Source organism: Allobosea sp. BK604, from assembly GCF_004341515.1.
GTDB lineage: Bacteria > Pseudomonadota > Alphaproteobacteria > Rhizobiales > Beijerinckiaceae > Allobosea.
Genome location: NZ_SLZF01000002.1, coordinates 683,690 through 738,858, shown reverse-complemented (window position 1 = coordinate 738,858; position 55,169 = coordinate 683,690). Strand labels below are relative to the sequence as shown.

Below are 55,169 nucleotides of genomic sequence, written 5' to 3'. Positions count from 1 at the left end.
AGACGCTCACCATGCGGCTTGCCGGCCGCAACAGCACGATCGCGGTCGCCTATGCCACCGAGGCCGGGCATTTCCAGCGCGCCGGCCTGCCGACCATCGTCTGCGGCCCGGGCTCGATCGACCAGGCGCACCAGCCCGACGAATACATCACGCTGGAGCAGCTCGTGGCCGGCGAGCGCTTCATGCGCGGGCTGATGGAGAGCTGCAGGGCCTGACGATGCCGGGGTTTGCCTTCTCCCCTTGCGGGAGAAGGTGGCTCGGCGAAGCCGAGACGGATGAGGGGTCGCGCGACCATGGCGCCTTCTTCCGCAGGCGGGAGAAGTGAGCGCCTCAAGGCGAGGGCGACTGGCCTGCCTCGACTTCTTCGGGCTGGAACGTGTAGCGCCGCGAGCAGAATTCGCAGGTGACGCCGAGCGTGCCGTCATCGGCGATCATGGCGCGGCGGTCCTCGGGCGAGAAGCCCCTGAGCATGCCGAGCACGCGCTCGCGCGAGCAGCGACATTCCTCATGCACGATCACCGGCTCGAACACGCGCGCACCGCGCTCGTGGAAGAGCCGGTAGAGCAGCCGCTCGCTTTCCAGCATCGGGTCGAGCAGCTCGTGATCCTCGATCGTCTCGACGAGCGAGCGCGCCTCGGCCCAGGCATCGTCGCTGATCCCGTCGGGATGCTCGCTCGCCAGGATCTCGTGGCCCTCGGGCGCATCGCCCGGATGCATGTCGGCGGCGCGCAGGCGATCGGGCGAGTTCGGCATGAACTGCACGATCAGCCCACCGGCGCGCCAGTGCCGGCCCGTGCCGTTGACGACGCTGCCGACGCCAAGGCGGATCCGGGTCGGGATCTGCTCGGACTGGCGGAAATACTGGTGCGCCGCCTCTTCCAGGCTCTGCTTGGCCAGCGCCACCACGCCCTGGTAGCGCGTCGTCTGCGTGCCTTGGTCGACGGTCATGCCGAGATGGCCTTCGCCGAGCAATTCGCCGGTGCTGAGCGCGCCGGCGGCGATGGCCTGCTGCAGCCGCTCCTCGTCGAAATGCGCGACGGCCCGATAATTGTCCGGCGCGTTGAAATCGACGACGAGCATCGAGATCGGCCCGTCGCTCTTGGTCTGGAACTGGAAGCGTCCCTCGAATTTCAGCGCCGTGCCGAGCAGAACGGTCAGCGCCGCCGCCTCGCCGAGCACGCGCGAGACAGGCTCGGGATAGCCGTGGCGCTCGAGGATCGTGTCGATCGAGCTGCCGAGCCTGACGACGCGGCCGCGCACGTCGAGATCGGGCACGGTGAAGGGCACGACCCTGTCGTCGAGTCCTTCAGCGCCCGTGTCTGTGTCGGAGCCGGCCATCAGGCGGCGACACCGCCGAAGCACCAGGCCAGGATGCCCTTCTGGGCATGCAGCCGGTTCTCGGCCTCGTCGAACACGGCAGATTGCGGCCCGTCCATGACCTCGTCGGTCACTTCCTCGCCGCGGCTCGCCGGCAGGCAGTGCATGAAGATCGCGTCCTTCTCGGCCCGGCCAAGCAGGCGCTCGTCGACCTGATAGGGGCGCAGCAGGTTGTGGCGCGTGCCTTCCTCGTCGCCCATCGAGACCCAGCAATCGGTAATGACGCAATCGGCGCCTTCGACCGCGGCCTCGGGCCGATGGGTGAGCTTGACCTTGGCGCCCTGCTTGCGGGCCCAGTCGATCAGGGCCGGCGGCGGCGCCAACTCTTCGGGGGTCGCGATCGCCAGCTCGAAATCGAGCCGCCCGGCCGCATGCACCCAGGAGGTCAGCACGTTGTTGGTGTCGCCGGTCCAGGCGATGCGCTTGCCAGCGATCGGGCCCTTGCGCTCCTCGAATGTCATGACGTCGGCCATGACCTGGCAGGGATGCTGGCGCTTGGTCAGGCCGTTGATCACCGGGACGGTCGCGTATTTCGCCATCTCGACCACCGAGTCGTGGTCGAGCATGCGGATCATGATCGCGTCGACATAGCGCGAGAGCACGCGCGCCGTGTCGGCGATGGTCTCGCGCTCGCCAAGCTCGATCTCCTGTCCGGTCACCATCATCGGCGAGCCGCCGAGCTCGCGGATGCCGACATCGAAGGAGACGCGGGTCCTGAGCGAGGGCTGCTCGAAGATCATGGCGATGACCTTGCCTTCGAGCAGGCGGTCGCCGGCCGCCTCCGGCGTGCGGCGTCGCGCCTTGATCTCCTCGCCGGCCCGCAGGATCGCCCTGAGCTGGTCGCTGGAGAAATCGGAAAGATCGAGGAAATGGCGCATCGTCGCGCTTCCTTCGCAGGAATGCTGGGAGGGTTGGATTATTCGGCGGCTGGCCGCTTCAGGCTGGCCTCGACGGCGCTGGCCGTCGTCTCCAGACGGGCGACCGCCTCGGCGACCTCGGTCTCGCCGATGATCAGCGGCGGCAGCAGGCGCACGACATTGTCGCCGGCGGCGACGACGAGCAGCCCGGCATTGCGCGCCTCGGCAACGAAGTCGGTATTCGGAGTCTTCAGCTTGAGGCCGAGCATCAGGCCCTCGCCGCGGATCTCCTCGATCACATCGGGATGATGATCCTTGAGCTGCGCCAGCGACTGCCGCAGCCGCAGCGAGATCTGCCGGACCTGCTCGAGGAAGCCGGGCGCGAGGATGACGTCGAGCACCGCGTTGCCGACCGCCATGGCGAGCGGGTTGCCGCCGAAGGTCGTGCCATGCGTGCCGAGCGTCATGCCGGAGGCCGCTTCCTCGGTCGCCAGGCAGGCGCCCATCGGGAAGCCGCCGCCAATGCCCTTGGCGACCGACATGATGTCCGGCGTGACTCCGGCGAGCTCATAGGAGAAGAACTTGCCGCTGCGGCCGACGCCGGTCTGGATCTCGTCGAAGATCAGCAGCAGGCCGTGCTCGTCGCAGAGCTCGCGCAGGAGCTTGAGGAAGCGGGTCGGCACCGTGCGCAGCCCGCCTTCGCCCTGGATCGGCTCGATCAGCAGCGCGGCGGTCTCGTCGGTGATCGCGGCCTTGAGCGCCTTCTCGTCGTCGAAGGGCACCTGGTCGAAGCCGGAGACCTTCGGGCCGAAACCGTCAATATACTTCTGCTGGCCGCCGGCGGCGATCGTCGCCAGCGTCCGGCCGTGGAAGGCGCCCTCGAAGGTGATGATGTGGAAGCGCTCGGGATTGCCCTTCGCGGCATGGTACTTGCGCGCCATCTTGATGGCACACTCATTCGCCTCGGCGCCCGAATTGGTGAAGAAGACGCGCTCGGCGAATGTCGCCTCGCAGAGCCGCCGCGCCAGCTTCTCGCCGTCGGGCATCGAATAGAGGTTCGAGGTGTGCCAGATCCGCGAGGCCTGCTCGGTCAGCGCCTGGACCAGATGCGGATGGGCATGGCCGAGCGAATTGACCGCGATGCCGGCGCCGAAATCGAGGAAGCGCTGTCCGTCCGACGTGATCGCCCAGGCGCCTTCGCCGCGTTCGAGGGCGATCGGCGCACGCGCATAGGTCGGCAGGAGAAGCGAGGTATTGGGCGAAGCAGGAACAGGGGCCATGGAAAACGATCCTCGGACGGAACGAATGAGAACGGGTATGCGCTGGCTTTGAACGGCAATACGGGTGGCTCAAGCATGACAGCCTAATGCGACCCGCCGGCGACGTTATCGTCGCAGCCAGTTCCCGACATCTCGTCGTGCCGTCATCCGCATCGTCGAAAGATCCCGACCCGTCAAAAACATAAGCGCCGCCCGTTGGGGGCGGCCGCATGTCGGCGACTATGCAAAAGCCGTCCCTCGCTGTCAATTCCGCGCAGCGCCGATGAAAGTTTTACGACGACGGCCTTGACGGCGAATTTGGGAATGGGCTGGGGAAAATTCAATTTCGGATTCGCGGACTCTTGTCGCCGAGTCCGGCCATCTTGTATGGTCTGTTTCGTCAGATACGACATCTCGTGCGGCGTCCCCTGTACCGTCAGTTCCGGGTGTAACGGCTCTCGTTTAGCGACGGGCGCTGCCGGTCTCGGATTCCGCCACGATCGGCCCCTAAGCCCGCCCGCCATGGGCTGGCTTGACGAGACAGGTGAAGCCATGAACGACGCCGGAGCGTGGACGGAAGAACGCGTCGAGCTGCTCAAGAAGCTCTGGAATGATGGCCTGAGCGCCAGCCAGATCGCTGGTGAGCTTGGCAACGTCACCCGCAACGCGGTGATCGGCAAGGTCCATCGCCTTGGCCTCTCCGGTCGCGCCAAGAACCCCTCGGCCTCCTCGACGCCGCGCCCGGCCCGCAAGGCGCCGGCCCGCCCGCCGAGCCATCCGATGGGCGGCAATAGCGGCCTGACCCGCGGCGCCAACGCGCTCGCCCCGCAATTCGCGACCGAGGCGGAAGCCGAGGCCGAGCCGGAGGCGACGCCCTCCGAGGACGTGGTCGTGCCCTTCTCGGAGCGCGTCACCATCATGGACCTGCGCGAATATATGTGCCGCTGGCCCATGGGCGACCCGACCACCGCGGAATTCCGCTTCTGCGGCGCCCGCTCCTCGACCGGCCTGCCCTATTGCGGCTACCACGCCCGCATCGCCTACCAGCCGGCAGCGGATCGCAGGCGCGACCGGCGGAATGTCGGCCGCTGAGGATCACTCAGGACGATACTGAAAAAGCCGGCTCTTGAGCCGGCTTTTTTGTTCTTTGCGCACTCCCGTCATTGCGAGCGCAGCGAAGCAATCCAGGAGGGCTCGCTCTACGTCTCCTGGATTGCTTCGTCGCTTCGCTCCTCGCAATGACGGCCTTGCGCCGATCTTCGGCCCTCAGAGGCCCGCGCTCTGGAAGAAGCGCTTCGTGCGTTCCGATTTCGGCTGGCCGAAGACCTCGGCCGTCGGGCCGAACTCGGTGACGCGGCCATGGTCGAGCACCATGACATGCGAGGCGACGTCGCGGGCGAATGCGAGCTCATGCGTCACGATGAGCGAGGTGCGCCCGCCGAGCGCGAGTCCCTTGACCACGTTCAGCACCTCCCCGGTCAGCTCCGGGTCGAGCGCCGAGGTCGGCTCGTCGAAGAGCATGATCGAGGGCTCCATCATCAGGGCCCGGGCGATCGCGATGCGCTGCTGCTGGCCGCCGGAGAGCCGGTTCGGATAGGCCTCCTGCTTGTCGGGCAGGCCGACCTTGGCGAGCAGGTCGCGGGCGCGGTCGATCGCCTTGTCCTTGCTCCAGCCGAGCACGCCGACCGGCGCCTCGATCAGGTTCTTCAGCACGTTGAGATGCTGGAACAGGTTGAAGGACTGGAAGACCATGCCGATGTCGGTGCGGTATTTCGCGACCTGCCGGTCGTTCAGCTTCTGCGCGCCACGCGCCGCGCCCGCCGGCGTCAGGCTGACATCGCCGACGAGGATCTCGCCGCCCTGAAATGTCTCCAGCCGGTTGACGCAGCGCACCAGCGTGCTCTTGCCCGAGCCGCTCGAGCCCAGCACCGCGACTGTGGCGCCGCGCGGGACCACGGCCGAGACCTCGAACAGGACCTGATGCTGGCCGTAGGACTTGCTGACCGAGCGGAAGCTGATGGCGGGAGCGGCCGCCTCCGTCGCGCTGGTCATGCCGCGGCTCCGAAATAGCCGGTGGTCGGCAGCTTGCGCGTCAGCCAGCGCACCGAACGCGAGATCGCGAAGACGACGACGAAATAGATGATCGCGACGATGGTGTAGATCGGCATGGTCAGGAAGGTGGCGCTGACGATCAGGCCGGCCTGGTACATCAGGTCGGGCACTGCGATCACCGAGACGATCGAGGTCGATTTGAAGCAGGTGACGAACTGGTTGAGCAGGCCGGGTACCGAGCGCATGATCGCCTGCGGCAGCACGATCCGGGCCATCAGCCGGCTATGCGTCATGCCCAGCGACTTCGCCGCCTCGACCTGGCCCTTGTCGACCGCCTCGATGCCGCCGCGATATTCCTCGGCGAGATAGCCGCTCGTCTGCAGGGTGAGCGCGACGAGCGACGAGTAGAAGGCCGTGAATTTCAGCCCGAAGATCTCGGGCCAGGCGTAATGCACCCAGACGAGCTGCACCAGGATCGGCGTGTTCCGGCAGAACTCGACATAGAAGGTCGCAGGCATGCTGATCCAGCGCCGGCGCGAGAGCATGCCGAGCGCCGCCACGAGCCCGACGACGAGCGCTGCCAGCATCGACAGCACCGAGAGCGAGACGGTGATGCCGAGCCCGTAGAGCAGCGTGTCGCGAAACTCGTAGAGGATGGTCAGAGTCCGCTGCATCGCCGCTCTTTCTCAGTGTCGCTATCGATTACTTCTTGGTGTCGAAGAGCGAGGTCCGCGACAGGTAGGAATCATACAGCTCCGCCGCCTTGTTGTTGGCGACGATCCAGGCCGCGAAGGAATCGAGGAAGTCCTTCCAGTCCGAATCGCCATAGCGGATCGCCCAGCCATTCTGCTGCGTGCTGAAATCGGCGTCGAAAGCGGGCACCGCCCAGTCGTTGCCCTGCACTTTCGTCCACCAGCGGATCGTGATGCCGTTGGCGAAGGCGATATCGGCATCGCCGCGGCGCACCGAGTCGAACACGGCGAGATCGGTCTGGGACTGCAGGGCCAGCAGCTTCGCCTTCGGGAAGATGCGCTGCGAGACCTCGTGATCCCGGCTGCCGGCCTGGACCGCGATGGTGACCGAGGGATCGTTCAAATCCTCGATCTTCTTGAAGCGGCCGGCCTTCTCCTTGCTGACCACGCCGTTGATGCCCTTGGCGGCGAAGGGCCGCACGAAGTTGATCTCGAGCGCGCGCGGCGCGTTGTAGAGCAGGCTCGCGCCGAACAGGTCGCAATCGCCGCGGTTGAGCGAGAGCGGCGCCGTGCCGAACTGCACCTCGACCGGCTCGACCTTGACCTTCATCCAGCTCGCCAGCTCGTTGATGAGATCGACGAAGACGCCGGTCCACTGGCCGGTGCGCGGGTCCTTGTAGCTGTCGGGCGTGACCTGCGCGTAGCAGACCTTGAGCACGCCCTCGCGCTTCACCTTGGCGAGCACGCCTTCCTTGGGCTGCGCGGCTGCGGGCAGCGCCAGCGCGAGCATGCCGGCGACGAGCACGGCGCCTTTGAGAATCCTGCTTGCGATCATCGACAAATCCCCTCGTTTCGTTGGTCTTGCAGGTTGGCTTCAGCTCACTCGGCCGCCTTCGGCATCTCTCGTGCCTTGCGGGGGTCGAATTTCTTGGTCATCTGGTCGGGAATCGTGCCGTCCTGCGTCAGTCCGGAGGCTGCGCTGATCGTCCACCAGGCCACGTCGGCCTCGTGCACGATGATGCATTCCAGGCTGCGCTTGACATTGTCGCCCTCGGGCGAATGGCAGGCCGCGATATGGGCGATCGACTCGGGCAGACCGACGGTCAGGCAGATATAGGCACCGTAGACCGGGTGCCGCAGCGAGGGCCGGCCGACCAGGCTGCCATCGGCTTTCCAGCGCTTCTGGTTCTCGGGATCGCATTCCCAGGCCTTGCCGACATCGTGGCAGAGCCCGCCGGCGATGACGATGTCGCGGTCGATCACCGCCTCCGGATAGACCTCGGCGAAATAATCGACCGAGGCGAGCGCGAGCCGCGTCACGCCGCTCAGATGCAAATGCTGGCCGCCGCGCTTCATCACCATGATGCCGGGATTGGCTTCGCCGGGAATTTCGCTGATGCGCGCGAAGCTCGACTTCTCCAGCGCCAGCGCCCACGCGTCGATCGCGCCCTGCCGCAGCGCTGGATCGCTGATCCACTCGATCTCCGGCAGATCTTCGAGAATGCTCTTGCGCAACTGGTCCATGCGCCTGTCCTTCTATGGTCGGAAGCTCCCTTCGGAAAAGCTAGACAGCAAAGCCAGCATCGTAAAATTTGATTTTCGGATGCCACATCATTGCCTAAGGCAATGCATTGGAGATGCGAGGATCAGGCCATGCGACCGACCACGGCGCAGCTCGAGACATTCTTCTGGGTCGCCCGGCTCGGCTCGGTGAAAGAGGCGGCACGCCACCTCAACCTCGCCCAGCCGACGATCTCGCTGCGCTTGCAGGAGCTGGAGGCGCAATTCCAGCGCCCGCTCTTCGATCGGATCGCGCGCCGCCTCGTGCTCACCCCCGATGGCGACGCGCTGCTGCCGCGTTCTGCGGCGCTGATCCATGAGCTGACCGGCATTCGCGAGCTGATCGGCGGCGCGATGCTCGCGGCCGGCGTCGTCCGCGTCGGCCTCTCCGAGACCTTCGCGCAGATCTGCCTGTCCGACTGCATGAAGCTGCTCGCGCGCGACTTTCCGGCTCTGCAGCTCGACATCACAGTTGGCACCAGCGCGGCGCTTGAACGTCAGGTCGTCGACCGCGAGCTCGATCTCGCCTTCGTCGTCAATCCGGTGGGCGATCCCAAACTCGCGGTCATCCAGCTCGGCATCCAGGATGCGGTCTGGGCGGCGGCGCCATCGCTGGGCCTGCCCAGAGAGATCACGCCGGCGCTGCTGGCCTCCGCCCCGATCATCACCAATCCGCACCCCTCACCGATGTATCGGCAAATCATCGACTGGTTCAGGGAGGACGGCATCGAGCCCGCACAGATCTGCCGCTGCACCAGCGTGACGCTCACGGTCGAGTTGGTCAGGGCTGGCCATGGCACGAGCCTGCTGCCGGCTCGGCTGATCGAGCCGCTCCTCAAGCATGGCGCACTTGTCGCACTGAGCCCGCACAAGGAGCCGACGCCTTCACGGCTCTTTTGCATCTACCGCTTTGCCGAACACAGCCAGCTGGTCGAGGCCGTGCTAGGCGCTGCCCGCCGGGCGATCGCCGATCTGAGATTCGTCAAGGACAGGCCATAGACAGATGGACCGGCGTCCACTTCGCGCGAAAATGCTCCGGGCTGTGGCGCGATGCCGCGAAACTGATTTGCCGCCGGCCGGGAACGATCCGCCCTCGTCCCAAGTTGATCCCGACTCACCTCAGGTAGGAGGACAGCATGAGGCAGGACGACAAGGCGCAGCGGGAAATCCGCAGGATTGCCTATTCGCTCTGGGCTGAAGACGGGCGGCCGGATGGCCGCGATCGGGAGCACTGGGAGCGAGCGAAGCTGATCTGGAGCGCCCGCAACAACGACGCCGCGCCGGACGTCGCGATCGAGAACCCGGGCATCCCGCCGGAACTCACCGATCAGGATGAGGACGCGGCGCGTCCAAGCGTCGCCCGCGCGCCGCGCCTGAAGCATTAACGCCGATGGCGGCACTGGCTCGCAGCCGGAAGGCCGATTTTCCGGTCAGCCGGGTCCGCCAATATCTCGAGCCCGGGCCGATTGTGCTGGTCTCGTCGCGCTTGCGCGGCAAGACCAACATCATGACAATGGGCTGGCACATGGTGCTGGAGTTCACTCCGGCCCTTGTCGGCTGCCTGATTTCCAGCGGCAACCATAGCCATGAGATGGTCCGCGCCAGCCGCGAATGCGTCATAAACCTGCCGACCATCGGGCTGACCGAGCAGGCAATCGGCATCGGCAACACCTCCGGCGCCGAAATGGACAAATTCGAGCGGTTCGGCCTGACGGCCGAGGCCGGAGAAAGCGTCGATGCGCCGCTGATCCGCGAATGCCACGCCAATTTCGAGTGCCGCCTCCATGACGACGCGATGGTCGACAAATACGACCTCTTCATCTTCGAGGTCGTGAAGGCGCATGTCTCCAAGCGGCCGAAGCATCCGGAGACGCTGCACTATACCGGCGACGGCGTCTTCATGGTCGCCGGCAAGGTCATCGACCGCAGCAAGCTGTTCCGGCCGGGCATGCTGTGAGCGGGCGGGCCGCCCCCTCAGTTCCCGAACACCGTGTTGAGCTGGCTGCCGACCATGATGAAGGTGGTGCGCTTCGCCATCTCCTTCAGCCTGACAGCGCCGATATAGGTCATGGCCGAGCGCACGCCGCCCATCAATTCCTGCATCGTGTCCTCGACCGGACCGCGATAGGGCACTTCGACCGTCTTGCCCTCGGAGGCCCGGTACTTGGCGACGCCGCCGGAATAGCGCTTCATCGCGGTATCCGAGGACATGCCGTAGAAGGTCATGCCGACCGGTACCTTCTCGCCATCATGCTCTTCGTAGCGGATCTCGCCCTCGCATTCGTCATGGCCGGCGAGCATGCCGCCCAGCATGACGAAATCGGCCCCGCCGCCATAGGCCTTGGCGAGATCGCCCGGCACGGTACAGCCGCCGTCGCCGCAGACGAGGCCCTTCAGCCCATGCGCGGCATCGGCGCATTCGATGATCGCCGAGAGCTGCGGATAGCCGACGCCGGTCATCTTGCGGGTGGTGCAGACCGAGCCCGGCCCGATCCCGACCTTGACGACATCGGCGCCGGCGAGCAGCAGCGCCTCGGTCATGTCCCCGGTCACGACATTGCCGGCCATGATCGCGGCATCCGGGAAGGCCTCGCGCGTCGCCTTGACCGTATCCACGAATTTCTCGGTGTAGCCATTGGCGACATCGAGGCAGATCTTGCCGATCGGCACCTGCGAGTGGACGAATTTCAGCTTCTCGTGGTCGGTCTCGGTCGTGCCCAGCGAATAGAAGGCGTTGACCGATTCCTTCTCCTTGAAGAAGGAGACCAGGGCCTCGGCATCATAGTGCTTGTGCAGCGCCACCATCGCGCCATGCTTCAGCAGCGCGCGCGCCATCGCCATCGTACCGACCACGTCCATATTGGCCGCGATCAGCGGGAAGCCGGTCCAGTCCTGCCCGGTATGGGCGAAGCGGAAGCTGCGGTTGACGTCGACATGGGCGCGGCTGCCCAGGGTCGAGCGCTTGGGCCGGATCAGGACATCCCGGAAGTCGAGCTTGGGATCGTTCTCGATGCGCATGGTGGAAAAGCCTCTGGGCTGCTCAAATACTGGTGATCGGGAGCACGTCGGGAGGCGTGCCGGGATTCATAGCCGGTCGCGCCCTTCGGAGGCAATGCGCCGGGCGCGAACCTGTTCCGCCCAACACTTTAGCGGTTGCTAAAATATTCCTGGACAGGCATGGCCGGCGGCGATACTTAAGTGCATGCTTCACCAACCAGCCCAGCTCGATCTGATGTTCCAGGCCCTGGCGGATCCGACCCGCCGGCTGATGATCGAGCGTCTTTGCGACGGGCCGGCGAGCGTGAGCGAACTGGCCGCGCCTTTGGCGATGACGCTTTCGGCCGTGGTCCAGCATCTCGCCGTGCTCGAGGAGAGCGGGCTCGTCCGCTCGCAGAAGCAGGGGCGGGTGCGCACCTGCCAGGTCGACACCCAGGCTTTGCGCGCCGCCGAGCGCTGGATCAGCGAGCGCCGCGCCCTCTGGGAGAAGCGCTTCGACCGGCTGGCGGCCTATCTCGCTGAGAATCCCGAAGAACCGAAGGAAGGATCTGAGACGTGAGCGACTATTCCGTCCTCCACGCCACCATCGTCGTCGAACGCACCTATCCGGCGTCACCGAAGCGCGTCTTCGCAGCTTGGTCGAACAAGGAGGCGTTGTTGAGCTGGGCACTGCCCGGCGACGACTGGGTCTCCGGCTATGAATGCTTCGACTTCCGCGTCGGCGGCAATGACCGCAGCTATTTCGGTCCGCCGGGCGGCGAGACCTATCTCAACGACACGACCTATCTCGATATCGTTCCCGATGCGCGCATCGTCTCGGCCGGTGCGATGACCAGCGCCGGCAAGCGCTTCTCGGCCGGGTTGATGACGGTCGAGTTCCAGCCCGCCGGCAATGGCGGCTGCCGCCTCGTCATGACCGAGCAGAGCGCTTTCCTCGACGGCCATGACCTGCCGGAGAACCACGAGGCCGGCTGGAACGAGATGCTCGAGAAGCTGGGCAACCATCTCGGCCGCCAGCAGGCCGCTGCCTGAGGAGATCCGGAGATGACCGAGCGCAGGGTGACCCACGCCACCTTCACGATCGAGCGTCGCTATGAGGCATCGGTCGCCCGCGTCTTCGCGGCCTGGGCGAAGCCCGAGGCCAAGCAGCGCTGGTTCGCCTGCCACGGCGATTGGATGCCGGGGCCCTACGAATTCGACTTCAGGGTCGGCGGCCGCGAGCATCTTTCGACGCGCGATACCGACGGCGTCGACCATATCTACGACGCGATCTATCAGGACATCGTCCCCGGCGAGCGCATCATCTACGCCTACCAGATGCAACTCGACACGCGCCGCATCTCGGTTTCGCTCGCGACGGTCGAATTCCGCGCCGAAGGCGATGGCACCAGGCTCGTCTTCACCGAGCAGGCCGCCTTCCTCGATGGTTACGACCGTCCCGAAGAGCGCGAGATCGGCACGCGTGCCGGCCTGGAAAATCTCGCCTGCGAACTGCAGCGCCAAACCGCCACTGCCTGAGAGACGAGGCCGACCATGTCGTTGACGCTCTACTATCACCCGCTCTCCTCCTACTGCCAGAAGGTGCTGGTGGCGCTCTATGAGAACGGGGCACCGTTCACGCCTGAGCTCGTCGACCTCGGCAACCCCGAGCGGCGCGCCGAATTTCTGAAGCTCTGGCCTGTCGGCAAATTCCCGGTGCTGCGCGATGGCGAGCGCATCGTGCCGGAATCCAGCATCATCATCGAGCATCTCGACCGGCACCATCCGGGCCCGGCCCGGCTGATCCCCGAGGATGCCGAGCGCGCCCTGGAGACGCGGCTGCGCGACCGCTTCTTCGATCTCTACATCCAGGAGCCGATGCAGGCCCTGGTCGGCGACAGGCTGAGACCGCTCGAGAGCCGCGACCCGTTCGGCGTCGAGCGGGCGAAGGCGCGCCTGCGCACGTCCTACGACATGCTCGAGCGCGACATGGCCGGACGGACCTGGGCGATGGGCGAGGCCTTCAGCCTGGCCGACTGCGCCGCCGCGCCGGCGCTCTACTATGCCGATCGCGTGGTGCCGTTCCGCGACAGCCATCCCGCCATCGCCGCCTATTTCGAGCGGCTGCTGCAGCGCCCCTCCTTCGCGCGGGCGGTCGAGGAGGCGGAGCCGTACCGCCACCTCTTTCCGGGCTAGAGCATTTTCGAGCGAAGTGGATACCGGTTCGCGTGAAGAAAATGCGTTAAAACAAAACGTTAGAGAATTTTCGCGATTCGGAGAAACGCGGAAATGCTCTAGGGCACGCGCCGATCTGATCACGCGGCGATCTGATCGGGCCTCGCGTTCTCTATCGATGAGCAGATCGGCCTCACATGCCGCGAAGCAGCGGATGGGCCTGGAGGAAATCGGCAGGGACGAACTCGCTCAACCACGACTGTCCGGAGACCGCGACCTTTGACGCCATCGGAAAGATCGCCTCGGATTCGAGCTCGATCTTCGCCACCTGACCGCGGCTCGGCGGACGGAATGCCCGCTGGAATTCGGCAGGCAACGGCACGGTGAGGGGCTGGATCTCGGTGACCGTGCCCATCGTCTGCTTGAAGCCGTCAGCAACCCTCACCTTGTCGCCAATGCTGACATCGTAGAGCGTCCCTGTTTCCAGGTAGACGAGGGCGTATTTGCTCCCGACATAGAGCTCCATCAGGTTGTCGCCAGGCCTCAGGACATCGCCCTGAATGGCAGTCTTGGAGCCGATCGTTCCGTCGGACGGCGCTTCGATGGCGCCATTATTGTAGCTGAGCCGCAGCTGCTGCAGAGCCGTCCTGGCTTCCTCCAGCGAGACGTCCAACTGCGCGAGCTGTTGAATGGTTCCGCGGCGTTCGGCCTCGCGCGAGACCTTTTCCTGCATGGCGAAGTAGCGGTCCTTCTGCACATTCGCCGCGAAGGCATCGGACACGAAACCCAGGGCTGCGCGGGACGTATTGACCTTGCGCAGTTGCGCCTCGGTTTCCTTGAGCCGCTCGTCCGCCGTCTTCAGGACGGCGTTGGCGACCTCGAGCTTGATCGCGAGTTCGGCCTGCCGGGCAGTGGTCTCGGCCGCCTTCGAGGTGAGCGTCGCCATGGACTCCATGATCTGCGGGGAGCTGACCATAGCCAGGACCTCGCCGCGCTTGACCTGCTGTCCCGGCCGCACCAGCACCTTTGTGACCTGGACGGCATAGGGCGAAGCCACGACGACCCGGTCGGCCAGGATCAGCCCTTCGGCCCTGAGCCAGACGAGATGCCCCAGGAAGATATTGCCCAGATAGGCGAAGACGCAGATCACCGACAGCAGATAGAAGTAACGCCCATAGTTGCGGCGGGCCTTCTGGTTTTCCCGGACGTCGTTCAGGAACTTGTCGGCGCGCGTATGCTCTCGCAGCTCGGTAATCATGGCCGTCACCGTATATAGTGGGCTTGGCGCGAGACGCGTGACGGCGAGTAGGAGTCGCGCGTCGAGGCCCGGTGTACCCATTCCTCGAAATAGGCGTAGAGGCGGACGCAGCGCATGAACACGCCGTTATACAGTCCGTACGTGAGAAGGTACGGAAAAATTCTCACGATCATCTTGGAATCGTAGCGCCGGCAGATCGCGAGTGCCATCGAGAAGCCGGCAATATCGAGGATGAAGTAAGCGACGGCAACGGACAGCAGGATATAAATGGCCTCATTACCGAAGAGCAGGAAGAGATAGGCGACATAGATCGGAAACACCAAGGTCACGAGCAGGTTCATGACCAGCCATTCGACCTGCTCGAATGTCTCGAGCAGGCTGAATCTCCGGCGGCCGGGATGGAGCGCGTCGCGGAACTTGCGCATCCGGGTGCGGGTCGTGTCGCGGTCCCAGCGCCGGCGCTGCCGGATGATTGCCTTGAACGTCGCGGGCGTATCGGTGAAGCACCAGGAATCGCCGGCGAACCTGACCTTCCAGCCGCTGCGGCGCAGGCGCAGCGTCAGGTCGAAATCCTCGCCGGGCCCCGGGGCGAGCAGGCCGACCTGGTTGATCGCCTCCCGGCGAAAGGCGCCGAAGGCGCCGGAGGCGCAGACCACCAGGTCGAGCATGTCGAGCGCGCGTTTGCCCATGGCGATCGCCGTGATGTACTCGATCGCCTGATAGGACGTGACCGCCGAGTATCCGTAGTTGCGAACACCGAGCGCTCCGGTCGTCGCGCCCACCAGCGGGTCCGTGAACGGCTCGATCAGCTTTTCGATCGCGTCGCAATCATAGGAACAATCTGCGTCCAGATTGACGATGATGTCGCCCTTCGCGAGGGTGAAGCCGAAATTGCACGAGGCCGACTTGCCGCTGCGGACCTGGTTCGACAGGGCGATGTCGATCTGCCCGGATTGGCAGTAGCGGTTGATCATCTCCCGCATCCCGTCGGTCGAGCCATCGTCGATGAAGATGATCTCGTCGATCTTGCGCGTCTGCTCCCTGAGGGATCTCAGGCATTTCTCGATGGCGTCGGCCTCGTTATGCCCGGCGATCACGACGCTGATCGTGAGCCGGTCCAGCGCTTGGCGCTCGGCCGTCGTCGGGGAGGATCTGCGCTTCAGGCTGGAGAGGAGGACCGCGAGTCCAGAGAGCGTGTAGCGTGGGATCTCCAGGATGATCATGAACCAGAACATCGCCAGCCAGTTCAGCCAGTCGAGTTGCCCGAGCATGATCAGGGGCGTGTCGAGCTCGACCATGGTCATGCTGCCTGGTCGCGGAGTTCTCGGACCGTCGCGTCGTTGAGGAGCACGCACTGCAAGCCGGGATCGATCTTCAGGATCGCCTTCATGCGGCCGACGATCAGGTCCATGGCGCGCTTCGCGCCGTCAGGATCGGTCCGCGGCATCAGCACGAGGAAGCCGTCGGGCCGTTCCTGCACAGCATCGACCTCGCGAAGCGCGCTGTGCAGGGCATCGCTCATCAGCAGCAGGCTCTGCTCCCAGAGCCGGACATTCTGCGCCTCGATCGCGCCGCGCTGCGTGAAGCTGATGCTGGCGACCTGATAGGGGACGCCGAACTCCCGTTGCTCGCGCTGGGTATGCTCGAGCAGGATGCGGAAGCGGTCGGGACCGTCGCCCGAGGCATGGGGCGATATCGGCTCGCCACGCAGGAGCCGGTTCGCGCCCGAAGATGTCAGGTTGTAGGAATACCAGGTCTTGACCGGCACCTGATCGGCCGTGTGATGGGCGTCGCAGTCGATGCATTTGAAGCCGACGACCGGCTTGTCGCCGATCCCGCCGCATTCCTCGCAGCGTGTCACCGAGCCGGGCTTGTCGTAGTCGAGGCCGATATGCCGCAGCGGCCGCGCGCATTTCGGGCATTCAAAGCCGGTTCCGGTCCGAAACTGCGATTCCGGCGCTTCATGGGCGCAGCGGAAATGGTGGATGACGACTTCCTCGCGGATATTGGTCGAGCGGCAGGAGCGGCATTCCTCGCGTACCGACAGATGGCCGGAGCGGCATTGCGGACAGCAATGGATGCGATCGAAGAACTGTCGGGTCAGGTAGCCTTTGCCGACGAGCCCGGTCGCGATCTCCGCCACGTCGTCCAGCGGCCCGGCGACAGGGTAGCGCACCAGATCGCGAGCGGATGAATCATAGCTCGCGGCCAGCCCCTGGTCGCGCGAGTAAATCCGCGCCAGCAGCATGTCCTCCGGCTGCAGGCTGTTGCGAATGGGGAATGGCAGCTCGCGCAGCCTTGCCTGGATGGCGCGCGCCCGCATCCAGGCTGATTGCTCGCCCGCCGCGGAGGCATCGACGCATTGCCGGATGTCGGCGACGAGGCTGACGACGGGGACGAGCGGGTCGCCGATATTCTTCAGGACGATCTTCAGCGCGTAGTCCGGCACCGCGGTCGTGAGAACCACCGCATCGATCGGGTCGCCCGGCTCGGCAAGTCGCCAGCCGGGCGGAAAGCGGTATCCGTCCGGCAGCCTGGGATATGCCAGGAAGCACCATTCTTCCTGCGCCGAAGCCAACGAGACATGACTCAGCCCGACGAGCATGTGGAACTCCATGAGACGGGCGGTCACTCGTTACCCGGCACATCATAGTGGCCGTCTCGGGGGGCGCGACGTTTCTCTCGGGTTACTCCGCAATGATACTGGCTATATTGTGCGAGCTGCGATCCCGACTGCGCCTGGCGTGCGCGCCCAGCGCTTGCTCATCTTGTGCGTGTGGCCTGCTACGCGCCCTGCGCTCAGGCCGCCGGGATCAGCGGCTTCGCATTCCGGCGCATCGTGTAGAGCGTCGCGCTGATGACGATCGCGGCGCCGAGCCAGGTCGGCAGTGCCGGGATCTCGGCGAAGAAGACGAAGCCGGTGAAGCTCGCCAGCAGCAGCCGGCTGAAGTCGAGCGGCGCCAGCGCCGAGGCCTCGCCGACCTGATAGGCCCGCGTCAGCAGCCATTGCCCGGCCGTGCCGAAGACGCTGAGCACGATCAGCCAGAGCCATTGCTCCGGCGTCGGCCAGACCCAGAGCCACCAGGTCGGCAGCGCCAGCACTGCGATCAGCACGATGCCCTGCCAGATCAGGATCGTGTCGGTGCGCTCGCTCGTCGCCAGCATCCGCACGCTCACGGTGACGCAGGCGCCGAACAGCGCCCCGCCCACCGACATCAGCGCATAGAACTCCAGCCCGTGGCTCGAAGGGTTGAGCATGATGATGACGCCGACGAAGCCGATGATCGTCGCGACCCAGCGCGCGCCGTCGACCGCCTCCTTCAGCACCAGCACGGCGGCGATGGTGACGAACAGCACCTGGCTGAAGCCGATCGCGGTGGCCTGTGCCAGCGGGATATAGATCACCGCGCTGAAGCCGCAGAGCATCGAGGCGAGCGTGACGAGGCCGCGAAAGACCTGCAGTCCGGGCCGTGTCGTGCGGATCATCGCCGGCAGCTCATGCGCCGCGAAGGCGATGATGATCAGGCTCATCACGATCTGGCGGATCATCAGGATCTCGACCAGCGGGATCACCGGGCCGAGATATTTGAACAGCCCGGTCATCACCGCGTAGACCAGGAACGACGAGACCATGTAGATCGAGCCGCGCAGGTTCGGCGTGGCGCCGCGCCACCAGCGCTTGAGGCGGTGCTTGCGCGCGGCGAACCAGCTCGAAGGGCCGGGCTCGACCACGCCCGGGATCGCGGCCAGCACGATCGGAGCGGCGTCTTCGGCTGCTATGGCGGGGAATGGGTCGGGGTCGTCGCCGGACCCGGCATAGCCCAGTGCCGGGCTGTCGCCGTCATCGAAATCCAGGCGGCTCTGCCGCCCGGCCAACCGATCTTCGCTCATTGCCCGAACCATGGGCCGGCGCGACGGCGCTCGGCTCATCCCCCATCTCTGTAATTCATTGACGAATCATGCTCTCGCAACCAGAGGGTCGCGCACATGGCTGGGTTGTGGCTGGAGCCGTAAGCGCGTTGAGACATTCTCAACCAAGCCTTGCTAGCGCGTCCGCCGGCCGATTCCGGCCGCCCCGCCCACGCGGTAGGACCGACATTCGCCGGGCCATCTGTCCCACTGCGGCGAAGCCGTGTAGGAGCCAGGAGCATGGCCGGCGCGGGGCGGGCTTCTGTGGCTTCTGGAGGTGCGGGCGCGGCATGCGGGAGTTGTGGTCCGATCTGGTGAACGGTCTGCGCGCCTTCAGCATCCAGCGCTTCCCCTATCGGCGCTTTGCCCTCGCCCTGTGTCTCGGCGGCCTTGGCGGCTGGCTCTTCGTTCAGGCCAAGCTGCCATTGCCCTGGATGCTCGGCTCGATGGTGTTCTGCACCGTTGCCGCGCTGCTGCGGGCGCCGATCGCTGCACCCGGCGTCATCCGTCCGCCGATGAGCGCGGTCATCGGCGTCATGCTCGGCGCCGGCTTCCGTCCCGATATCGTCGCTCAATTGCCGAACTGGCTGCCGACGCTCGCCGGCCTTGTCGTCTTCATGATCGTCAGCGGGTTCTGTTGCGTCAGCTATTTCCAGCGCGTCGCCGGCTTCGACCGCATCACCGCATTCTTCGCGGGCATGCCCGGCGGCTTGATGGAAATGGTCCTGATCGGCGAGGAGAAGGGCGGCGATGCCCGCATCATCGCGCTGATCCATTCCGCCCGCATCCTGCTGGTGGTGATCACGCTGCCCTTCATCCTGCAGTGGATCGAGGGTGTCTCGCTCAGCGTCAACCGCTCGGCCGGCCCGTCCTTCGCGCAGACCCCGCTGCTGGCCGAACTTGTCCTGCTCGCCTGCGGTATCCTCGGGATCATGGCCGGCCAGCTTTTGCGGCTGCCGGCCAAGCACCTGATCGGCCCCATGCTGATCAGCGCGCTCGTGCATCTCTTCGGCTGGAGCGAAGCGGCCCCGCCTTCCGAGATCGTCACCATCGCCCAGCTCGTGCTCGGTGTGACCATCGGCTGCCGCTTCGTCGGCACGCCGCCGAAGACCATCCTGCGGATTCTGCTGCTCTCCGTGGGGTCGACCGTGATCCTGCTCGTCGCCACCTTCGGCTTTGCCTGGGCCGTGGCGAAGGTCTCGACCTTCGGCCACGTCGCTCTGGTCCTGGCCTATTCGCCGGGCGGGTTGACGGAAATGAGCCTGATCGCGCTGGCGTTGCACACGGAGGTCGCCTTCGTGGCGGCCCATCATATCGCGCGCGTGCTGCTGGTGATGATTGGCGCCGGGCCGCTTTTCGGATTGATCGCAGGCCCCGAACCGCGCCGGGCAGCGGCCGCCGCCGAATAGCGCCTAGCGCATCGACCCGAAAAGTGGATTGCGGTTTTCGGAAAGCCGATGCGAAAACAAGAAGCTAGATCATCGAACCGGATGCGATATCCGGTCTGATGATCTAGCCTCCCGCCGCTACGAGCCCGCCTGCCAGGGCGGCCGCGAGCGCAGCGCGCTGGCCCGCCATGAAGGCCGCGCCGTCGAGGCGCTGATCGTCGCCGGCGCGTGCTGCGCGCACCCGCTCGACCAGCGCAGCGGCGAAGGCCGCGGGGCTGTCGGCCAGAGTGAAATTGCCCGGCATCGCGCTGAAGCCGCGGCAGGAGAGCGTGGTCGCGACCGCGGGCAAGCCCAGCTGCATCGCCTCGATCGTCTTGAGCTGCACGCCCGTCCCGGCCCGGCTGCTCAGCGCCAGAACCCGGCAGGAACGCAGGAAGGCGTCGGCATCGGGCACCCGCCCGATGAGCTGCACCTGCGCCGGCACAGCCGGCATCTCGCCCGGAAATCTGCCGGCAACCGCGACCGTGATATCGGCCGGCAGCAACGGGCAGACCTCGCGCAGGAACCAGTCGAGCCCGATGAAATTCGGGGCCCAGGTCCAGGTCCCGATCAGGCCGATGTCGTAAGCCGTCGAAATACCGGCCGGAGCGGACGTCTCGGGCGGGGGGGCGCCCGAAACGAGCGGCAGCACCGCGGATTTGGCCTGGTACTCGGGCCCGAGCGCCACTCGGTCTTCCTCCGCCAGCGTCCAGACGAAGCGCGTCTCCCTCCAGAGCCGGTGCTCGACCTGCTCCAGCAGCCGCGCCTCACGCGAAAACAGCCAGCGCATCGCCGGATTGCCGGCATGTTCGGCATTCTGCTCGGCCGAGACATGCTCGATATTGTGCTCGACCAGAATGCAGGGGCCGAGCGCGGTCAGTTCCGGGAAGGCCCCGGGCAGCATCACCGAATTCAGGATCAGCGCGTCGAACGGTCCGCGCGCGCGGATCGCCTCGACGAATCTCCCGCGTCCGGCCATCAGCAGCTTGGCGCTGGCGATCGGGAGACCGTGCCTGAGCGCGGAGGCGAGCCATTGCAGCTTGCGCTTGGCGGGGACGGCGGCATTCTCGATATCGACCGCATCGATCACCACGGCCTGCTCGGGAAGGGCCGGGGTCTCGCCGGGCCGCAGGAAGCCGAAGGCCGTGACCTCATGGCCGGCCGCGCGCAAGGCGTCGAGGATCGCCGCATTGGCGATCTCGAAACCGGTATCGGGCCTGGCGACCGGGATCAGCGAGGTGACGAAGGCGAGACGCAAGAGGCAAAGACCTGACGCATGAAGCGATCAGAGCAGAGGCGGTATGGGTCGCCGAAGGTCAAGTCCTTGTGCGGACTATGCTCAACGGCTTCTGCCGCCGCCCGTCCTGCTCTCGTCGAACGCGCTCACCGAACCTTAAGCGGGCGGATGCATGGTGGCGGCGATGACAGCAGCAGCGCCAGCGTCGAGGCAGCAGAGCGGAGCCGGGCCCGTGCCGGCGATCCGCGGCTTCGACGCGCCCGAGAGTTTCGAGATCCTGGCCGCTTCGCCGGAGGCTGCCCTGCGCGCCGTCGAGAGCGTGATCTGCGTCCCGACCTTCAAGCGCCCGGACCTGCTGGAAAAGACCCTGCGCTCACTGGCGGCGCAGCAAGGCGGCCATGATGTCGCGATCATCGTCGTCGAGAACGAAGGCAGCGAACGCGCCGGCGCGGCGCGCGCGCAGGAGCTGCTGGCGTCAGGGTTGTTCAAGGGCTTCGTCATCGTCGAACCGCGACAGGGCAACTGCAAGGCCTATAACGCCGCCTGGCGCTGTGCGTTGACCAGGCTTCCGGCGCTGAAGCAGGTGCTCGGCATCGATGATGACGAAGAGGCCGAGCCGCAATGGCTCGACGCCTTCCTGCGCGCTGCGCAATCCGCGCCCGCACAGCTCTTCGGCGGCTCGGTCGCGCCGCGTTTCGAGGATGCCACGCGCGCCTGGCTATCGGCTCATCCGGTCTTCCGCTCGCATTATTCCGTCTCGGGCGAGGTGCCGATCCTCTATTCCAGCGCCAATTACCTGATCCGTCGCGAGGTGCTGGAAAGGCTCGGTTTCCCCTTCCTCGACGAAAGCTTCGATTTCACCGGCGGCGGCGATAGCGACTTTTTCCGCCGGGCCCGGGCAGCCGGCTTCCGCTTCTGGTGGGTGCAGGAGGCGGCGATGCGCGAGACCATGCCGGCGCGCCGCAGCGAATTCGGCTGGATCCTGGCGCGCGGCCTGCGCAACGGCGCGATCTCCGCCCAGATCGAGCGCCGGCTCGACCCGAGCCCCAGGGGCCGGCTCAAGGTGCTGGCGAAGAGTCTAGCGCTGCTGGCGGCCTCAGCCCCGCGCGGGCTGGCGCTGGGCATCCGCACGCGCTCGGCGACGATCGGCCTCTACCACGCCAAGGTCGCGCTCGGCCGCCTGATCTCGGAATTCGGCGTCCAGAACGAGCAATACCGCAAGCCGGAGAAGAACTGAGGCGGTTCGTCCCTGCCTGGCGCATGGCGGCGAGGCGACCGCGGGGATTGCGCGGGCGGCCTCCGGCTTGCTTCGCTGCTGTACTGAAAACTTTGGAGCAGCGACCGATGGCCCAGGACGATCTCACGCAAGCCGCGATGCAGGCGGGGATAGCGAGCTTCGAATCCACCTTCGGGCGCGTCCCGGACAATTTCAAGCTGCTGGCCGAGCATGCGCCCGGCGCCTTCGCCGGCTACGGGCTGATGCGCAGCGCCATCATGAGGGATAGCGAGGCCGGCGGCGCGCTCGACCTCAAGACCAAGGAACTGGTCTTCGCGCTGCTCGACACGCTGATCGGCCAGACCAACGGCGCGAAGAACCACGCCGCAGCCGCGGTGAAGCTCGGCCTGACCTTGCCCGAACTGGCCGAAGGTCTTGTGCAGGTGATCATGGCCGGCGGCATCACGACCTGGAATACGACCGGCGCTGAGGTGATGCGGCATTGTGCGGAGATAGCGGGGAAGGCAGAGGAGCCGGCGTAACGCGCCGACGACTCTCGTTGTGGTGGACAGCGGTCATTCGGAGGGACGGTTCAAGTCTATGATCTCATCCACGAAGGCGGACTCTTGAAATTCTCGCTGACCGATAACCCAACCCGATTGTGAGAGGCGGTTCAGGTATCTATTTTTGTCGCTCAACCTCTTCCGCCAGCTCCCACCGAAGACTGTCTTCTCGATCCATCGAACTCTCTGGCGGGGCCTCGAGGCCCACATAATGGAAGAGCGCCACAATTTCGGTCCCGCCGCTGCTGCGAGCTGATTCAGCGGCAAAGAACTCATTCAACTGAAGCAATGTCGATGATATTGGACAGGAAGTTAGATCGGGGCGCACAAAATCCAGCGTTGATCGTGTTCCGCCGAGAAAATCGGGTTTCAGGTCAGGGTGGGCGCGGTAGACCAGTGCCAGAACCTCTGTATCAAGCTCCGAACAAGCACGCGCAACCGCTCTATCGTAAATCTTGGCGGTTTCGGGATCAACGCGACCCCTTAATTCGTTTCCGGCCATGAAAAGGAACTTCAGAGCGAGATTGATGCTGTAGTCGAATGCAACGGCGGTGTCTTTGTCGATTTCTACCAATGTCCGCTCCACACTCACTCCGCAAGATGCCAGAACTGGGTGCTTCTGCTACGGGTCGTGAGCGACCTTACGCCGCCACCCGATACCTCGACACCAGCCTGAGCCCGAGCACCGCGATCAGCAGCGCGAACCAGACCGGGTCGGCCCGCCGGAAGAAGAAGCTCTCCAGGCAGGCGGAGTAGATCGCGAACATCCAGATCCGGAAGAACAGCTCGGCCAGCGCCTTGTTGGCTTCGGTCTTGATCACCCGGTGGTGGTCGCTGAGCGGCAGGATGATCAGCACCAACACCGCCAGGAGCAGGCCGGGAATGCCGAGCGCGACGACGAGGTCGACATAGCCGTTATGGCCATGGACCATGCCGAGCGCGATGCCGGTCTCGTTCTCCTTGATCTCGGCATAGCGCACGAAATCGCTGCCCCAGAAGCCTTCGAAGCCATAGCCGAAAATTTGCCGATCCCAGAGCCGGTCGAGCGCAAAGCTCCAGATCTCGGTGCGGCCGGTGAAGGTCTGGCCGGGGCTGACTGCCTGGACGATTGCATTGACGGGTTGGAACAACACCGAGCCGACGGTCGCGGTCAGCATCACCGCGAGAGGGCCGAGCGCGAGCAGCGCCCGCAGGAAGATGCTGTCGATGCGGGCGCAGGCGAAGCCGATCCCGACCAGGAAAGGCGCCAGCGCCATCGAGGTCTTCGATCCCGTCGAATAGAGGAAGATCGCCGCTAGCAGGATGATCGCGCCGCCGAGCGCGAGCGAGCGCATCTGCGCCACGAAGATGCCGATGAACAGGAAGATCACCATCATCGCGCCGGCGATGTTCTTGTGGTCGAACAATCCGCGCCAGGCGCCGGCATGTTCCGGCTCGAGCGCGTCGCCGGCGGAATGGACGGCGATATCGGGGAAGATCACGAGGCCGGCATAGCAGACCAGGATCACCACCAGCGCCGCCCAGCCGATCAGGCTGGCGAAATGGCCGATGCTCCGCGGCAGCAGCATGATCGCGCCGCCGATCACGACGACGACCATGGTGAAGCGGAAGGCGCGCATCGAGATGTCGGGCTGCGGCGAGTTCAGCACGCACAGCGTCATCCAGACGAAGAAGATGAGCCAGAGCGGCCTCAGATAGGCTTTCGCCGCGACCCGCCCGGGCGACAGGACCGCGCAGCCGACGCTCAGCAGCGCCATCAGCGAGAAGCTGATCTGGTTGACGATATTGCTGCTCGCCTCGTTGTCGACCTCGTAGCTGCCGCGGAACGGCGCGGTCGATATCCAGACCAGCAGGAAGGCGGCGACGAAGACGGCGCTGCTGAGGCCGTAGGTGGTGTCGGCTGCTTGAGACGTGGAAGGCGCGCTTGCCGTTGCGCGAAGATCGGTTGCGCTCATGGCCGACTGACGGGCGAGCCGCCTTCTTCCCTTCTCCCGGATGGGAGAAGGTGGCCCGGTAGGGCCGGATGAGGGCCCGCCGCTAAACCAAAGGGGCGGAAGTGGTGTCGCGGCCTGGTCGCAGCCTCGACGTTTAGCGGCGGGCCCTCACCCCTGCCCCTCTCCCATCCGGGAGAGGGGTTCCCCGCGCCCCGTTCGGCTGGGGGCCGATCCATACCTAGCCGGCCTCGTTGATGACGAAGCCGCGGATCTTGGCCGCGTTCGGGCCGAGCGCGGCATTGATCGTCTCGATATCGCCGGCGCCTGTCGCGCCCTCGCGAATGACCAGCACGATATCGTCGACCGCCTCGGCAAAACGCTGGGTCAGCCTGTCCCCGTCGATCGGGCCGCCATCGACCACGATCGGGCCGAAGCGGCGGGCCGCCGCAAAGAAATCACGGCCGATCTGCTGGGCGGTGACGAGGTCGCTGCGGCCCCGGCGCGGCAGGAAGAACAGTCCGGTGCCTTCGTCCTGCAGCGCGACGCGCACCAGCCCGGCCGAACCGGAGACGATGTCGTGCAGCCCCGCCTGGGCTTCCGGCGCATAGACCTGGGTCAGGTTGTTCTCGCCTTGCCCGGCATCGACCAGCATGGCCGGCAGGCCCTCCAGCGCCGCATCGAGCGCCAGATTCAGCGCCAGCGTCGACGTTCCGGCGTTGGGACGCAGGCCGAGCACAAGGATGCGCCGCTGCGCGCCATCCTTGGCGAGCGCACTGCGCACGCTGCGGACTGCCTTCGCAAAGGCCGCGTTCGGCTTGTCCATCACGTCGACGAGATGGGCCTTGTGCTGGAAGACCGAGCGAGGCTCACCATCATTGCGCCGCCAGCGCCGATGACGCACGGCCGGCAAGGTCGCGAGCAGGGGCGCAGCCGCCGCCTGCACGACGTCGGGCATGCGCGCCGCCTGGCCACCCTGGATCGTGGCGAAGCGCCGCCAGCCCGCCTTTTTGGGAATGGAATCGGGTGCGGCCGCCGCCTGCGGGGGCACGAACGGCGCCGGGACGGAGGCCGTCTGGGAGGCGGGTGCGGGAGCCTCGGCGGGACTCTCATCCGGCTCGGATTTATCGCCGCGCCGGCGGCGGAGGCCCCAGGCGAAGGCGTTTGCCGGCGGCGCCGGCCGCGCGCCGAGCAGGGCGAGCCCGATCACTGCGAGAGCGCCGAGCCCACCACCGGCGATGCCGCCGAGCATGACGACAGTGCGCCTTGTGATGCCGCTCTTCTCGAGCGGCGGGATCGCGTTGCTGATGATGCGGGCATTGGTGGTGTCGATGCCCGAGAGCTCGCCGGTCTCGCGAGCGCGGCGCAGGAAGGCGTCATAGACGACGCGCGAGGATTCGACCTCGCGCTCCAGCTCGCGCAGCTCGACCGAGGCGCGGCTCGCCGCATATTGCTGGCTTTTCAGCTCCTCGACCCGGCGGCTGATCTGCTTCTCGGCCTCGACCGCGCGGTCATATTCGATCTTGGCGGCGCGGTTGATGCGCGCGAGTTCCTCGTTGATCTGGCGCCGCGCATCGCGCACCTGCGCCTGCGCCGAGGCGAGCGCCGGATGGCGGGCGCCGAGCGAAGCCAGGAGATCGGCTTCCTTGCCGAGCGCGGCGCCGAGCTGGGCCCGCAGCGCGGTCATCGTATTGGAGGCGACGGCCTCGGGCACGGCTCCGGCCTCGATGCTGGAGGAATTGATCGCGCGCGTCTGGTCGTATTTCGCCTTGGCCTCGGTGACGCGGGTTCGCACCGCGACGAGCTGGGCATTGTTGAGCGCGAGCTGCTCCTCGCCGATCGTCTTGCCGCCGGCGCCGACGATATTATTGGCTTCCTTGTATTTCTCGGCCTTGTCCTCGGCCAGGCGCAGCCGGTTGCGAAGCTCTTCGAGGCGTGCCGTCAGCGCCTCGGTGGCGCGCTTGGCCGCCTCGGCGCGTACCGCAGCCTGGTCCTCGAGATAGGCGGTGGCCAGTGCATTGGCGATGCGCGCCGCCTTGGTCGCGTCGCGCGAGGTCACGGAGATGTCGATGACGAAGGTACGCTCGCCGCGCCGCACCGAAACCAGCTTGTCGAGGGCGGAGAGCGCATAGAGCGTGCCGTCGCGCGGCGGGGCGCCGCTGCTCGGCAGCAGGTCGGCGATGAGCGCGGCGAGCCCGGTCTTGGTCGCCTCGCCGCCGAATTCCGGGTCCTTGTCGAGCCCTTCCTGCTGGATCACCCGCGACTTGATGCTGTCGGAGGCGATGATGCGCGCCTGGCTTTCGAGATAGGCGGTGATCGAGGTCGGGTCGCTGCCGACGGCGTTGGGCGAGACCTCGTTCTGAAGCACGCGCAGATCGCGCGGGTCGATGAAGAGCTGCGCCGTCGAGACATATTTCGGCGGGATCATCAGGCTCGCGAGCGCCGCCAGCACCGCGCCGAGCAGCACCGCTGCGACGATCCAGAGCTTGCGCCGCCAGAGCGTATCGAAGAGCCAGGCGGGGTCGGTGAGCAGCGCGAGCTTGGACGGCTCCGGCACGGCCTGCGCGTCGCGCCTGCCCGCGGGCTCTTTCGTCTCGCTGAGTTCGCCCGGGGCGTTCTCGATGGTGAACATCACGCTACGCTTCACTCTCGGCGCCCCGGCTTGACCCGAGCCTGACGGCCAGTTCCCCACAATGCACAGGGGGAGTTACCAAACACCTCAGGCCGTGCCACGCCGGTACCGATCCAGCACCGTCATCATCGGCTTGGGTTTATACTCCGTATCGAGAGGCAAGGGACGTGCCTTGGCGCCATCCTGGCGCGGAAAGGTCTCCTCGATCCAGGAATAGCGATCGCTCAGGCCCCAGGTCACGATCGCCTTGGGCTGGCGCGCCGAGACCACGGCATTCAGGAAGGTCGCGACCAGGCTCGCCGCGGCGCGGTCGCGCGTCGCAGGATCGGCCGGCAGTTTCCAGTCGATCACATCGAGCTCGGTGATCTCGACATCGACGCCGAGCTTGCCGAGCGCCAGCATGAATTGCTGCAGGCCATGGCTGTCGATGGCGCGCTCGCCATAGAGATGCGCCTGCATGCCGAGCCCGTGCACCGGGATGCCCTTGTCCTTGAGCCGGCGGATGATGCGCAGCGCGACCTCCCGCCTCACCGCGATGCGTGGATCGGGATCCTCGAAATCATAGTCGTTGATGACCAGCCGCGCCTTGGGATCGACGCGGGCGGCGGTCTTGAAGGCGATCTCGATATGCTCCGGCCCGAGCAGGCGCTGCCAGATCGTATCGCGATAGGGATTGTCCAGCGTCGGCTCGTGGGCGATCACCTCGTTGACCACGTCCCAGGTGGCGATCTTGCCCTTGTAGCGGTCGACCACGGTCTCGATATGGCGGATCAGCTCGCGCTCGGCCTCGGCCTTCGTGCTCATCTCCTTGGCCCAGGGCGGCAACGCCATGCCCCAGAGCAGGGCGTGGCCGCGCAGCGCCTGGCCGTTCTGGCGGGCAAAGCCGACCAACTCGTCGGCGCCGGAGAAATCGAAGCCGTTGCGATCATGCCGCAGCGCCTCCCATTTCAGGTCGTTCATCGGCACGATGACGCTGCAATAGCGCCTCAAGGCCTCGCGATAGCGCGGATCGGAGCGAAAAGTCTCGATCTGCGCGGCCGAGCCGAAGGGAATGGGCGCGCGTCCGGCACGGGCAGCACCGGTGGCAAGACCGGCTGCGAGGCCGGCAGCCGCAGCGAGGGCGTCCCGTCGAGTGATGCGGCTCATGTCCCGATCCGGTTCAAGCCGCAGCGCGACACGGCACGGCTTCGTTTCGTTTAGGGTCGCTCAATGCCTTTGGGCTAAGCGAGGGGCTAATACCTGCACGGCACAGGCATGGGCCGGGCCAGTCTTCGCAACGGACCCTATGTCGCCCGACCGCGCCACCATCTCGGCCTACCTCACGATCCTGAGCGGCTCGGCCGGCCGGCTCCTCATTTCGCTCGTCTACTTCCTCATCGTTGCGAATACCCTGTCCCTGGGCGAATTCGGCCTGTTCGCCACTGCGTCCTCTGCCGGGCTCATCCTGTCGCGGCTGCTCGCCTTCGGCTTCGTCTCGCCGGTCTATCGCGTCGCCACAGTCAAGCCGCGCCTGCTCGGGGCTTATCTCGCCGGCTTCTTCGGCCTGGCGGTGGCATCCGTACCGTTGATCGTGCTGGTGGCGGCGGCGGTCTACTGGCTGCTCTTCGCGGACCGGCTGGCGCTGCTGCCGTTCACGTTGATCATCGTCTCCGAGGTCTTCGGCTGGCGGCTGGTCGAGCTGGTCGCCATCATCAATAACGGGCTCCGCCGCTTCCGGCAGGCCGCCATCCTGGTCATCATCGGCTCGTCGCTGCGCACGCTCGCGGCGATCGCCTTCTACATGCTTGGCCATACCACGCTCGAGACCTGGTCCTACGCCTATCTCGCCACGACCATGGTCTCGGCGCTGCTCGCGCTGACGCTGTTCCTGCCACGGCTGCGGCTGCGCTTCGTCCGCGCCCTCTATCCGCGCCGCATGGCCGATGCCGTCTTCGCCAGCGCGGCGGAGGTGATCTTCTATGTCCAGGCCGAGCTCGACAAGCTCCTGATGCTGGCGCTCGCGGGAGAACGCATCGCCGGGCTCTATGCGATCGCCATGCGCGTCATCGATCTCACTGCCATGCCGGTGCGCAGCTTCAACCAGATGCTGGTGCAGAAGATCATGCAGGAGCGCGGGCTGGGTGGCGGCGTCGGCCGGCGGATTCTGGTGGAGGCGGCGATCGCCGCGATCTCGATCGGCGGGCTCGTTGCGGTCATCCTGCTGCTGATGCCCTTCCCCGGCGCGCTCGGCCGCAACGTCTCGGAAGCCGCCTATCTCTTCCTGCCGATGCTGCTCGTGCCGGCCTTCCGCAATCTCGTCGAATACCATGCCGAGCTGCTCTATGCCCGCGAGCGCACCGGCTCGCGCATTGCGCTGCTCTGCGCCATCACCGCGCTCAAGGCGGCCCTGCTGTCCTGGGTGATGACGCGTTTCGGCGCCAGCGATGCCTGGGCACCCTGGCTCAATCTCGTCTTCGGCACGGTCTATGTGCTCTCGGCCACCGTGACCTACAGGCTGCTCGGCAGGCGCTGAAAGACCCCTTGAGGGTCGCAGGTCACTGCGCCTCGAACAGCGCTCGCAACAGCTCGACCGGCTGGCCGATGAAGGATTGCACGCCGACCGCGACCTGGCCCGTGCCGAGCACCTCCTCGAAGGAGCGCAGGCTCGCGATCCCCTCGGCGTCGCCGCCCCAATAGACCTTGCAGAGCTCGAGGGCATCCGGCCAATGGCCGGCTCTGTGGAGCCCGACCACGCGCTCGGCATAATAGCCGTAGATCATATATTCCGAGAATTGGCGCTGGCCCGCGATGGCGGAGACCCAGTCGCGGCCCGTCCGCTGCTCGATCAGCGCCATCATCGAAACGACGTTCTCTCGTCGCCAGCTCACCAGGTTGTTGATGTAGTCGGCGCTCGGAAAGCCCGGCATGGGCAGGCCGAGTACGCGCGCCGCTCCCTCGCACCAGGCGACATGCTCCGCCATGCCCGGCTTGATATTGTCCGGCTTGCGGTAGAGCCGGACCTTGCCGTCGACATCCAGGCAGCCGAGATCGAAGGGCCGCAGGAAGATCATGTCGGAATCGGCAAAGAGCACGACGTCTTCACTGCTCTTCAAGGGCAGTGCCAGCTTGCGCAATTGTTGCGCGTGCCAGCCGCGCAGCGGCGGGATACCGCGGCCGAGCGCACCCAGGCCGGTCCAGACGCGCCGCCGGCCGAAGGTCAGTGGATCCGGCCAGGATTTGAGCCAGGCGGGCAGCAGTTCCGCCTCGCCGATCACCCGCCGCTTCGGTCCCGCCAGCGGCTTGAATAGCGCGAGATCCCTGTCCTCGACCAGGAGGTAATGCACGGCATGGCCCGTGACAAAGCGGTCGATGCTGGCGCAGAGCAGCCGGCAGCGTTCGTAATCGCCGGCATAGCTCGGCGTCGCGATGGCATAACTGAAGCTCATCGCGCCGGTCTGCGCCCGAAAAACTTGAGGCGCAACATTCGCAGCAGGAAGGCCGGATTGCCCAGCACATAGCGGCGCCAGAGTCGGGCCGGCTCGAGCCAGAGGCGGTAGAGCCATTCCAGCCGCATCTGCCGGATCGCTCCAGGGGCGCGCGTCACCTCGCCCGCCAGGAAATCGAACAGCGCGCCGACGCCGGCCGCGATGCTGGCGTGCCGCACGTCGAGCTTCTCCGCGATCCAGCGCTCCTGCAGCGGGTTGCCGAAGGCGACGAGCAGCAGATCCGGCCGCGCCTTGCGCAGTCGCTCCAGCAGCCCGGCCTCTTCCGCGGGCGAAAAATAGCCGTGGCTCAGCACCTCGAACCGGTGCCGCTCGAAACCCTGCGCCAGACGTGCCGCAGCGCGCTCGGCGATGCCGGGCCTGCCGCCGAGCAGCATCACCTTGAGCGGCCGCTCATGGGCCGCAAGCAGCGCCGGGGTGAAGTCGGTGCCGTTGAGATTGGCAGGGAAGGACGCGCCATGGAGCAGGCGCGAGGCGATATCGACGCCGATTCCGTCGGAAAGCACGAGGAAACGCGCCAGCACCCGCTGCAGCTCCGCATCACCCGCGGCGAGATTGACAAGATGCGCGTTGCAGAAGGCCAGCTTGACATGGTCGCGCCGATCGATCGCATCGCCGAGCAGGGCGAGCGCCTCCTCGCGCGTCAGCGCCGCGATGCCGACGCCGCCGATATCGCGCTTGGCGCTCTCGGGCCGAGGCGTCACCGCCGGGGCCGCCGCCAGGTCGAAGGAGATGTTGGCCGTCACGGTCACGTCTATTCCGGCATCCTGTCGCAACGTCATGGTCGATCCGCCGCGCCGGTCAAGTTGAACCACTCGACAGGGTGAACGTCGCCTTCGCACCGCTGCGTTGCATCGATCGGGCCACGCCTCTTCGTCCCGGAATGGCACATCGCCGCTGCGTCAGAGCGGCCCACGCTGGCCGAGGCGCCCGACGAAATCATTGAAACCACGGAGCAATCACGCGGGGTCGGCACGTTTTGGCGCAAGCCGCAGCGGCACGGCGCTTGCCGCTACGTCCGTCGAGGGCGTCCCGGCAGCGAAACCTGTTCCGTTCCGGGCCGCCCGTTGCGCCGCGTCGGGCAAGCGCGGCTCGGGAGAGCCTGGGATGATGAGCGTCAACGACCTGAATTACGCGGCGGCGACCGCGGCCGACGAAAAGGCCAATGCCTGGCGGCACTGGATCGGCGTCGTCACCGCGCTGGTGGACGCGGTCGTCGTCATCGCCATCGTCTGCATCGCCTCGGTCGCCTACCACATCCAGGCCTATGGCCATATCGGCGACCCGCAGATCTCGCTCGAGCTCGCGATGATGGTCACTGCGATCTTCGTGTTCACCAATGTGATGCGCGGGCGCTACCAGCTCAGCAACTATCTCTCGACCAAGGGCCAGATCGCCTCGGCCTTCACGGTCTGGAACATCACGATGGTGGCTTTCATCGCCATCGTCTTCCTGGCCAAGATCGTCGATCATTATTCCCGCGCGGTCGTGCTGGTGACCTATCTCACCGGCATCCCGCTGATCACGTTGGCGCGCTCGGGCATCGTCCGCACCATCTCGATCGCCAGCAAGACCGGCCGCATCACCTCCGAGCGCGTCTTCCTGATCGGCCGCGAGGCTGACGTGATGTCCTTCGTCTCGCGCCACCAGCCCTGGAATATCGGCTTCGCCATCGTCGATGTCGCCTTCCTGCGCAGCGGCGACGCGCGCCGCATCAACGATCCCGCCGCCGCGCTCGCCGCCGATCTCGCCACGGCGGCCGCGCGCTGCCGCCAGATGCGGCCGGACGCCGTCTTCATCGCCATGCCCTGGTCGGAGCAGGAGACGATCGATGCCTGCATCGACGCCTTCATGAACCTGCCGGTCGCGATCCATCTCGCGCCGGAGCGGATCATGGACCGGTTCGACAATCCCCATATCGTCCGCATCGGCTCGCTCGCCAGCCTGCGCCTGACGCGGCCGGCGCTCTCGGCCATCGAGATCGCAGCCAAGCGCATCTTCGACACCGGTCTGTCGATCGCGGCCCTCGTGCTGCTGTCGCCGCTGCTCGCCATCATCGCGGCGCTGATCAAGCTCGATTCGCCCGGGCCGGCGCTCTTCGTGCAGCGCCGCTACGGCTTCAACCAGCAGCCTTTCCGCATCTTCAAGTTCCGCACGATGACGGTGAGGGATGATGGCGACGTCATCCGCCAGGCGACACGCAACGATCCGCGCATCACCCGCGTCGGCAATGTCCTGCGCCGCTATAATCTCGACGAGCTGCCGCAATTGCTGAATGTGCTCGCCGGCCAGATGTCCCTGGTCGGGCCGCGGCCGCATGCGCTCGCCCATGACCACGAGTTCCAGCGCAAGATCGCGCTCTATGCCCGCCGCCACAACGTCAAGCCCGGCATCACCGGCTGGGCCCAGGTCAACGGCCTGCGCGGCGAGACCGATACGGACGACAAGATGGCCAAGCGCGTCGCCTACGACCACTGGTACATCGACAACTGGTCGTTCTGGCTCGATCTCGCCATCCTGCTCAGGACGGTGTTCAGCCGCCGCGCCTATCGCAACGCGCTCTGAGCGATCCGGCCGGGCGCAGACCCATACGGCTTTGGAAGCGCTGGCCTAGGCGGGATCAGCCGGCTACGGTGCCGCCCGGTTTCGTCCAGGGGGCATCAGAGCAATGAACCAGATCGATCTCAACGGCCGCGTCGCCATAGTCACGGGCGGCGCCCAGGGCATCGGCCGCGCTATCGCCGAACGCTTTGCCGAAAGCGGCGCCAAGGTCGAGATCTGGGACATGGACGGCGCGCTCGCCGCAAAATCCGCGGCCGAAATCGGCAAGGGCGCGACCGGCGTCGCCGTCGACGTCACCGATGCCGCGGCGGTGAGCAAGGCGGCCGATGCGCTCGAGGCACGGCTCGGCAGCGTCGACATCCTCGTCACCAGCGCCGGCGTCGCCGGCCCGAACCACAAGACCTGGGAGTATCCGCTCGACGCCTGGAACAAGGTGATGCGGATCAATGTCGACGGCACCTTGCATTGCTGCCAGGCGGTCATTCCCGGCATGATCAAGCGCAATTACGGCCGTCTCGTCCTCGTCGCCTCGATTGCCGGCAAGGAGGGCAATCCGACAGCTTCGGCCTATTCGGCCTCGAAGGCGGCTGTGATCGCGCTGACCAAGTCGCTCGGCAAGGAAACCGCCGGCAACGACATCGCGGTCAACTGCATCACCCCGGCGGCTGCTCGGACCCGTATCTTCGACCAGATCAGCCAGGAGCATATCGACTACATGCTCTCGAAGATCCCGCGCGGCCGTTTCCTGCAGACCGAGGAAGTCGCTGCCATGGTCGCCTTCCTCGCCTCGTCCGAGAACAGCTTCACCACCGGCGGCGTCTTCGACCTTTCCGGCGGCCGCGCGACCTACTGAGTTCGATCGATGACCGCTTCGCTCCCCTCCGCCGCCGTGCTCGGCGCCCGTGCCTTCGCCGCACTCGAAGGCCTGAACCGCTTCACCGACGAGCCGGGCAAGCTGACCAGGCTCTATCTCTCGCCGGCGCATAGGCAGGCGGCCGAGTGGACGAAGGGGGCGATGGAGGTCGCGGGTCTGACCGCCTCCATCGACGCGGCCGGCTCGGTCCAGGGACGGCGGGAAGGCACGACGGCCGGCCTGCCGGCGGTGCTGATCGGCTCGCATATCGACACGGTCAAGGATGGCGGCCGCTATGACGGCAATCTCGGCGTCGTCGCCGGCATCCTGACGGCGCAGGCCCTGCGCGATGCCGGCGTGGTGCTGCCCTTTGCGCTGGAGGTCGTGGCCTTCGGCGACGAGGAGACCGTGCGCTTCCCGACCTCGCTTTCGACCTCCTCGGCGCTCGCCGGCCATTACGAGCAGGGCTGGCTCGAATCCCGAGATGCTGACGGCATCGTGCTGCGCGATGCGCTCGTCGCCTTCGGTGGCGATCCCGCCGGCATTCCGGCGCTCGCTCGCAAGCCCGGCTCGCTGAAAGCCTATCTCGAGGTCCATATCGAGCAGGGACCGGTGCTGGAGGCCGAGAACGAGGCTGTCGGCATCGTCACCACGATCAATGCACAGAGCCGCGCCCGCGTCCGTGTCACGGGCGAAGCCGGCCATGCCGGCACCGTGCCGATGCACCTGCGCAAGGACGCCTTGGCGGCTGGCGCCGAAATGGCGCTGGCACTTGAGGCGATCGCCTCCTCGCATGACCAGGCGGTCGGCACAGTCGGCGTCTTCCGGCCCGATCCCGGCGCGACCAATGTCGTGCCCGGCGCCGTCGATTTCACCATCGATTTCCGCGCGCCGCTGGCCGAGACCGTCGCCAGCATGGACCGCGCCGTCCAGGAGCGCTTCGGCGAGATCGCCTCGCGGCGCGGCGTCGGGCTCAGCATCACCCCCTATTCGCGCGAGGACGCGACGCCGATGGCGGCGAACCTGCAGGACGCCCTCGCGACGGGTATCGCCCGCACGGGCTCAAACCTGAGCGCGCGTCGCCTGCCCTCCGGCGCCGGCCATGACGCGATGGCGATGGCGCGGATCTGCCCCTCCGCCATGCTCTTCGTCCGCTGTGAGAAGGGCATCAGCCACTCGCCGCTGGAGAACATGACCGAGCTCGACGCCGGCATCGCCATCCGCGTGCTGCTCGAGACGGTGCTGGAGCTCGCGCGCCAGGAAGGTTGAATCTCTAGCTTCTTGTTTTCGCATCGGCTCTTTCGAAAACCGCAATCCAGTTTTCGGGCCGATGCGCTCGATCCCGTTTCGCTGGCCGCTGTGGCCGGCTTGCACTGGCGCTCGCGCCGCGTCCTTGGCAGAAGGCGGCCGTTCGGAATGGAGCACCACGCTCCCGCAACAGGAAAGGGCAAGGCCATGTCTCAGACCTTCCGCCCGGTCAGGGCTTCGATCTGACCAATTCCTCGCCTCGCTCTCGCGTGGCGGTTGAAGGCTGACATGCACGCGGCCGCGATCGGCCGGCGGCATGCTGTTCCGGACTTTGATACATCATGGGCAATCCCCTGACGGCGGATGGCGCAGCCGCGCGCATCCGCATCTATGCCTCGTCCAATGCCTGGATCGAGGGTGCTGCCATTGCGCAGCTCGAACACCTGGCCGCGCGGCCGGACGTGCTGGCGGTCGCCGGCCTGCCGGACCTTCATCCCGGCCATCACGGCCCCGTCGGCTGCGCCGCTCTGGTCGCCGGCCGCGTCTTTCCCGACGTGATCGGCACCGATATCGGCTGCGGCATGCAGCTCCATGTCCTCGACCTCCCGGAGCGGCGACTGAAGCTCGACAAGGCCGTGGAACGAATGGCGGCGCTCGAAGGACCCTGGGACGGCGACGCCACCGGCCTCCTGGCCGCTCAGGGCATCGACGGCGGTGAGTTTACCGCCTCCCTCGGGACGGTCGGCGGCGGCAATCACTTCTGCGAACTGCAGGGCGTCGAGGAGATCGTCGATCCCAGCGTCGCCGGAGCTGTCGGCCTGGAGCGCGGCGGGCTCGCCTTGCTCGTCCATTCCGGCTCGCGCGGGCTCGGCGCCGCGACATTGGCGCGCCATTACCATGACGGCACCCATGGCCTGACGCTGGGCGAGGGGGGCGAGGACTATCTCGCCGACCACGACAACGCCCTGCGCTTTGCCCGGCTCAACCGCCAGGTCATCGCCGGCAGGGCGCTTGCGGCACTCCGCAGCGAGGCTGTCGAGCTCCTCGACAGCCCCCACAACCTCGCGGAGCGGCATGGCGACAACGTCCTGCATCGCAAGGGCGCCGCACCCGTTGATCGTGGGCTCGTGCCGGTGCCCGGATCGCGCGGCGCGGTGACCTATCTCGTCCAGCCGCTGCCAGGCAATCCGGACGCGCTGGGCTCGCTTGCCCATGGCGCGGGGCGCAAGCACGACCGCGCCTCGATGCAGAAGCGGCTCGCCAGCAATGCCAGCACCGTTGCGCGTCTTGCCCGCAACGCCTTCGGCGGCCACGTGATCTGCTCGGATCGCAAGCTGCTCTACGAGGAGGCGCCGGAGGCCTACAAGGACGTCGAGCGTGTCGTCGGCGAGATGGAGGCGGCCGGTCTCTGCCGGGTGGTCGCGGTGCTGCGACCGCTGATCACCTTCAAGACGGCGCGCCAGCCGCGCGAGGCTTCGGCCGAGACGCCCCGGTTCGCCCGATCCCGGAAGGAGGCCTGGCGATGAGCGCGATCCTCCTTTGCGTGACCTCCGGGCGCGGCCCCGCCGAGTGCCGCCTGGCCGTCGCCGATGTCGTTCAGGCTATCGCGGCGGAGGCCGCGGCGCGGGAGCTGTCCTGCGCGGTCGAGGCCAACCCCGAAGCCGGCAAGGCTTCTGTTCTGGTCTCGCTCGAGGGCGCGCAGGCGGAGGTCTTCCTGCGCGGTTGGGAGGGTTCGGTGCAGGTCGTCGCTCGGTCGACACTGCGGCCGAACCATCGCCGCAAGAACTGGTTCGTCGCTGTGCGCAGAATGGCGGAGCCTCCGGCCGCGCCGGAGCTCGACCCCGCCGATCTCGTCTTCGAGACTATGCGGGCCGGCGGTCCCGGCGGGCAGCATCAGAACCGCACGGAGAGCGCGGTCCGGGTGACGCATCGTCCGAGCGGCGCCAGCGCGATCGCGAGGGACGAGCGCTCGCAACATCGAAACCGGGAGCTGGCGCTGCGGCGCCTGAGGGCGGTGCTTGCCGGTGTCCACGCCCGCGAGGCCAATCAAAGGGCCTTCCGGGACTGGCTCGCACGCATCGACGTGGAGCGGGGAAACCCCGTGCGCGTCTTGTAGGCGTGAGGCGGTGGGGACCTATTCCAGCGTCCCCACGGCCGCTTCCACGGCGGCCACGATCGCGCCGTTGCGCACCAGCTCGGTCGCCTGGTTCATCTCGGTCGCGTACCAGCGGTCGCCGTCGAGCGCGGGCGGGATCGTCTCGCGCAGCGCGTCGAGCGCCGCCTGCGTGCCCTTGCCGAGCGGATGATCCTTGGCCGTCTCGGCGATCAGCGAGAGCGCCTGGCAGGCCATCAGGATCTCCATGGCGATGATCATCTCGGTGTTCTCGACCACGGTGCGCGCCTTGCGGCCGCACCAGGTCGAGTTCGAGACATGGTCCTCGGCATTCGACTTGCCCGGGATCGAATCGACCGAGCCCGGCGCCGAAAGTGTGCGGTTCTCCATCACCAGCGCCGACATCGAGCATTGCACGGTGGCAAAGCCGGTATTGAGTCCACGCTTGCCGGCGAGCAGGTTGCGCGGCAGGCCGTAGCTCAGCGTCGGGTCGACCAGCCGGGCGAGGCGCCGCTCGCAGATCGAGCCGAGATCGGTCATCGCCAGCGCCAGAAGGTCCATCGCCTGCGCGACATACTGGCCGTGGAAATGCCCGCCCGAGATCACGGTATAGCCGCCGCCTTCCGCGAAGATCAGCGGATTGTCGGTGGCCGAATTGGTCTCGGTCGCGATGATCCGCGAGACGTAGTCGAGCGCCTCGCGCGCCGGGCCATGGACCTGCGGCGTGCAGCGCAGCGAATAGACGTCCTGCACGCGCGGCGCCGGCGGCTTGCCGGCCGTGCGGCCGATCTCGTCCGGATAGATCGTCTCGCGGGCCGAGGCCGAGCAGCGCTTCGACCCTTCCGTGATCTTCAGGATGTTGCGCGCCACCAGCCCCTGGCCCGGATGCGGGCGGGCGGCATGGACGCGCGGATCGAAGGCCGCGAGCTCGCCGCGCATCGCCTCCAGCGACAGCGCCATCGCGACATCCGCCGCCTTGACCAGGCGCTTGGCGTCCTCGCTCGCCAGCACGCCGAGCGCGAGCGAGACGGTCGAGCCGTTGATCAACGCCGAGGCGTCCTTGGCGCCGAGCGCGAATTCAGGCGTGAGCCCGGCCTTGGCCAGCGCATCGCGCGCCTTCATCCGCTTGCCCTTGTAGATGGCCTCGGCCTCCTCGAAGCCGCAGACGGCGGCCGACATATGGGCGAGCGGCGCAAGATCGCCGGAGGCGCCGACCGAGCCCTTCTGCGGGATCACCGGGTGAACGCCGGCATTGAGGCAGGCAAGCAGCCGCTCGACGAGCTCGACACGCGGGCCGGAATAGTTCGAGGCGAAGGCATTGGCGCGCAGCAGCATGGTGGCGCGCGTCACGTCTTCCGGGAAGGGCTCGCCGATGCCGGTCGCATGCGCATAGACGCTCTTGCGCTGATACTCGGTCATCTCCGACATCAGCACGCGCTGGTCCTTGAACAGCCCGACGCCGGTATTGAACGAATACATGAACGGCGCGTCGTCGGTCATGAAATTCGCGTCGATATGGGCGCGCGTCGCGGCGATGCGCTCGCGGGCGGCGGGAGCGAGGTTCGCCTTCTCGTAGCGGCCGGAGGGGCCGGGCCGCGCGACCTTGAGAACCTGCTTGCCCTTCAGCGTCCGCCCGTCGATCGTGACAGCCATGCTCGTCCCTTCCGCGTGAACTCGTCCTGCCACGTCTAATGCGGCGGGCCGCGAAAGCAATCATCCGGCGATGATGGGCGAGGTCAAGATTTCGAATTGGCAGCGATGGGTGGAATGCCGCATGGTCCGCCGCCCGCTCACGCGCAACGGACCCTCCGCGACCATGTCCCGCCAAATCGACTACTTCTTCACCCTCGCCTCGCCCTGGGCCTATCTCGGCCATGCCGCCCTCCACGAGGTGGCGGAGCGTCATGGCGCGACGATCTCCTACCGGCCGCTGCCGATCAGGGCCGTCTTCGACGAGACCGGCGGCCTGCCTTTGCCGAAGCGCCATCCGGCCCGCCAGCGTTACCGGCTGGTCGAGCTGCAGCGCTGGCGCAAGCGCCGCGGCCTGCCGCTCGACCCCCAGGCGCGGAAAGGGCCCTTCGATCCGGCGCCGGCCGACCGTCTTGTCATCGCGATCATCGCTTCGGGCGCCGAGCCCGACGCCTTCTTGCGCCGCGCCTTTCATGCGCTCTGGGCGGATGGGCTTGACCTTGCCGACGGGGCGGTGCTTGCCCGTCTGGCCGCAAGCGCCGGCCTCGCCGCCGAGCCCCTGCTGGAGGCGGCCGAGTCGCCGGCCAGCCATGAGCGCTACGAGCAGAACCGTATCGACGCTATCGCTGCCGGCGTCTTCGGCGCGCCATCCTATATCCTCGACGGCGAGCTGTTCTGGGGCCAGGACCGCGTCGAATTGCTCGACGAGGCCTTGAGCGAGGGCCGCGCCCCCTATCATCCGTCTGCATGACGCCGTTACGCTTGTTTTGACTTAGTTCAAAGGCAACCCGCGACACCACGCACTATTTCGCGTTAGGCTCCTCTCCCGTAGGACGAGGGCGTTGCAGGAGACCGCCATGGACTACGAGACATTCTTCCGCAAGGAGCTCGACTCCTTGCGCAAGGAAGGCCGCTACCGGGTTTTTGCCGATCTGGAACGTCTGGCTGGCCGCTTCCCGCGCGCGCTCTACCACGGCGAGGGCGCGCCGCGCGAAGTCACGGTCTGGTGCTCGAACGATTATCTCGGCATGGGCCAGCACCCCGACGTGCTGAAGGCGATGCACGAGGCGATCGATGGCAACGGCGCCGGCGCCGGCGGCACCCGCAATATCGGCGGCACCAATCATTATCATGTGCTGCTGGAGCGCGAGCTCGCCGATCTGCACGGCAAGGAAGCCGCGCTGCTCTTCAATTCCGGCTATATGTCGAACTGGGCCTCGCTCTCGACCCTGGCCTCGCGCCTGCCCGGCTGCGTCGTCCTGACCGATGCGCTGAACCATGCCTCGATGATCGAGGGCATCCGCCATTCGCGCGCGGAGAAGCTGATCTTCGCCCATAACGATCCGGACGACCTGCGCCGCAAGCTCGCGACGATCGATCCGGCCCGGCCGAAGCTGGTCGCCTTCGAATCGGTCTATTCGATGGATGGCGACATCGCCCCGGTCGCCGAATTCTGCGACATCGCCGACGCGTTCGGTGCGATGACCTATATCGACGAGGTCCACGCCGTCGGCCTCTACGGACCGCGCGGCGGCGGCATCAGCGAGCGCGAGGGGCTGAGCGATCGCCTCACCCTGATCGAGGGCACGCTGGCCAAATCCTTCGGCGTGATGGGCGGCTATATCGCCGGCTCGGCCGCGCTTTGCGATTTCATCCGCAGCTACGCCTCAGGCTTCATCTTCTCCAGTTCGCTGCCGCCGGCGCTTGCCGCCGGCGCGCTCGCCGCGATCCGCCATCTCAAGGCGAGCTCGGCCGAGCGCGAGCGCCAGCAGGATCGCGTCGGCGTGCTTCGCGCCAGGCTCGATGCCGTCGGCATCCCGCATCTGCCTAATCCCAGCCATATCGTGCCGGTCATGGTCGGCGACGCCGTGCAGTGCAAGGCGATCAGCGACGAACTGCTCGCCCGCTTCGACATCTACGTTCAGCCGATCAACTACCCGACCGTGCCGCGCGGCACCGAGCGCCTGCGTATCACGCCCTCGCCGCTGCACAGCGATGCCGATATCGAGCACCTGGTCGGTGCGCTGACGGCGATCTGGGCCAAGGTCGGGCTTAAGCGGGCGGCCTGAATAATGCGCGGCGCCGCAGCGCAACTGCGCTGCGCCAATAGGCTCAACTACCTAAAATTTTAGCGATTGACGCTTAGAATTTTAGGTAATGGCTTGGCTGTTGCTTCAGTATCTTTCTCAACGAGGCTGAAGCATCTTTCTTCTACGTTTCATGATCTATCCGCGGCCATCGCTATGGCCGTAGCTCTTGGAGATGATCATGGCGGTCGAAAGCACCGGCAGCGCCTCTCGTTCGGCACCGCTCAGGTTGGACGATCAGCAGGCGACTGCCCCGCAGTCGCGTCCGACGACTGATGCGCGCTCGGACGGTGCGGCAGGCGGAAGCGATTCCGCTCCCCTCGATCCGCCGGTTTCGGTCGAGCTCAGTGGCGCGACGCCACCGCGCCTCCAGCCGATCGTCACGCGTGACGAAGTTTCGCTCGGTCCGCTCGGCGATCCCGAGAAGATGGAGGAGTTCGCGATGGCGCTGGCCACCCGGACCCGGGAGATGCTCGCCGGCCAGACGGCCTCGCTGACCAATCAATCGTCCCAGACGATCCTGAGCCTGTTCCCGGCCTGAAGACGCTCGGCCGGGCTCGCTTCGCTGAACCGGGCCGTGCTTAGAGTATTTCCGCGTTTCTCCGAATCGCGAAAATTCTCTAACCTTTTGTTTTAACGCATTTTCTTCACGCGAACCGGTATCCACTTCGCTCGAAAATGCTCTAGACCGCCGCTAGCGCCTGTTTCAGGTCCGCGATCAGATCGTCGGGATGCTCGAGCCCGATCGAGAGCCGGATCAGACCGTCGGTCACTCCCATCGTCGCGCGCACCTCAGGCGAAAAGCGCTGATGCGTCGTTGTCGCGGGATGGACGATCAGGCTCTTGGCATCGCCGAGATTGTTCGAGATCCGGATCAGCTTCAGCGCGTTGAGCAGGCGGAAGGCCGCCTCCTTGCCGCCCGCGACCTCGAAGGCGACCAGTGTCGACGGCCCGCTCATCTGCTTGGCGATGATCTCGGCCTGCGGATGGCCGGGATGGCCCGGGAAGGTCACCTTGGGCAGCTTGTCCTGGCCGAGCAGCCAGTCGGCGACAAGGCGGGCATTGGCCGCCTGCTGGCGGACGCGTAGCGGCAGGGTCTCCAGCGCCTTCAGCATCACCCAGGCATTGAAGGGGGACATGGCCGGGCCGGTCTGGCGCAGGAAGGTCTGGACCTCCGGGGTGATGATGTCCTCGGAGCCGAGGATCAGCCCGCCGAGACAGCGACCCTGGCCATCGATATGCTTGGTGGCGGAATAGACGACGACATCGGCGCCGAGCTCGAGCGGGCGCTGGAACAGCGGCGTGGCGAAGACATTGTCGACCACCAGCTTGGCGCCGACCTCTTTGGCGAGCTTCGCGACGGCGGCGATATCGATCACCTCCAGCGTCGGGTTGGCCGGGCTCTCCAGGAAGAAGACCTTGGTATTGGGTCGGACCGCCTTGCGCCAGGCCTCGATATCCGGCCCCTTCACGAGCGTAGATTCGACGCCGTAGCGCGGCAGGTGCTCCTCGACGACATAGCGGCAGGAGCCGAACAGCGCCTGCGCCGCCACGACATGATCGCCCGCGCGCACCAGGCTCATCAGAGCGGCGGTGACGGCGGCCATGCCGGTCGCGGTGGCGCGGCAGGCCTGCGCGCCCTCGAAGGCGGCCATGCGTGCTTCGAGCATGGAAACGGTCGGATTCGAGAAGCGAGCGTACTGGAAGCCCGGATCCTTGTTGAGGAAGCGCGCCTCGCACTGCTCGGCGCTGTCATAGACATGGCCCTGGGTCAGGAAGAGCGCTTCGGAGGTCTCGCCGAATTGCGAACGCAAGGTGCCGGCATGGACCAGCCGCGTCTCGGGGTGCAGCGCGCCCGCCTTGGAATCCGACATAACACTCTCCGCCGTTCGCTATAACGGACAGAGGGAATATCAGCTTCACATTCGTTCGTAAAGACGAACAAATCTTCCTTTGGAAGGGACGATTTTAGTCCACTGCCGGCGTCACTGGCGTCACCTGCGTCGCCCGGCCGAGTGGCTTCAGGAACCCGGCGAGATCGGCGGTGACATGGTGAACATGGCCGGCCTCGACCGCGACCTGTTCCCAGGCCTCGCGGAAGGGGTCGGGCGTCTGCGGGATGATCAGCACCGTCTTCATGCCGAGCGCGCTCGGCACGACCAGGTTCTTCTCGATATCCTCGAACATTGCGGCCCTGCCCGGATCGACCGAATGCCTCGCCAGGAAATTCTCGTAGGTCGCGCGCTCGGGCTTCGGCGTGAAGCCGGCCTGCACGATGTCGAAGATATCCTCGAAATGGTGGAGGATGCCGAGCTTGCCCGCGACGTTCTCGGCGTGGCCGCGCGAGCCGTTGGTCAGGATCAGCTTGCGGCCCGGCAGCGCCGCGATGGCGTCGCCGAGCGTCGGGTTCGGATCGAGCAGGGTGAGGTCGATCTGGTGGGCGAAATCGAGGAAGTCGCCGGGATCGATGCCATGCTCCTCCATCAGGCCTTTCAGCGTCGTGCCGTAGCGCTGGTAATAATATTTCTGCAGGGCGCGCGAGGACATGCCGTCGAGCCCGAAGAGCTCGCTCAGGAAGAGCGTGATGCGCTCGTCGACCTGCGGCCAGACCTTCGCTTCATGCGAATAAAGCGTGTTGTCGAGGTCGAAGATCCAATGATCGACATGCGCGAAGGCTTCCGGCACCGAAAGGAGCGGGGTAGACGTTGAAAATGTCGCGTTCTGGTTCATGGCTGGGGCATGTCATGTGGCGATGCCATCATGACATGCAAGACTCTTGCGAAGTTATTTCGAAGAAGGGGTCCCGTTGGCACGCCGGAGGTAACTCTCGTCCCGCGTACCGTCATCCCGGCGGACGCTGCACCACCAAAGCGGCTTGTCCGGGATCACGCGAGAATGATGGCGCCCTCGCTTTCAGCGCCGGATGATCGTGCCGGCGCCCGTATCGGTGAACAGCTCGATCAGCGCCGCATGCGGCACCTTGCCGTCGAGGATGACCACCGCCTCGACGCCCTTTTCCAGCGCGTAGATGCAGGTCTCGATCTTCGGAATCATGCCGCCCGAGATCGTGCCGTCGGCGATCAGCCTGCGGCAGCCCTCGACGGTCAACTCGGAGATCAGGTTCTTGTCCTTGTCGAGCACGCCCGGCACGTCGGTCAGCAGCAGCAGGCGCTTGGCGTTGAGCGCGCCTGCGATCGCGCCTGCGAACGTATCGGCGTTGACATTATAGGTCTGGCCGTCGGCCGCGGCGCAGACCGGCGCCAGCACAGGGATGAGCTCGGCCTTCAGCACCGATTCGAGCACGCTCGTGTTGACCGTCTCGGGCTCGCCGACATAGCCGAGGTCGAGCACCTGCTCGATCTTGGAATCAGGGTCGACGATGGTGCGCGTCACCTTGCGGGCCGTCACCATGTTGCCGTCCTTGCCGCACAGCCCGATCGCCTTGCCGCCCTCGCGCGAGATATAGCCGACGATCTCCTTGTTGACCGAGCCGGCCAGAACCATCTCGACGACATCGACCGTCGCCTGGTCGGTGACGCGCAGGCCCTGCTTGAACTCGGACTTGATGCCGAGCTTCTCCAGCATGCGTGCGATCTGCGGGCCGCCGCCGTGGCAGACCACGGGCTTCAGGCCCGATTGCTCGAGCAGTACGATATCCTCGGCGAAATCCTCGGCCGTCGCGGCGTCGCCCATGGCGTTGCCGCCATATTTGATCACGATGATCTCCTGGTCGTAGCGCTGCATATGCGGCAGCGCCTGGACGAGCAGGTCGGCGGATTGCGACGGCGTCAGATGGGCGGCGGGATCGGTCATCGGGCAGGCTCCGCGAGGGCGCGTGAGTTCGGCGCGCCGGCGCCTTCTAGAGCATGATACCCGAATGAGGAAAGCAGTTTTGCGACGGCTCAGTTCCGCGGCGCGAACACGGCCGCGAAGGTCAGCGTCAGCCAGCCGCCGAGCATGAACCAGCCGCCGGTCGGCGCCGCGCGCGGGAACAGCGCCTCGTTGGCAAAGCCGCGCCGCGCGAGATCGGCGGCGAATAGTACTGCGCCGAAGATCAGCGCCGAAATCGCCAGCCGTGCCGCGAGATCGGCGAGATAGCCGCCCTTGCGCGCCGCAGTCGCGCCGATCACGGCGGAGGCGTGGAAGAGCAGCATCTGCCCGGCGGTCTGGACATTGGCCGTGCCGGTGACATGCGCCGCGGCGGCCAGCAGCGCGACTCCCGCCAGCCCCATCAGGGCGGCGAGGGCGAGGTGGATTCGGGTGGCGGTCATGGGCGGTCGCTTCCGGCTCGTCGAGGTCGGCTCAGCCCGGCCATCGCTGCCGAAAGGCGCCGAAGCGCGATCCACGTCAAGCCGGGCCCGGCGCGGCATGGTGAAGCGAGATGCGGTCTGGAGCACGCGTTCTCCAGCAATAGTTTAGGGACGGATTCACCGATCAGGTTGATCCAACCTGACCGGAGCCGGCTCTGACGATGCCGGAAACGCGTCGGTAATCGCTCTCCGGATTAGATGACCGGCGAAGATGCCGGCGACGCGAGACCGATGATGCACCCGATGTTTCAGCTCGACCTGCCGAATGACGGCCATGCCGTCGCGATCGCGCAGGCGGCCAGCCTCGCCGCGGCGGACCGGCTCGGCCTCGCGGCGGAGAAGCGGGCGCGTCTCGAGCTCGCGGTGGAGGAGGTCGTGCTGAACGCGGTCGACCATGCCTATCCGGCCGGCGAGCACGGGGTGATCCGGGTCTCGGCGGCCAGCGAGGGCGCGGTCTTCTCGCTGCGCATCCAGGACTGGGGGCTGCCCTATGACCCGGCCGAGACCGGGCCCTTCTCGATCGAGGACCCGAACCTCGCCGGCCTCGGGCTGCATCTCGCCTGGCATTCCTGCGACGAGGCGATGTTCCGCAATCTCGGGCGCGACGGCAAGCTGTTCGACCTGCGCTTCCGCCTGCCGCCACGTCCCGTCCCTGTCGAGGCGCCGGCCGCGGAGCCGTCCGCCGCGAAGCGCCAGGCGCTGCCGCGGCTCGAGATCAGGCCCTTCGCGCCGTCGGATGCCAATGGCGTCGCGCGCTGCGCCTGGCTGGCCTATGGCTTCACCAAGCCGGACGAGCATCTCTACAATCCCGCCGAGCTCGCCCGCCTCAACGAGGAGAGGCGGCTGGTCAGCTACGTCGCCGCCGGGCCGGAGGGCACGATCTACGGCCATGGCTGCCTCGACCCCTCGGTGAACGCGCTCGTGCCGGAGTTCAGCGATCTCGTGATCGCGCCGGTGGCACGCGCCAATCCGACATTGCTCGTCCAGATGCTCGAATTCGCCGCGCGTGACGCGCGAGAGCGTGGCTATCTCGGCGTCGTCGCCAATGCCGTGACCGCCCATACCATCTCGCAGCGCGGCGCGCTGCGCTTCCGCGGCGTCCCGACCGGCGCGCACCTCGCCAGCGTCAGCCCGGACTGGGAGCTCGCCGGCGCGGCCGAAGGCACGGCGGGCCGCCAGTCGGAGATCACGATCTACATGCCGGGTCGGCCGGGTCCGGCGCGGATTCTATTCAGCCCACAGCGGCATCAGGACATGCTGGAGAGCATCTACACGGCGCTCGGCGAGCCCGTGACGTTCGCGCCGCCGCCGCCCTCCAGGCCGCTGCCCGCCGAGCCGACGCAATTGTCGATCGAGAGCGGGCTGCTGAGTTGGGGGCACATCCTCATCGAGCTGCGTTCCTACGGTCAGGATGTCCTCGGCTCGATTGCCGGCTTCCTCCGCCGCTTCTGCATGAACGGGGTTGCGAGCGTGCTGTTGCAGCTCCCGCTGGCCGATCCCGCCACCGCGATGCTCGCCGGGCGCTTCGAGGAGCTCGGCTTCAGCTTCAGCGGAGTCTTCCCGAATGCCGGCCGCGAGGGCCGGGACATCCTGATCTACCAGTACCTCAACAATGTCGCGCCGGACACGGCGAGCGAGCGCGTCGCGCCGGCCTGCCGCCCGCTCTACGACTATGTCCTGGGCGAACGGCGCCGGGTGGATACGGAGGTCTACGGCGTCACCTCGATCGGCGCGGCGCGAGACGCGGCTTAGGAGACGCTCCAGCGCTCAGCTTTTCTCCGCCAGGACCCGCGCGATCGCCGCCCTCAGCTCGGGAATGCCGAGCCCCTTCTCGCTCGAGGTCAGCAGCACCTCGGGAAAGGCCGCGGGCCGGCGCTTGATCTCGTCATAGGTCGCTTCCGCCATGAATTGCTGGTCGGACTTCTTGATCGCATCGCCCTTGGTCAGCACGACCTGATAGGACACCGCTGCCTTGTCGAGCGTCTCCAGCACCGCGCCGTCGACATCCTTGATGCCGTGGCGGGCATCGATCAGCACATAGACGCGCATCAGGTTGGCGCGGCCGCGCAGATAGTCATGGATCAGCCTGGTCCAGGCCGCGACCTTGTCCTTGCCGACCGCGGCATAGCCGTAGCCGGGCATGTCGACGATGGTCAGGCGCTCGTCATGGCCGACCTGCCGGAAGAAGTTGAGCTGTTGCGTGCGGCCGGGCGTATGCGAGGTCCGCGCCAGCGCGTTGCGCCGGGTCAGCCCGTTGATCAGGCTCGATTTGCCGACATTGGAACGCCCGGCAAAGGCGATCTCCTGGCCGACCATCGGCGGCAGGTCGTCGATCCGCGTCGAGGCCCAGACGAAATCCCACGGCCCCTCGAAGAGCTTGCGGGCGGATTCGATCTCGTCTTCGGTGAATGGCGTCGTCGTGCTTGTGGTCATCGCCCTTGCCTACACGGCGGCGCGCAGCGCGTCGATGTCGGCTGCCGAGATGACGCCGATATTGCGCGCGATCTTCTCCGGCTCCCAGTCCCACCAGCGGATCGCGAGCAGCTCCGTAACGATCTCGGGCGGAAAGCGCGTCTTCACGACTGTCCCCGGATTGCCGACGACGACGGCATAGGGCGGCACGTCGCGGCTTACCTGCGCCCTTGTCCCGATGATCGCGCCGTCGCCGACGCTGATGCCGGGCATGATCACCGCCTCGCGGCCGATCCAGACATCGTTGCCGATCACGGTGTCGCCGCGATGGCCGAGCGCGCCTGGCGTCACCGGCGGCGCCCCTTCGACGCCGAACATGGCGAAGGGAAAGGTCGAGAAACCGCCCATCGGATGGTTGGCGCCGTTCATGATGAACTGTGCCGCCTGGGCGATCGCGACGAATTTTCCGATGATCAGCCGGTCGCCGATGAAGTCGAAATGATAGCGCACGCAGCGCGCGACGAAATGCTCCGGCCCGCGTGAATCGTCGTAATAGCTGTAGTCGCCGACGTCGATCAGCGGATGGTCGATGATCGCCTTGAGGAAGGCGGTGCCTTTCCAGCCGGGGATGGGATGGCGCGTGAGCGGATCGGGAAGCGGCATGTCCCCCTTTCGCATGTAAGCCCCGAAATGAAAAACCCCTCTCCGGTGGGAGAGGGGCTTCGCATCGCTGCGGTGAGCCGCTTACTTCGCCTTGTTGCTGTTCGCCGGCTGCGGTGTGCCTGGCGCTGCGGCTGGCGGCTTCTTGCCGAACATGCCCTTGAGATTGTCGAACAGTTCGATCTTCACGCCCTGGCGCTTCATGATGAAGCCCTGCTGGGTCACCGAAAGCAGGTTGTTCCAGCTCCAGTAGATCACCAGGCCGGCCGGGAACGAGCCGAGCAGGAAGGTGAAGAACACCGGCATCCAGGTGAACATCATCTTCTGCACCGGATCCGGCGGCTCCGGGTTCATCTTCATCTGGATGAACATCGTGATGCCCATGATGATCGGCCAGGCGCCGAGATGCAGGAAGGCCGGCGGCGTGAACGGCAGAAGGCCGAACAGGTTGAACAGATTTGTCGGGTCCGGCGCCGCGAGGTCGTGGATCCAGCCGAAGAACGGCGCATGCCGCATCTCGATGGTGATGAACAGGATCTTGTAGAGCGCGAAGAAGACCGGGATCTGCAGCAGCACCGGCCAGCAGCCGGCGAGCGGGTTGATCTTCTGGGTCTTGTACAGCTCCATCAGCGCCTGCTGCTGCTTCATCTTGTCGTCCGCGTAGCGCTCGCGGATCGCGACCATTTCCGGCTGCAGCGCCTTCATCTTCGCCATCGAGGCGTAGGACTTGTTGGCGAGCGGGAAGAACAGGCCTTTCAGCAGCAACGTGACGATCAGGATCGCGACGCCGAAATTGCCGACATGCTTGTAGATCCAGTCGAGCAGGAAGAAGAGCGGCTTGGTGATGAAATAGAACCAGCCCCAGTCGATCAGGAGCTCGAAGCGCTTGATGCCGAGATTCTTCTCGTAGCCATCGACGGCCGCGACCTCCTTGGCGCCGGCGAAGAGCCGGCCGGCCGAGGCTGCGGTCGCGCCCGGCGCGATCTGCACGGCTTCGCCGAGGAAATCGGCCTGGTAGGTGCGCGACGCGCCGGTCTGGACGGAGGAGTAGCGGCCTTCGTATTTGCGCGCCTGATCGGGGACGACCGCGGCTGCCCAGTACTTGTCGGTGATGCCGACGAAACCGCCGACCACGTCCTTCCAGACCTTGCCGGTGGTGCCGGGCGAGAGCAGCGGCTCCTTGTCGATATGGTCGTAGGTGAATTCCTGCAGGCCCTGTTCGCCGAGATTGCCGATCAGGCCCTCATGCAGCACGTAGTAGCCGAGCGTCGCCGGCTTGCCATGGCGCACGACCTGGCCGAACGGGAACAGCGTCACCGGAGCCGAGCCGCGGTTCTCGACCTCGTCGCGGATCGAGAACATGGCGTTGTCGTCGATCGAGATCGAGCGCTTGAACAGCAGGCCCTGGCCATTGTCCCAGGTCAGGGTGAGCGGCTTGGCCGGGCTCAGCACCTCGCCATCCGCCTTCCAGACCGTGGTCGGGCCCGGGAGGGGGACATTGCTGCCCGGCGCCGCGACCCAGCCGAAATCGGAGTAATAGGCGTTCGGCCCGCCAAGCGGCGAGAGCAGGATGATGTTCGGGCTCTTGGGGTCGACGGTCTCGTGATAGGCCCGGAGCGAGACGTCGTCGATGCGCGCGCCGGTGAGCGCGATCGAGCCGATGATCTTCGGCGTGTCGATCTTGACGCGAGGGCTGCGGGCAAGCGCCTGCTCACGGGTCTCGACTGCGGGCGTCGCCGGCACGGCGGCGGGCGCCGCGGCCGTCGAGGGCTGGCCGGGCGCGGCGCCTGGAGCCGGAACCGAGGTCGCGCCCTGCGGCACGGATTGCGTCTGCGTCTGCTGGTTCTGCTGCGCGATCTGGCGCTGCTTCTCCATTTGCGGCACGCCGTAGAAGAACTGCCAGCCGAGCAGCACGACCACCGACAGCGTGATCGCCAGAAGCAGGTTGCGGTTGTCTTCTTTCATCATGATCGGAAACGGATCTCGCTGGCGCTCGGCTTGATGTTCAGGATCGTTGGGGCGCGCTGCCGGCAGGGGCGCGCTTCGTCTCGGCCGGCCGGCGGCCGGGCTTGGCAAATCCAGGCTTCGCAGGCCTGGCGCGGTCGAGCGCGACCGAAAGATCGGCGACCAGTGACTTGAAATCGGCCGTCAGGCATTCGCGCCGCGCGACGACGACAATATCGCAATTGCGGCCGGATTGCGCGGCCAGTGCCGCCTTGGCCGCTTCGCGCAGCCTGCGCCTGATGCGGTTGCGTTCCACCGCGCCGCCGACCTTGCGCGAGGCGGTCAGCCCCAGGCGCAAGCCATCACGCCCTGTCTCGCCCTCGGCATCGCGCACCTGCGCGGTGAAGGCGGACGAACGAAAACGGCGGCCATGCGCGGCCGCCGCCAGGAACTCTTTGCGTTCGGTCAGACGGGCGAGGCGCATGGCGATTGGCCAGTCTTCCGGATGAGGCGCGCGATGATCACGCGCCGGCTGCTCAGGCCGACAGGCGCTTGCGGCCATGCGCCCGGCGGGCGGCGATGACCTTGCGGCCACCCTTGGTCGCCATGCGGGCGCGGTAGCCGTGGCGGCGCTTGCGAACCAGCTTGCTGGGTTGATAGGTTCTTTTCACGGTCCGTCTCCGGGGCCTTGTTGAGCCCGCCCGCCGCGCGTCCCCTGAGGACGTTCGGCCAGCCGAGCCTGTCATGCAAAAGGTCGTCGCCGCCGGTGAAGGCTGCGCAAGTCGCGGGCTTATGACGGAACGTCCGGTTCAAGTCAATGCCGAAGCGGCATGCTGCGACGAAGCCGCGCGGGCTTGTCGCGCCGCGCTTGCACTCGCCGATCATATACACGATATAGCGCCCGGGAGGTTGGCGAGGGACGTCTCACTCGCCAACCCGGTCAGGTCCGGAAGGAAGCAGCCGTAACGAGACCGAACGGGTCTTCGTCCAGCCTCCCACCTTAGCATCCATTCGGCGCGGCGTGACGGTCCAACCCTCATCCTAAGGGGCAGGCTCGAAGCCCGCGTGCCGAAGGATGCTCCAGAAGGCGCGATCGCCACGAACCAACCGGTCTTCGAAACGACGCTCACGCGCCGGCTCGGGGCGAGGGCTGGGTGGTTGACCCTCGCGCGCCGAACCGCCAAACCAGAACCATGAGCGACGAGTCTCCGATAGCGCTTCCAGCCGACGAGCCGGGCTTCCCCGGTCTGTCGCCCGAGCCTGCGCCGGCCCCGGCTGCGGGCGCCGCCTATCGCGTCCTCGCGCGCAAATATCGCCCGGCCCATTTCGGTGACCTGATCGGCCAGGAGCCGATGGTGCGCACGCTCACCAACGCCTTCGCCGCCGGGCGCATTCCGCAGGCCTGGATGCTCACCGGCGTGCGCGGCGTCGGCAAGACCACGACCGCCCGCATCCTGGCGCGCGGGCTCAACTACCAGACGCCCGACGGCAACGGCGCCCCGACCACCGACCTTACGAATTTCGGCGTGCATTGCCGCGAGATCATCGAGGGCCGGCATATCGACGTGATGGAGATCGACGCCGCCTCCAATAACGGCGTCGACAATATCCGCCAGATCAATGACAGCGTGCGCTATGCCCCGGTCTCGGCGCGCTACAAGGTCTACATCATCGACGAAGTGCACATGATGACCGGGGCGGCGTTCAACGCCTTCCTGAAGACCCTGGAAGAGCCGCCGCCGCACGCAAAATTCATCTTCGCCACCACCGAGATCCGCAAGGTGCCGGTGACGGTGCTCTCGCGCTGCCAGCGCTTCGACCTGCGCCGCGTCGATGCCGGGGTGCTCGTCAGCCATCTCGGCACGATCTGCAAGGCCGAGGGCGTCGATGCAGAGGAGGAGGCGCTGTCCGCGGTGGCGCGCGCCGCCGAAGGCTCGGTGCGCGATTCGCTCTCGATCCTCGACCAGGCCATCGCCCATGCCGCCGGCCGGATCACGCTCGAGGATGTGCGCTCGATGCTCGGGCTCGCTGACCGCGCCCGCGTCATCGACCTGTTCGAGTCGGTGATGAAGGGCGATGTCGCCGCGGCGCTCGGCGAGCTGCGCGCCCAATATGATGCCGGCGCCGATCCGGTCGTGGTCCTGACCGACCTCGCCGAGTTCACCCATCTGGTGACACGCCTGAAGCTCGTGCCCGAGGCCGCCAAGGACAATGGCCTCAGCCAGGCCGAGCGCAGCCGCGGCGGCGATTTCGCGTCGCGTCTTTCGGTGCGCGTGCTCGCCCGCGCCTGGCAGATGCTGCTGCGCGGCATGTCCGAGGTGAAGCAGGCCGATCGGCCGGTGATGGCGGCCGAGATGGTCCTGGTGCGCCTCGCCCATGCCGCCGACCTGCCGACACCGGACGAGGCGATGCGCCTGCTGCGCGAGGGCGCGGGCTTCGCTGGCAATGGCAACGGCAATGGCGGCTCCGCGCCCCGTCCGCCCTCCGGCGGCGGCAACACTGCGCTAGCGGCGCGGCCAGTGCTGGCCAGCGCCAACCCGATGCCGACGCCGGCTGCCGTGCCTCGCGCGGCCGCTGGTCCGCAGCTCACGACGCTGGAAGACCTCGTCGCGCTCGCCTCGCAGCATCGCGAGATCACGCTGAAGCTGGCGCTGGAGCGCGATGTCCGCCCCGTGCGTTTCGAGCCCGGCCGGTTCGAGTTCGCGCTCGCCGAGTGGGGCTCGCGCACGCTCGCCAACGATATCTCCCGCCGTCTCAAGGAATGGACGGGCCAGACCTGGATCGTCGCGGTCGTGAATGCCGAGGGCGGCGCGACCCTGCGCGAGCAGGCCGCGGCGGCGAAGGACCAGCGCGAGAGCGATGCCGCCGCGCATCCGGCGGTGAAAGCCGTGCTGCAGCACTTCCCCGGCGCCCGCATCGTCGATGTCCGCGACCCGCGCGCAGTCGCCGCCGAGTCGGCTGCTGCAACCACGTCTGACGATGATTATCTGCCCGATGCCGAGCCGCTTTTCGACGATAGCGAGCCGGATTTCGACGGCATCGATTTCTGAACGCTTGTCCCGGAAAAGTGGGAACCGGTTTCCGATCAGGACAAGCGCAAACAAGGACCCGGAGAAAACCCATGCGCGACATGATGGGCCTGATGAAGCAGGCGCAGCAGATGCAGCAGAAGATGGCCGATGTTCAGGCCGAGCTCGACATGATCGAGGTCGAGGGCGCCGCCGGCGGCGGCATGGTCACGGTGACCATGACCGCCAAGGGCGCGATCAAGGGTGTCAAGATCGACCCGGCCCTGATGGTTGCCGACGAGCGCGAGATCCTCGAGGACCTGATCGTCGCCGCCTCGACGGATGCCCGCGCCCGCGCCGAGCGCGTGATGCAGGAGCGCATGGCCGAGATCACCAAGGGCCTGCCGATCCCGCCCGGCATGAAGCTGTTCTGAGCCTTAGCGCAGCATGTCCCGCGCCGTTTCCGGCCCCGAGATCGAGCGCCTGATCCAGCTCCTGGCCAAGCTGCCGGGCCTCGGGCCGCGCTCGGCCAGGCGCGCGGCGCTGCATCTGGTCAAGAAGCGGGAGCAATTGCTCGGGCCGCTCGCCGACGCGATGACGACCGCGCGCGAGCGCATCGTCACCTGCTCGACCTGCGGCAATATCGATACCTCCGATCCGTGCGCGATCTGCCGCGACGCCCGTCGCGACGATGCTTTGATCGTCGTCGTCGCCGATGTCTCCGATCTCTGGGCGTTGGAGCGCTCCGGCGCGGTCTCGGGCCGCTATCATGTGCTCGGCGGGATCCTCTCGGCGCTGGACGGCATCCGGCCCGAGCATCTGACGCTCGACGCGCTGGTCGGGCGCGCCTCCGATCCGGCGGTGAAGGAGGTCATCCTCGCGCTCAACGCCACCGTTGACGGCCAGACCACCGCGCATTTCATCACCGATCTGCTGGCGCATCTGCCGGTGAAGGTGACCAGGCTCGCCCATGGCGTGCCGGTCGGTGGCGAGCTGGATTATCTCGACGACGGCACCCTGGCGGCGGCGATCCGCCAGCGCACGGGCTTCTAAGAGCATCTTCGAGCGAAGTGGATACCGGTTCGCGTGAAGAAAATGCGTTAAAACAAATAGATGGAGCATTTCCGCGGTTCGGGGAAACGCGGAACTGCTCTAGGAAATGCAGACGGCCTCATCGTCATTGCTTCGCTGCGCTCGCAATGACGACAAATCGGAGGCTGCGGGTCAGAACTTGTAGCTCAGGCTCGTCCGCACGGCGTGGGTCGTCGTCTCCTGCTCGGTGCCGAGACCGAGGAAGGCGCTGCGCGCGAAGCGGCTGAAACGGCCATAATCGGTGTAGCGATATTCGACGCCGCCGATCAGGTTGTTGCTGAAGGCATAGGAGAGGCCGCCGCCGGCGGTCCAGCCGCCGCGCTGGGTCTGAGCGGTCTCGCTGAGGCCCGTCGCCGGATTCGAGAGCCGATAGTTATATTCGGTGAAGGCGCCGCCGCCGGTGCCGTAGATCATGAAGCGGTCGAGCGCGAAGCCGAGCCGGCCCCGGATCGAGGCCTGCCAGTCACGGCTCACGCGGCCGATGCCGAGCGCGCTGTTGAAGCCGCCCTTGGCGTCCACCGCCTCGACATCGCCCTCGACGCCAATCACGAAGCCGCCCATCTGGTAGTTGAAGCCGGCATGGCCGCC

Annotated in this window: 55 protein-coding genes and 1 other RNA gene (2 of these 56 running past the window's edge); 26 read left to right on the top strand and 30 right to left on the bottom strand. The window is 66.5% G+C overall.

Translation table 11 applies throughout. The features are described from left to right. On the top strand, nucleotides 1-215 hold the 3' portion of the coding sequence (gene argE / locus EV560_RS08810) for an acetylornithine deacetylase (protein WP_131855509.1). It extends 916 nt beyond the left edge of the window; the window shows 215 of its 1,131 coding nt (coding positions 917-1,131); its start codon lies beyond the left edge, outside the window; the stop codon is at nucleotides 213-215. Between the two features lie 115 nt (nucleotides 216-330). Here the strand turns inward: argE and EV560_RS08805 are convergent, their stop codons facing one another. From EV560_RS08805 to EV560_RS08795, 3 genes are read right to left on the bottom strand one after another with little or no spacing between them, the layout of a single operon-like run. Next, nucleotides 331-1,338 (bottom strand): Hsp33 family molecular chaperone, encoded by a 1,008-nt coding sequence (locus tag EV560_RS08805; RefSeq protein WP_131855356.1) that lies wholly within the window; start codon nucleotides 1,336-1,338, stop codon nucleotides 331-333. Beyond that, the gene (gene argF / locus EV560_RS08800) at nucleotides 1,338-2,255 is read right to left on the bottom strand and encodes an ornithine carbamoyltransferase (protein WP_131855355.1); all 918 of its coding nucleotides are present in this window, start codon (nucleotides 2,253-2,255) and stop codon (nucleotides 1,338-1,340) included. Before argF ends, EV560_RS08805 begins: the two co-directional genes overlap by 1 nt. 38 nt (nucleotides 2,256-2,293) lie before the next feature. Beyond that, the gene (locus tag EV560_RS08795; protein WP_131855354.1) at nucleotides 2,294-3,514 is read right to left on the bottom strand and encodes an aspartate aminotransferase family protein; all 1,221 of its coding nucleotides are present in this window, start codon (nucleotides 3,512-3,514) and stop codon (nucleotides 2,294-2,296) included. A gap of 531 nt (nucleotides 3,515-4,045) precedes the next feature. Here EV560_RS08795 and EV560_RS08790 point away from each other — a divergent pair. Further along, on the top strand, nucleotides 4,046-4,585 hold the full coding sequence (locus EV560_RS08790; RefSeq protein ID WP_131855353.1) for a GcrA family cell cycle regulator: 540 nt from the start codon (nucleotides 4,046-4,048) through the stop codon (nucleotides 4,583-4,585). A gap of 174 nt (nucleotides 4,586-4,759) precedes the next feature. Here EV560_RS08790 and EV560_RS08785 read toward each other — a convergent pair whose 3' ends face one another. The 4 genes from EV560_RS08785 to EV560_RS08770 are packed head-to-tail and all read right to left on the bottom strand — an operon-like array spanning nucleotide 4,760 to nucleotide 7,761. Continuing rightward, on the bottom strand, nucleotides 4,760-5,545 hold the full coding sequence (locus EV560_RS08785) for an amino acid ABC transporter ATP-binding protein (protein WP_131855352.1): 786 nt from the start codon (nucleotides 5,543-5,545) through the stop codon (nucleotides 4,760-4,762). Continuing rightward, nucleotides 5,542-6,219, bottom strand: coding sequence for an amino acid ABC transporter permease (locus tag EV560_RS08780; protein ID WP_131855351.1), 678 nt, complete (start codon nucleotides 6,217-6,219; stop codon nucleotides 5,542-5,544). The genes EV560_RS08785 and EV560_RS08780 overlap by 4 nt, the downstream gene beginning before the upstream one ends. Before the next feature lie 28 nt (nucleotides 6,220-6,247). Then, complete coding sequence (locus EV560_RS08775; RefSeq protein WP_131855350.1) at nucleotides 6,248-7,072, bottom strand: transporter substrate-binding domain-containing protein; 825 nt, start codon at nucleotides 7,070-7,072, stop codon at nucleotides 6,248-6,250. 44 nt (nucleotides 7,073-7,116) lie between these two features. Beyond that, the gene (locus tag EV560_RS08770; protein WP_131855349.1) at nucleotides 7,117-7,761 is read right to left on the bottom strand and encodes an HD domain-containing protein; all 645 of its coding nucleotides are present in this window, start codon (nucleotides 7,759-7,761) and stop codon (nucleotides 7,117-7,119) included. Nucleotides 7,762-7,890: 129 nt separating this feature from the next. Between EV560_RS08770 and EV560_RS08765 the strand changes: the two genes are divergently transcribed. From EV560_RS08765 to EV560_RS08755, 3 genes are all read left to right on the top strand, one after another. Then, on the top strand, nucleotides 7,891-8,796 hold the full coding sequence (locus EV560_RS08765) for a LysR family transcriptional regulator (protein ID WP_165923389.1): 906 nt from the start codon (nucleotides 7,891-7,893) through the stop codon (nucleotides 8,794-8,796). Between the two features lie 137 nt (nucleotides 8,797-8,933). Then, nucleotides 8,934-9,182, top strand: coding sequence for a DUF2934 domain-containing protein (locus EV560_RS08760; protein WP_131855347.1), 249 nt, complete (start codon nucleotides 8,934-8,936; stop codon nucleotides 9,180-9,182). Between the two features lie 5 nt (nucleotides 9,183-9,187). After that, on the top strand, nucleotides 9,188-9,754 hold the full coding sequence (locus tag EV560_RS08755) for a flavin reductase family protein (protein WP_131855346.1): 567 nt from the start codon (nucleotides 9,188-9,190) through the stop codon (nucleotides 9,752-9,754). 17 nt (nucleotides 9,755-9,771) lie between these two features. On the opposite strand, the gene EV560_RS08750 is transcribed toward EV560_RS08755, so the two are convergent. Continuing rightward, nucleotides 9,772-10,815: a GMP reductase gene (locus EV560_RS08750; protein WP_131855345.1), complete on the bottom strand. Its 1,044-nt coding sequence runs from the start codon at nucleotides 10,813-10,815 to the stop codon at nucleotides 9,772-9,774. A gap of 184 nt (nucleotides 10,816-10,999) precedes the next feature. Between EV560_RS08750 and EV560_RS08745 the strand changes: the two genes are divergently transcribed. The 4 genes from EV560_RS08745 to EV560_RS08730 are packed head-to-tail and all read left to right on the top strand — an operon-like array spanning nucleotide 11,000 to nucleotide 12,969. Beyond that, entirely contained in the window at nucleotides 11,000-11,353 is a 354-nt protein-coding gene (locus tag EV560_RS08745) for an ArsR/SmtB family transcription factor (RefSeq protein ID WP_131855344.1), read from the top strand. Continuing rightward, entirely contained in the window at nucleotides 11,350-11,826 is a 477-nt protein-coding gene (locus EV560_RS08740) for an SRPBCC family protein (RefSeq protein ID WP_131855343.1), read from the top strand. Before EV560_RS08745 ends, EV560_RS08740 begins: the two co-directional genes overlap by 4 nt. Nucleotides 11,827-11,838: 12 nt before the next feature. Further along, a complete protein-coding gene (locus EV560_RS08735; protein WP_131855342.1) occupies nucleotides 11,839-12,312 on the top strand; it encodes an SRPBCC family protein in 474 nt (157 codons plus the stop codon). A 15-nt stretch (nucleotides 12,313-12,327) separates the two neighbouring features. After that, entirely contained in the window at nucleotides 12,328-12,969 is a 642-nt protein-coding gene (locus EV560_RS08730) for a glutathione S-transferase family protein (RefSeq protein WP_131855341.1), read from the top strand. Between the two features lie 172 nt (nucleotides 12,970-13,141). Here the strand turns inward: EV560_RS08730 and EV560_RS08725 are convergent, their stop codons facing one another. From EV560_RS08725 to EV560_RS08710, 4 genes are all read right to left on the bottom strand, one after another. Then, complete coding sequence (locus EV560_RS08725) at nucleotides 13,142-14,206, bottom strand: HlyD family secretion protein (RefSeq protein ID WP_165923388.1); 1,065 nt, start codon at nucleotides 14,204-14,206, stop codon at nucleotides 13,142-13,144. Nucleotides 14,207-14,211: 5 nt separating this feature from the next. Next, nucleotides 14,212-15,510: a glycosyltransferase family 2 protein gene (locus EV560_RS08720; protein ID WP_131855339.1), complete on the bottom strand. Its 1,299-nt coding sequence runs from the start codon at nucleotides 15,508-15,510 to the stop codon at nucleotides 14,212-14,214. Continuing rightward, the gene (locus tag EV560_RS08715) at nucleotides 15,507-16,838 is read right to left on the bottom strand and encodes a TackOD1 domain-containing metal-binding protein (RefSeq protein ID WP_131855338.1); all 1,332 of its coding nucleotides are present in this window, start codon (nucleotides 16,836-16,838) and stop codon (nucleotides 15,507-15,509) included. The genes EV560_RS08720 and EV560_RS08715 overlap by 4 nt, the downstream gene beginning before the upstream one ends. Before the next feature lie 167 nt (nucleotides 16,839-17,005). Next, on the bottom strand, nucleotides 17,006-18,097 hold the full coding sequence (locus EV560_RS08710) for a DMT family transporter (RefSeq protein ID WP_165923387.1): 1,092 nt from the start codon (nucleotides 18,095-18,097) through the stop codon (nucleotides 17,006-17,008). Nucleotides 18,098-18,405: 308 nt separating this feature from the next. Between EV560_RS08710 and EV560_RS08705 the strand changes: the two genes are divergently transcribed. Continuing rightward, nucleotides 18,406-19,524, top strand: coding sequence for an AbrB family transcriptional regulator (locus EV560_RS08705; protein ID WP_131855336.1), 1,119 nt, complete (start codon nucleotides 18,406-18,408; stop codon nucleotides 19,522-19,524). Nucleotides 19,525-19,627: 103 nt separating this feature from the next. On the opposite strand, the gene EV560_RS08700 is transcribed toward EV560_RS08705, so the two are convergent. Then, nucleotides 19,628-20,800, bottom strand: coding sequence for a glycosyltransferase (locus EV560_RS08700; protein WP_131855335.1), 1,173 nt, complete (start codon nucleotides 20,798-20,800; stop codon nucleotides 19,628-19,630). A 211-nt stretch (nucleotides 20,801-21,011) separates the two neighbouring features. Between EV560_RS08700 and EV560_RS08695 the strand changes: the two genes are divergently transcribed. Then, complete coding sequence (locus EV560_RS08695; protein ID WP_248311944.1) at nucleotides 21,012-22,016, top strand: glycosyltransferase family 2 protein; 1,005 nt, start codon at nucleotides 21,012-21,014, stop codon at nucleotides 22,014-22,016. Between the two features lie 107 nt (nucleotides 22,017-22,123). Beyond that, nucleotides 22,124-22,537 carry a carboxymuconolactone decarboxylase family protein gene (locus EV560_RS08690; protein ID WP_165923386.1) on the top strand — a complete coding sequence of 138 codons (414 nt, stop codon included), beginning with the start codon at nucleotides 22,124-22,126 and terminating at the stop codon, nucleotides 22,535-22,537. Nucleotides 22,538-22,676: 139 nt separating this feature from the next. Here EV560_RS08690 and EV560_RS08685 read toward each other — a convergent pair whose 3' ends face one another. The 4 genes from EV560_RS08685 to EV560_RS08670 all read right to left on the bottom strand — a co-directional run bounded on the left by EV560_RS08685 (nucleotide 22,677) and on the right by EV560_RS08670 (nucleotide 28,267). Further along, nucleotides 22,677-23,132, bottom strand: a complete 456-nt coding sequence (locus EV560_RS08685; RefSeq protein ID WP_131855332.1) for a hypothetical protein — start codon at nucleotides 23,130-23,132, stop codon at nucleotides 22,677-22,679. Nucleotides 23,133-23,199: 67 nt separating this feature from the next. Beyond that, nucleotides 23,200-24,513: an O-antigen ligase family protein gene (locus tag EV560_RS08680; RefSeq protein ID WP_131855331.1), complete on the bottom strand. Its 1,314-nt coding sequence runs from the start codon at nucleotides 24,511-24,513 to the stop codon at nucleotides 23,200-23,202. A gap of 217 nt (nucleotides 24,514-24,730) precedes the next feature. Continuing rightward, nucleotides 24,731-27,136, bottom strand: coding sequence for a Wzz/FepE/Etk N-terminal domain-containing protein (locus EV560_RS08675; protein ID WP_131855330.1), 2,406 nt, complete (start codon nucleotides 27,134-27,136; stop codon nucleotides 24,731-24,733). Between the two features lie 72 nt (nucleotides 27,137-27,208). After that, nucleotides 27,209-28,267 (bottom strand): endo-1,4-beta-xylanase, encoded by a 1,059-nt coding sequence (locus EV560_RS08670; protein ID WP_131855329.1) that lies wholly within the window; start codon nucleotides 28,265-28,267, stop codon nucleotides 27,209-27,211. A 139-nt stretch (nucleotides 28,268-28,406) separates the two neighbouring features. On the opposite strand from EV560_RS08670, the gene EV560_RS08665 reads away from it, so the two are divergent. After that, a complete protein-coding gene (locus EV560_RS08665) occupies nucleotides 28,407-29,633 on the top strand; it encodes a lipopolysaccharide biosynthesis protein (RefSeq protein WP_131855328.1) in 1,227 nt (408 codons plus the stop codon). 22 nt (nucleotides 29,634-29,655) lie between these two features. Here EV560_RS08665 and EV560_RS08660 read toward each other — a convergent pair whose 3' ends face one another. Next, nucleotides 29,656-30,546, bottom strand: coding sequence for a DUF6492 family protein (locus EV560_RS08660; RefSeq protein WP_131855327.1), 891 nt, complete (start codon nucleotides 30,544-30,546; stop codon nucleotides 29,656-29,658). Then, complete coding sequence (locus EV560_RS08655; protein ID WP_131855326.1) at nucleotides 30,543-31,385, bottom strand: WecB/TagA/CpsF family glycosyltransferase; 843 nt, start codon at nucleotides 31,383-31,385, stop codon at nucleotides 30,543-30,545. Before EV560_RS08655 ends, EV560_RS08660 begins: the two co-directional genes overlap by 4 nt. A 328-nt stretch (nucleotides 31,386-31,713) precedes the next feature. Between EV560_RS08655 and EV560_RS08650 the strand changes: the two genes are divergently transcribed. The 5 genes from EV560_RS08650 (at nucleotide 31,714) to prfH (ending at nucleotide 37,382) form a co-directional block, all read left to right on the top strand. Further along, the gene (locus tag EV560_RS08650; protein ID WP_165923385.1) at nucleotides 31,714-33,168 is read left to right on the top strand and encodes an undecaprenyl-phosphate glucose phosphotransferase; all 1,455 of its coding nucleotides are present in this window, start codon (nucleotides 31,714-31,716) and stop codon (nucleotides 33,166-33,168) included. A gap of 103 nt (nucleotides 33,169-33,271) precedes the next feature. Further along, nucleotides 33,272-34,018, top strand: coding sequence for an SDR family NAD(P)-dependent oxidoreductase (locus EV560_RS08645; protein ID WP_131855324.1), 747 nt, complete (start codon nucleotides 33,272-33,274; stop codon nucleotides 34,016-34,018). A gap of 9 nt (nucleotides 34,019-34,027) precedes the next feature. Next, entirely contained in the window at nucleotides 34,028-35,287 is a 1,260-nt protein-coding gene (locus EV560_RS08640) for an allantoate amidohydrolase (RefSeq protein ID WP_131855323.1), read from the top strand. Nucleotides 35,288-35,607: 320 nt separating this feature from the next. Beyond that, the gene (locus tag EV560_RS08635; RefSeq protein ID WP_131855322.1) at nucleotides 35,608-36,792 is read left to right on the top strand and encodes an RNA ligase RtcB family protein; all 1,185 of its coding nucleotides are present in this window, start codon (nucleotides 35,608-35,610) and stop codon (nucleotides 36,790-36,792) included. Next, entirely contained in the window at nucleotides 36,789-37,382 is a 594-nt protein-coding gene (gene prfH, locus EV560_RS08630) for a peptide chain release factor H (protein ID WP_131855321.1), read from the top strand. The genes EV560_RS08635 and prfH overlap by 4 nt, the downstream gene beginning before the upstream one ends. 18 nt (nucleotides 37,383-37,400) lie before the next feature. Here the strand turns inward: prfH and EV560_RS08625 are convergent, their stop codons facing one another. Then, nucleotides 37,401-39,032 (bottom strand): HAL/PAL/TAL family ammonia-lyase, encoded by a 1,632-nt coding sequence (locus EV560_RS08625; protein WP_131855320.1) that lies wholly within the window; start codon nucleotides 39,030-39,032, stop codon nucleotides 37,401-37,403. Between the two features lie 163 nt (nucleotides 39,033-39,195). On the opposite strand from EV560_RS08625, the gene EV560_RS08620 reads away from it, so the two are divergent. The 3 genes from EV560_RS08620 to EV560_RS08610 all read left to right on the top strand — a co-directional run bounded on the left by EV560_RS08620 (nucleotide 39,196) and on the right by EV560_RS08610 (nucleotide 41,696). Beyond that, nucleotides 39,196-39,819, top strand: coding sequence for a 2-hydroxychromene-2-carboxylate isomerase (locus tag EV560_RS08620; protein WP_131855319.1), 624 nt, complete (start codon nucleotides 39,196-39,198; stop codon nucleotides 39,817-39,819). A gap of 106 nt (nucleotides 39,820-39,925) precedes the next feature. Then, complete coding sequence (gene hemA / locus EV560_RS08615; protein WP_131855318.1) at nucleotides 39,926-41,137, top strand: 5-aminolevulinate synthase; 1,212 nt, start codon at nucleotides 39,926-39,928, stop codon at nucleotides 41,135-41,137. A gap of 199 nt (nucleotides 41,138-41,336) precedes the next feature. Then, the gene (locus EV560_RS08610) at nucleotides 41,337-41,696 is read left to right on the top strand and encodes a hypothetical protein (protein WP_131855317.1); all 360 of its coding nucleotides are present in this window, start codon (nucleotides 41,337-41,339) and stop codon (nucleotides 41,694-41,696) included. A 142-nt stretch (nucleotides 41,697-41,838) separates the two neighbouring features. Here EV560_RS08610 and EV560_RS08605 read toward each other — a convergent pair whose 3' ends face one another. The 4 genes from EV560_RS08605 to EV560_RS08590 form a co-directional block, all read right to left on the bottom strand. Further along, the gene (locus tag EV560_RS08605) at nucleotides 41,839-43,029 is read right to left on the bottom strand and encodes an O-succinylhomoserine sulfhydrylase (protein WP_131855316.1); all 1,191 of its coding nucleotides are present in this window, start codon (nucleotides 43,027-43,029) and stop codon (nucleotides 41,839-41,841) included. Nucleotides 43,030-43,123: 94 nt separating this feature from the next. Continuing rightward, nucleotides 43,124-43,885 (bottom strand): pyrimidine 5'-nucleotidase, encoded by a 762-nt coding sequence (locus tag EV560_RS08600; protein WP_131855315.1) that lies wholly within the window; start codon nucleotides 43,883-43,885, stop codon nucleotides 43,124-43,126. A gap of 183 nt (nucleotides 43,886-44,068) precedes the next feature. Continuing rightward, nucleotides 44,069-44,968, bottom strand: coding sequence for an acetylglutamate kinase (gene argB / locus EV560_RS08595; RefSeq protein WP_131855314.1), 900 nt, complete (start codon nucleotides 44,966-44,968; stop codon nucleotides 44,069-44,071). A gap of 89 nt (nucleotides 44,969-45,057) precedes the next feature. Beyond that, nucleotides 45,058-45,426: a DUF423 domain-containing protein gene (locus EV560_RS08590; RefSeq protein ID WP_131855313.1), complete on the bottom strand. Its 369-nt coding sequence runs from the start codon at nucleotides 45,424-45,426 to the stop codon at nucleotides 45,058-45,060. A 282-nt stretch (nucleotides 45,427-45,708) separates the two neighbouring features. On the opposite strand from EV560_RS08590, the gene EV560_RS08585 reads away from it, so the two are divergent. Further along, nucleotides 45,709-47,217 (top strand): ATP-binding protein, encoded by a 1,509-nt coding sequence (locus EV560_RS08585; RefSeq protein WP_165923384.1) that lies wholly within the window; start codon nucleotides 45,709-45,711, stop codon nucleotides 47,215-47,217. A gap of 15 nt (nucleotides 47,218-47,232) precedes the next feature. Here the strand turns inward: EV560_RS08585 and yihA are convergent, their stop codons facing one another. The 5 genes from yihA to rpmH all read right to left on the bottom strand — a co-directional run bounded on the left by yihA (nucleotide 47,233) and on the right by rpmH (nucleotide 51,152). Beyond that, complete coding sequence (gene yihA, locus EV560_RS08580; RefSeq protein ID WP_131855311.1) at nucleotides 47,233-47,898, bottom strand: ribosome biogenesis GTP-binding protein YihA/YsxC; 666 nt, start codon at nucleotides 47,896-47,898, stop codon at nucleotides 47,233-47,235. 9 nt (nucleotides 47,899-47,907) lie between these two features. Further along, on the bottom strand, nucleotides 47,908-48,555 hold the full coding sequence (locus EV560_RS08575; RefSeq protein WP_465246982.1) for a CatB-related O-acetyltransferase: 648 nt from the start codon (nucleotides 48,553-48,555) through the stop codon (nucleotides 47,908-47,910). Nucleotides 48,556-48,621: 66 nt separating this feature from the next. Then, nucleotides 48,622-50,502 carry a membrane protein insertase YidC gene (yidC, locus tag EV560_RS08570; protein ID WP_131855508.1) on the bottom strand — a complete coding sequence of 627 codons (1,881 nt, stop codon included), beginning with the start codon at nucleotides 50,500-50,502 and terminating at the stop codon, nucleotides 48,622-48,624. Nucleotides 50,503-50,542: 40 nt separating this feature from the next. Further along, a complete protein-coding gene (gene rnpA, locus EV560_RS08565; RefSeq protein ID WP_131855309.1) occupies nucleotides 50,543-50,965 on the bottom strand; it encodes a ribonuclease P protein component in 423 nt (140 codons plus the stop codon). Nucleotides 50,966-51,017: 52 nt separating this feature from the next. Further along, entirely contained in the window at nucleotides 51,018-51,152 is a 135-nt protein-coding gene (rpmH, locus tag EV560_RS08560; RefSeq protein WP_038364779.1) for a 50S ribosomal protein L34, read from the bottom strand. A gap of 232 nt (nucleotides 51,153-51,384) precedes the next feature. Here rpmH and ffs point away from each other — a divergent pair. The 4 genes from ffs (at nucleotide 51,385) to recR (ending at nucleotide 54,542) form a co-directional block, all read left to right on the top strand. Beyond that, nucleotides 51,385-51,481: signal recognition particle sRNA small type (gene ffs / locus EV560_RS08555), an RNA gene on the top strand. Between the two features lie 193 nt (nucleotides 51,482-51,674). Further along, the gene (locus EV560_RS08550; protein WP_131855308.1) at nucleotides 51,675-53,531 is read left to right on the top strand and encodes a DNA polymerase III subunit gamma/tau; all 1,857 of its coding nucleotides are present in this window, start codon (nucleotides 51,675-51,677) and stop codon (nucleotides 53,529-53,531) included. 71 nt (nucleotides 53,532-53,602) lie between these two features. Continuing rightward, on the top strand, nucleotides 53,603-53,923 hold the full coding sequence (locus EV560_RS08545) for a YbaB/EbfC family nucleoid-associated protein (protein ID WP_131855307.1): 321 nt from the start codon (nucleotides 53,603-53,605) through the stop codon (nucleotides 53,921-53,923). A gap of 13 nt (nucleotides 53,924-53,936) precedes the next feature. Further along, nucleotides 53,937-54,542, top strand: coding sequence for a recombination mediator RecR (gene recR, locus EV560_RS08540; protein ID WP_131855306.1), 606 nt, complete (start codon nucleotides 53,937-53,939; stop codon nucleotides 54,540-54,542). 171 nt (nucleotides 54,543-54,713) lie between these two features. On the opposite strand, the gene EV560_RS08535 is transcribed toward recR, so the two are convergent. Then, nucleotides 54,714-55,169: the 3' portion of an outer membrane protein gene (locus tag EV560_RS08535; RefSeq protein ID WP_131855305.1), read on the bottom strand. 255 nt of this gene lie beyond the right edge of the window; 456 of the gene's 711 nt are visible here — the last part of the coding sequence; its start codon lies beyond the right edge, outside the window; its stop codon occupies nucleotides 54,714-54,716.

Bases quoted from the DNA above. Each gene is read 5' to 3' on its own strand.
- EV560_RS08775 (WP_131855350.1), bottom strand. From the start codon at position 7,072: ATGATCGCAAGCAGGATTCTCAAAGGCGCCGTGCTCGTCGCCGGCATG.
- argB (WP_131855314.1), bottom strand. From the start codon at position 44,968: ATGACCGATCCCGCCGCCCATCTGACGCCGTCGCAATCCGCCGACCTG.
- EV560_RS08665 (WP_131855328.1), top strand. From the start codon at position 28,407: ATGTCGCCCGACCGCGCCACCATCTCGGCCTACCTCACGATCCTGAGC.
- EV560_RS08640 (WP_131855323.1), top strand. From the start codon at position 34,028: ATGACCGCTTCGCTCCCCTCCGCCGCCGTGCTCGGCGCCCGTGCCTTC.
- EV560_RS08735 (WP_131855342.1), top strand. From the start codon at position 11,839: ATGACCGAGCGCAGGGTGACCCACGCCACCTTCACGATCGAGCGTCGC.
- EV560_RS08650 (WP_165923385.1), top strand. From the start codon at position 31,714: ATGAGCGTCAACGACCTGAATTACGCGGCGGCGACCGCGGCCGACGAA.
- EV560_RS08680 (WP_131855331.1), bottom strand. From the start codon at position 24,513: ATGAGCGCAACCGATCTTCGCGCAACGGCAAGCGCGCCTTCCACGTCT.
- hemA (WP_131855318.1), top strand. From the start codon at position 39,926: ATGGACTACGAGACATTCTTCCGCAAGGAGCTCGACTCCTTGCGCAAG.
- EV560_RS08750 (WP_131855345.1), bottom strand. From the start codon at position 10,815: ATGCGCATCGAGAACGATCCCAAGCTCGACTTCCGGGATGTCCTGATC.
- EV560_RS08645 (WP_131855324.1), top strand. From the start codon at position 33,272: ATGAACCAGATCGATCTCAACGGCCGCGTCGCCATAGTCACGGGCGGC.
- EV560_RS08605 (WP_131855316.1), bottom strand. From the start codon at position 43,029: ATGTCGGATTCCAAGGCGGGCGCGCTGCACCCCGAGACGCGGCTGGTC.
- EV560_RS08545 (WP_131855307.1), top strand. From the start codon at position 53,603: ATGCGCGACATGATGGGCCTGATGAAGCAGGCGCAGCAGATGCAGCAG.
- rnpA (WP_131855309.1), bottom strand. From the start codon at position 50,965: ATGCGCCTCGCCCGTCTGACCGAACGCAAAGAGTTCCTGGCGGCGGCC.
- EV560_RS08575 (WP_465246982.1), bottom strand. From the start codon at position 48,555: ATGCGAAAGGGGGACATGCCGCTTCCCGATCCGCTCACGCGCCATCCC.
- EV560_RS08585 (WP_165923384.1), top strand. From the start codon at position 45,709: ATGTTTCAGCTCGACCTGCCGAATGACGGCCATGCCGTCGCGATCGCG.
- EV560_RS08745 (WP_131855344.1), top strand. From the start codon at position 11,000: ATGCTTCACCAACCAGCCCAGCTCGATCTGATGTTCCAGGCCCTGGCG.
- EV560_RS08780 (WP_131855351.1), bottom strand. From the start codon at position 6,219: ATGCAGCGGACTCTGACCATCCTCTACGAGTTTCGCGACACGCTGCTC.
- EV560_RS08785 (WP_131855352.1), bottom strand. From the start codon at position 5,545: ATGACCAGCGCGACGGAGGCGGCCGCTCCCGCCATCAGCTTCCGCTCG.
- EV560_RS08765 (WP_165923389.1), top strand. From the start codon at position 7,891: ATGCGACCGACCACGGCGCAGCTCGAGACATTCTTCTGGGTCGCCCGG.
- EV560_RS08755 (WP_131855346.1), top strand. From the start codon at position 9,188: ATGGCGGCACTGGCTCGCAGCCGGAAGGCCGATTTTCCGGTCAGCCGG.
- EV560_RS08805 (WP_131855356.1), bottom strand. From the start codon at position 1,338: ATGGCCGGCTCCGACACAGACACGGGCGCTGAAGGACTCGACGACAGG.
- recR (WP_131855306.1), top strand. From the start codon at position 53,937: ATGTCCCGCGCCGTTTCCGGCCCCGAGATCGAGCGCCTGATCCAGCTC.
- EV560_RS08725 (WP_165923388.1), bottom strand. From the start codon at position 14,206: ATGATTACCGAGCTGCGAGAGCATACGCGCGCCGACAAGTTCCTGAAC.
- EV560_RS08790 (WP_131855353.1), top strand. From the start codon at position 4,046: ATGAACGACGCCGGAGCGTGGACGGAAGAACGCGTCGAGCTGCTCAAG.
- EV560_RS08670 (WP_131855329.1), bottom strand. From the start codon at position 28,267: ATGAGCCGCATCACTCGACGGGACGCCCTCGCTGCGGCTGCCGGCCTC.
- EV560_RS08770 (WP_131855349.1), bottom strand. From the start codon at position 7,761: ATGGACCAGTTGCGCAAGAGCATTCTCGAAGATCTGCCGGAGATCGAG.
- EV560_RS08550 (WP_131855308.1), top strand. From the start codon at position 51,675: ATGAGCGACGAGTCTCCGATAGCGCTTCCAGCCGACGAGCCGGGCTTC.
- EV560_RS08710 (WP_165923387.1), bottom strand. From the start codon at position 18,097: ATGAGCGAAGATCGGTTGGCCGGGCGGCAGAGCCGCCTGGATTTCGAT.
- EV560_RS08720 (WP_131855339.1), bottom strand. From the start codon at position 15,510: ATGACCATGGTCGAGCTCGACACGCCCCTGATCATGCTCGGGCAACTC.
- EV560_RS08635 (WP_131855322.1), top strand. From the start codon at position 35,608: ATGGGCAATCCCCTGACGGCGGATGGCGCAGCCGCGCGCATCCGCATC.
- EV560_RS08705 (WP_131855336.1), top strand. From the start codon at position 18,406: ATGCGGGAGTTGTGGTCCGATCTGGTGAACGGTCTGCGCGCCTTCAGC.
- EV560_RS08610 (WP_131855317.1), top strand. From the start codon at position 41,337: ATGGCGGTCGAAAGCACCGGCAGCGCCTCTCGTTCGGCACCGCTCAGG.
- EV560_RS08600 (WP_131855315.1), bottom strand. From the start codon at position 43,885: ATGAACCAGAACGCGACATTTTCAACGTCTACCCCGCTCCTTTCGGTG.
- EV560_RS08625 (WP_131855320.1), bottom strand. From the start codon at position 39,032: ATGGCTGTCACGATCGACGGGCGGACGCTGAAGGGCAAGCAGGTTCTC.
- argF (WP_131855355.1), bottom strand. From the start codon at position 2,255: ATGCGCCATTTCCTCGATCTTTCCGATTTCTCCAGCGACCAGCTCAGG.
- EV560_RS08655 (WP_131855326.1), bottom strand. From the start codon at position 31,385: ATGACGTTGCGACAGGATGCCGGAATAGACGTGACCGTGACGGCCAAC.
- EV560_RS08730 (WP_131855341.1), top strand. From the start codon at position 12,328: ATGTCGTTGACGCTCTACTATCACCCGCTCTCCTCCTACTGCCAGAAG.
- yidC (WP_131855508.1), bottom strand. From the start codon at position 50,502: ATGAAAGAAGACAACCGCAACCTGCTTCTGGCGATCACGCTGTCGGTG.
- yihA (WP_131855311.1), bottom strand. From the start codon at position 47,898: ATGACCACAAGCACGACGACGCCATTCACCGAAGACGAGATCGAATCC.
- EV560_RS08660 (WP_131855327.1), bottom strand. From the start codon at position 30,546: ATGAGCTTCAGTTATGCCATCGCGACGCCGAGCTATGCCGGCGATTAC.
- EV560_RS08795 (WP_131855354.1), bottom strand. From the start codon at position 3,514: ATGGCCCCTGTTCCTGCTTCGCCCAATACCTCGCTTCTCCTGCCGACC.
- EV560_RS08690 (WP_165923386.1), top strand. From the start codon at position 22,124: ATGGCCCAGGACGATCTCACGCAAGCCGCGATGCAGGCGGGGATAGCG.
- prfH (WP_131855321.1), top strand. From the start codon at position 36,789: ATGAGCGCGATCCTCCTTTGCGTGACCTCCGGGCGCGGCCCCGCCGAG.
- EV560_RS08620 (WP_131855319.1), top strand. From the start codon at position 39,196: ATGTCCCGCCAAATCGACTACTTCTTCACCCTCGCCTCGCCCTGGGCC.
- EV560_RS08760 (WP_131855347.1), top strand. From the start codon at position 8,934: ATGAGGCAGGACGACAAGGCGCAGCGGGAAATCCGCAGGATTGCCTAT.
- EV560_RS08590 (WP_131855313.1), bottom strand. From the start codon at position 45,426: ATGACCGCCACCCGAATCCACCTCGCCCTCGCCGCCCTGATGGGGCTG.